Consider the following 57,671-nt stretch of genomic DNA (forward strand, 5'->3'; position numbering starts at 1 on the left):
GGCTGCTGCCTTTGATTTCCCCTTATCCCTGGTTAATGAGCCCCTCTTTGTTGTTTTGTCACAGCCGCAGGGTGGAAATGGCAACACGGACTTTCTTCATATTATCAATCAGCAAATCAGGATGCTTGAGCATCACTCCGGTATAGAGCAAATCAACGATGGCCAAATGGATCAAGCGGGAGGCCATCGCATCGGAACGGTAATTGATTTCCCTGGCCATGCCGAATAGAGCAATATCCGACTGCTGGCTGAGGGGGGATCTGATATAGCTGGTGATGGCAATTATAGTCGCTCCGGATTGCTTGGCGATCCGGGCAGCTTCCAGAATTTCTCTGCTGGCCCCGGTATGGGAAACCGCAATGACCACATCGCCGGGGCGGAGTAAGGCGGCAGAGCTGATTTGCATATGGCTGTCGGCGTAAAAACGGACTGGAATACCGAAGCGCAGAAAACGGTGTTCGATATCGGCGGCAATGATGGCCGAGCCGCCTGAACCGTAAGCGTCAATCCGCCTGGCCGCGGTCAGCGTCTGAATTGCGTTTTCCAGCGCACTGTAATCTAATAGCTTTAGAGTGTCCTGCAAGCCCTCGTTAATATTGCCAAAGATTTTAGCCGAAAAAAGCTCGGCCGAGTCATCAACGTCAACCTCCCGCGACACTGATTCCATAGGGGAGAATATATCGCCGGCCAGGGCGATTTTTAAGCCCTGAAAGCCGGGAAAGCCGAGTTTACGGCATAAGCGAAAAATAGTGGCTTCGGCGCTCCGGGCGGCTTCGGCTAGCTCTGAAATGGTCATATGAACGACGTCGGCCGGGTTATTCAAGATATAATCGGCTATTTTTTGTTCGGCTTTGGTCAAATCACTATGCATGCTGCGCAGTACCGGCAAACATGATAAATGGGTTGGGGTTTCTGACATAGTATCCTCCGAGGTTCAGTCGTATTGTTGGTATAGGTTAATTGTACAGAATTGACGTTGAACCTGCAAATAAATAATTTTTTGAAATTTTATTTCATATAGATATAAAAAATAGAAAAAAATATTGCAATAAGCCGGCAGCTAAGTTTATAATGAAAATGAAATTAATTTTTATTATAAACTTATAAAATGACATAAAAATATCATAAGAGGAGCAATCGAAATGAATCAGGCCATGGATAAGATGCCGGTTTACCAGCGGGCAATTGCCAAAGCTCATTTAGGCTCGTGCGGGGCAAAGTATCGCGATTTGGGCAAACCCATCATCGCTGTAGTAAATACCTGGAATGAAATTGTTCCCGGGCACTGTCATCTGCGGGATTTAGCGGATGAGGCCAAGCGGGGAATTGCACTCGCCGGAGGTCATGCCCTGGAGTTTAATACAATTGCAATTTGCGACGGGATTGCCCAGGGGCATCGCGGTATGCGTTATGTACTGCCCAGCCGCGAATTAATTGCCGACTCAATAGAGGCCATGATCTGTGGCCACGGAATTTTTGACGGAATGGTTTTGCTGGGGTCCTGTGATAAGATTGTGCCCGGACTGTTGATGGCGGCGGCCAGAATGAATATACCCTCCATTGTTGTAACCGGCGGGCCAATGGTCAATGAAATTAAACCCTGGCAGTCCAAGCAAGCCCGTCAAAGCTTTTTACAGGGCGGAATATCGGAGGAAGAACTGTTTGATATTACGCTGAAATATTACCCCAGCGCCGGTGTCTGCCCGTTTTTGGGAACAGCCAATACCATGTGTCTGGTTACCGAGGCTTTGGGTATGTCGCTGTCAGGTTCGGCGGCGGTCCCGGCACTGAGCGCCGAGCGTAAAGCTGTCGCCTACAACAGTGGTCAGGCGGTTATGCGGCTGCTGAAACAAACGATTAGACCCCGGGATATTATGACCCCCAAGGCCTTTCATAATGCGATTGCCCTGGTAGCCGGGATTGGCGGGTCGCTCAATTCCATACTCCATTTACCGGCGATTGCCCATGAATGCGGTCTTAAGGTAGCCTATGAGGACTTTGACCGGATCAGCCGGGTTACGCCGCTCATTGTCCGGGTTTCGCCGAACAGCACGGACTATACGGTGGCCGATCTTTATCCGGCCGGCGGTATTCCGGTCATTATGAAGGAACTGCAGCCGGTGCTGCAGCCTGAGGCCCTAACGGTTGACGGCGTGGAAGTAGCGCAGTTATTGACTGACGCTCCGGCTGCTGACGGCCGGATCATCCGGTGTTTTGACGAGCCGTTTGCCGCTGAAGGCGGAATTGCAGTGTTGTCCGGTAATTTAGCGCCGGAGGGAGCAGTGGTAAAAAGTTCGGCCGTTCCGCCAGAATTGTGGTGTTTTTCCGGCCCTGCCCGGGTGTTTGAGTCGGAAGAAGCATGTACCAGCGCACTGGAGGACGGCCTGGTGCAACCCGGCGAGGTCATTATTATCCGCAATGAAGGCCCGGTAGGCGGCCCGGGAATGCGGGAAATGCACCGGATTACAGAACTTATTGTCAAACTGAACAATGTTGCGGTAATCACCGACGGTCGTTTTTCCGGCGCCTCAGCCGGTTTGTCTGTTGGCTATTTATCACCGGAAGCCGCCGCCGGCGGACCAATCGCCCTGGTCGAGACCGGTGATCAAATTATGATTGATATTGCCAAACGTTCCCTTCACTGGGAAATTAGCGAGGCTGAGCTGAAAAGCCGCAGGGCTGAACTGCAAAAACATCAAATGAATGAGCCCAGTGCTTTTCTCCGGCTGTATGGGCAAAGCGCTGCCCCGGCCGCCGACGGGGCTGTACGGCGCAGCTGAGGCTACCCGCTTGACGGAGCTCCGGCCGGAATTGATTTTCCGGCTGAAGCCGCCGGGCGGCGGTTCCGGCTACGTGCAGCGAACGGTAGGTGTGCTGTTATAAAAAAACTGATTATTCAAAATATACCTAATGGACAGAGGTGTTGCGAGCGGTTAACCGGATGCTGCAGACAATTGCGGGAGGGGGTGATGCCGGAGACTACGGGGGTTCTGTGATCGGTAAGGAAAGATAAGAGGAGGTCTGATGTATGTTAATCGGATATGCTGTTATTGCGGTATTCTTACTTCTAATCATGATTACGCGGTTTAAAATCAATCCCTTTGTGACGCTGATGGTCGTATCTGTCTTTCTCGGCCTGGCGGCGGGAATGCCTTTTGACAAGATTGTCGGCTCCATTCAAGCCGGTTTAGGCAACACTCTGGGTTTTATTGCCATTGTTTTGGGACTTGGCACAATGCTGGGCAAGATGCTGGAAGAGTCCGGCGGCGCTGAACGGATTGCCCAGACGCTGATTCGGGCGTTTGGCAAAGAACGGGTTCACTGGGCAATGATGTTTGTTGCCTTTATTGTCGGTATTCCGGTGTTTTTCCAGGTTGGCTTTGTCCTGTTAATCCCGCTGGTATTTACCCTAGCCAAGGAAACCGGACTTTCTTTATTGAAACTGGGCTTGCCGCTGGTTGCCGGATTATCGGTGGTCCACGGTTTAGTGCCGCCTCATCCGGCGGCGATGGCGGCAGTGGACATTTTTAAGGCTGATGTAGGCAAGACTATTTTATACAGTATTATTGTCGGGTTGCCGACAGCCGCGCTGGCCGGGCCGGTATTCGCCGCTTTTATTGCGCCCCGGATGCCGCATCTGCCGGTGCCGGAAGCCTTCTCCGGCCAGATCAAGGCCGGCCGGGCTGACCATGAGATGCCCGGATTTGGCATTACCGTGCTTACGATCTTAATGCCGGTCATTCTGATGCTGCTGGGGACAATTGCCGATTTGACGATGGCGAAAACCAGCGCCTGGTACGGATTTTTAAAATTTGTCGGCAGTCCGTTTATTTCGTTGCTGTTGTCGTTGCTATTCGCCTTTTATACATTCGGACTTAACCGCAAGTATAATATGGCGACAATCGGCCGGTTTTGCGACCAGTCTTTGCCGGCAATGGCCGGTATTCTAATGGTGATTGGCGGCGGCGGCGCTTTTAATAAAGTGCTGCTGGACAGCGGGATTGGCAGCGAGATTGCCAATCTGGCGGCTTCCTTTGAGCTTAATCCTATCCTGCTGGCCTGGACGATTGCCGCGATGATCCGGGTGGCTACAGGCTCGGCGACTGTATCAATGATGACTGCAGCGGGCATTGTAGCCCCAATGGTGATGAATCAGGGCACAATTGCACCGGAATTGATCGTTCTGGCCGTAGGTGCGGGTTCGTTAATCCTGTCTCATGTCAATGACGCCGGCTTTTGGATCATTAAAGAATATTTTGGCATGTCAGTGACGGATACGTTAAAAACCTGGACCGTTTTGGAAACCATTATTGCTGTGGCTGCACTCATCTTTATTTTACTGCTGGCCCAGGTGGTCTAAACCCTTGCCTGGCGTCCGGCCGGGCGCAGGTTAACCGGTCGGAGCCAGGCTTAATTAAGAAAACATTGTCAGAGGAGGAACTGCGGAATGAAAGCAGCAGTGTACAAAGGAATTGAGGAAATAGAAATTGAGGAGCTGGAAAAACCAGGCCTTACGCCCGGTTCTATTCTGCTGAAAGTCAAAGCCTGCGCTATTTGCGGTGGTGATTTACGTACTTTCCGGCATGGACACGCGGCAATCAAACCGCCAATTGTGCTTGGCCATGAAACTGCCGGTGAAATTGTCGAGACAGCCCCGGAGGTGAAAAATTTCCGGGCGGGAGACCGGGTGATTGTCGCGCCGGGCATCGGCTGCAATCATTGTTCCTACTGCTCGTCGGGCTGGCAGAATATGTGCTACACCAGGACCACGATCGCCCATCATTATAACGGTGGCTTTGCCGAATACCTGCTCATTCCGGCCGGGGCTGTCACCGCCGGCAATATCAACCGGATACCGGATGAGGTTACTTATCTGGAAGCCTCGCTGGCCGAACCGCTGGCCTGCGTTTTAAATGGGCAGGAGGTAATGAATATCGGCCTGGGCGACAGCGTGGCCGTCATTGGCGCCGGACCGATTGGCTGCATGCATGCCGAGGTGGCGAGGGCCAGAGGGGCGGGTAAGGTAATCTTAATTAACCGCAGCGCCCGGCGGCTGGAGGAAGCGAGAAAATTCGGCTATGATGCTTATGTTGATTTGAGCGCCACTGACGGCATTGAGGCAGTTATGGAATTGACCGGGGGCCTGGGGGCGAATGTAGTCATTGTTACGGCTGGAACGCATGAAGCTCAGAACCTGGGGATCGCAATGGCCGGTAAAATGGGGAAAGTGTGTTTGTTTGCCGGATTGCCGAAAAGTCAGCCAAGCATTGCATTTGATGTTAATCATGTTCATTATCGGCAAATTACCGTATATGGGGCGTTTTCTTCCGCGCCGCGCCATAATGCTTTGGCGTTGGAATTGATCCGCAGCGGCAAAGTATCGGCGAAAAAACTCCTAACCCATGTGGTTTCGCTGGATAAAATCAAAACAGGGCTGGATTTAGTCAATGAGAGAGCTGGCTTACGGGTTACGGTAAGCCCGTTTATTGATGAGCTGACGGAGGAAATTGCCGGACATCCGGGGGTAATTGTAGTAAAATAGTTTTCATTTTAGGACGGGGAGAGGGGTAAAATGGCGTGTTTAATCGGTATTGACATTGGAAGTACCAATTGCAAGGCAGCGGCCTACGGTGTGGACGGAACATTAAAAGCCGCTGCTTCGCGGCCGGTGACTACTCATTATCTGGAGACCAGCTGGGCGGAGTTTGACCCGGACCAAATTTGGCAAGCGGTTCAGTCTGTATTGCAAGAGGTTGCGGGCCAGCTGGGCGATGAGAAGATTGACGGTATTGCCATTGCCAGCATGGGTGCAGCCGGTGTGCTGCTGGATGAGAATGACCGCTGGATTCATCGTTCCATTGCCTGGTTTGATACCAGGACGGAAGAGGTTGCCCAATGGTGGCGGGATTCATTCGGCGCCGAACGAATATACGAAATCAGCGGCTTTGTACCCAATCCAATGGCCGGCATTACCAAAGTCCAGTGGATACGCGATAAGATGCCCGAGACGTTCAGCCAAGTCAAGCGCTGGGTGTCCATGCAGGATTATGGCGCATATTGCCTGACCGGACAAGCGGTTGTTGACTTATCGGTAGGCTGCAGGACAATGGCCGCCGATTTACGCAATCGCTGCTGGAATGAGGAAATTCTGGCCCATGCCCAGATTCCGCTGGAAATATGTTCACAATTAAAGCGCTCGGCCGAGTTTATCGGGCCGGTAACGCCAAAGGCTTCGCTTGCCACCGGCATTCCAGCCGGAACACCGGTGTTTACCGGCGGTTTGGATTATGTATGCGGGGCTTTTGCCTGTGGTTTGCTGGAACCCGGCAATGTTTTATGCGCCATTGGCACAAGTGAGCAAATTTTGATGGTGGTCGATCAGCCGGCGAATGATTTGCGCCACATCGATACCAATTTTACCTGTGTAAACTATGTTGTGAATGATCAATATTATATTGCCGGTCAGGTGATTTCATCAGGCTGCATTCTGGAGTGGTTTGCCAAAGAGATTGCGGCAACGGATTTTAATGTATTGGTGGAAGAAGCGCAAACAGCTCCTCTGGGAGCAAAAGGCGTGTTTATGCTGCCGCATTTTCGCGGCAAGTATACACCCGGCGCCGATCCGCTTTCCAAGGGGGCTTTTGTCGGTCTGACAACCGCTCATTCCCGGGCCTGCCTGGCCAGAGCTATTTTGGAAGGCTTATGTTATGAGGCTGCCATTATTATGGAGAGTATGGAGCAGGTTGCCGATCAGCCGGTTCGTGCTGTTCATGTAACCGGTGGTGCTACCAAATCGCCATTCTGGATGCAAATGAAGGCGGATATTCTGGGCAAACCCATTGTCTGTCTGGATATTCCTGAAGTTGTTACTTTGGGAGCAGCCATGCTGGCCGGCCTGGGCGCCGGAATGTATCAAGATTCGGATGATGCTGTAAGGAGGATAAAGCGTCGGGAAATTAGCTATACGCCAAATGAGGAGCGCCATCTTCAATATCGCAAACAGTATGAGGGCGTTTACAAACACCTGTATTTTGGCATTAAAGATATCAACCGTAAAATTGACTGTTGTTTAGTATAGAAAGGGGTTTAAGAGCATGCGTTTTTTAGTGGTTGGTGATCCAATGCTGCCGGCTGCGGCTTTAACCGAAGCAGTAAGGGAAGTCTTCGGGGCAGACACAAGGGTAGAAGGCGTTGACTGGCGGCCGGCCAGTGAAGAGGAATTCTGGCATTTACGCAGTCAGGTCGAGAAATACGGCCCCGACGCCGGTCAGCCGCCGGCTGAGCTAACAGACAAGGTAAAACGGGCCGATGTCATTATTACTCATCATACGCCGCTGAACGCTGCGCTGATCGCCTCCGCCCCGGCAGCCTATATCGGGGTTTGCCGGGCCGGCACCGAAAATGTTGATGTAAAGGCAGCCAGTGCCAAAGGAATCAAAGTAATGAAAACAATGGGCCGCAATGCCGAGGCTGTTTCAGACTTTACACTGGCTTTAATGCTGGCCGAGCTGCGCAATCTGGCCAAGGGCCATGCCGCTCTGGCGCAGGGGCAGTGGAAAAAGAAGTACGCCAATGCAGCCTTTATGGGCGACATGTATGAGAAGGTTGTGGGACTGGTTGGCTTTGGCTATATTGCCCGGCTGGTGGCGCAAAAGCTGGCCGGATTCCGGGTGAAAATACTGGTCTATGATCCTTATGTCAGCGCCGGCCAGCTGCAGGCGGCTGGTGTTCACCAGGCCACTTTGGAAGAATTATGCCGCCAGTCTGATTTTATCAGCATCCATGCCCGGCTTAGCGAAGCCACTGCCGGATTCATCGGGCGGGAGGCTTTTGCCTGGATGAAACCAACCGTGTACCTGATCAATACAGCCCGGGCCGGACTGGTTGATGAGGCTGCCCTGCTGAACGCCCTGCAGGAAAGACGCATTGGCGGAGCCGCCCTGGACGTATTTTGGACAGAGCCGCTGCCGCAGAACCATCCGCTGTTGTCGCTGGATAATGTTACGCTCACGCCGCATTTGGCCGGGGCCACCAGGGACACTTTCCGGCAAACGCCCTATTTGTTGTTGCAGGAATTGAAGCAGGCGCTGCGGCGGCAAGACTTATCGGACTGGTTTGTAAACTGAGGTTTTTGAGAAAGGATCACTCGTCAGGTTACGGGCGGTCTTTTTTCATTTTAACTGTATTGCAGCTTTGGCAGAGTAAAATTTGTACAGAAGGCAGTTGCAGCTTCCGGGTTATTTAGTGAATTTTTTGTCTGTTTTAAGCGATTAAAGTCAATAAACCGCATTGCTATTTCAGCAGATCGTTGTATAATGATAGATACGGCTATTTTGTTGGAGGCGTTTTTTTGGTGGATTGGCGTAAAAACCTGTGGGCGCTTGCCTTCGGGGTAATGATATCAAGTTCAAGTTATACGATGGTTATACCATTCTTACCGGTTTTTCTTTTAGAGCTCGGGGTGACTTCCGGGCAGGTGAACCTATGGTCAGGCGTGCTTTTTGCGGCTTCTTTTTTTGTTTCGGCGCTTATGGCTCCGTATTGGGGCCGGTGCGCCGACCGGACAGGACGCCGGCGAATGGTGATGCGGGCCGGGTTCAGCCTGGCGGCGGTTTATTTATTGGGAGCGCTGGTCAGAAATCCGGTGGAATTACTGATGGTGAGGATTTTACAGGGGTTTGCCAGCGGTTTTGTTCCGGCGTCGATGGCTATTGTGGCCTCCTCGGCTCCCAAAAGCGAACTTGGCTCCAGCTTGGGTTTTATGCAAACGGCTTTGCTGCTTGGCGGCATCATGGGGCCGCTGGCCGGAGGCGTCCTTTCGCATTTATTCGGACTGCGCTTATCTTTTGTTGTTTCAGCGGTTATTATATTTGCGGGAACACTCCTGGTACGAATGCTGGTGAAGGAGCCGCCTGAATTTCAGACGGTTTGTGAAAACAGCATCATCGAAGATTTTAAACTGGCGTTACGTAATCGCAGGCTGGCCAAAGCACTGCTGCTGCTGCTTATTGTGCAGGTCGCAACCATGATTCTGCAGCCACTGCTGACTTTGTATGTCGCCGAGTTGCAGGGAAACCGGGCGGGAGCGGTGTTAGCCTCAGGCGTTGTGTACAGTCTGTCCGGCGTTGCCGGAGCTATTGCAGCCCCTTTCTGGGGCAGGCTGGGGCAGAGGCAGGGCTTTCTAAAGATTTTAATCATCGGCTTTTCCGGGGCCGGGCTGTTTGTTATTGGCCAGTTTCTGGTTACTGACATCTATGGTTTCGGTTTATTGCAATTTATGTTTGGTCTGTGTATTGTCGGCGTTTATCCGGCGATCAATACCATTGCGGTTTCGGCTAGTGAACCGGAGTTTCAGGGGAGAACCTTTGGTCTGACGACCACTGCCAATCAGCTTGGCGCAATGGCGGGGCCGCTGTTAGGCGGGGTAGTCAGCTCATGGCTGGGGATACGGCCGGTATTTCTGCTGTCGGGCGGCCTGCTGGTGATTATGGGCCTGTTGGTTTATTTAGACAGTGTGCAGCATAAATTCAGCGGTCAACAGGCTGAAAAAGCGTGTCGGTAACGGGACTGCCATGCATTTAAACCGTCCCTGTCAAGTAGACAGGGGAAAATTAAATGGTAGAGAAAATGGATGCCGAAAGGCATCCATTTTCTCTACCGAAATAAATAAAGCTGGCCGCCGGCCAATCGCTGATTAAATCAATATCGCGGCGGCCTGAATGTTGAACGATAATTACAGCAGGGCGGACAGCCGGAGTGAGCAACGACAAAACCGGCTTGAAGCAAACGGCGAAAGTTGTATAATATAGCTTAACAGGCAGCGTAAAATAATCCGAAGCAGGTGAGAATATGAAAATGCCAGCATTATTTGTCGGTCACGGCTCGCCCATGAATATCATTGAGAATAACGCGTACACCCGCAGCCTGGCTGAACTGGGCCGTAAACTGCCCAGACCCGAAGCCGTTATCGTGATTTCAGCCCATTGGCTGACAAGCGGAACCTACATTACCGCCGCTCAGTCGCCGGAGACAATTTATGATTTTTATGGCTTTCCTGAAGAGTTATATCAGGCGGCTTATGCCTGCCCCGGCTCACCGGAAGCGGCTGCTTTGGTGCAGGAGGCCGCCGGGCGGCAAATTAAGCCGGATGCCAGGCGGGGCATTGATCATGCCGGCTGGGCCGTACTCAAGCATATGTATCCGCAGGGCGATATTCCGGTGCTGGAAATCAGTCTTGATGTAAACAAATCGCCGCAGGGGCATTACGCCCTGGGGCAGGCGTTGCAATCCTTGCGGCATCAAGGGATTTTGCTGGTCGGCAGCGGGAATATTGTTCATAACCTGGCCAGAAGCAATTTTTCCCAGCTTTATGGTTACGTTCATCCCTGGGCCGAGGAATTTGACCGCCAAATTGCCGAATTGCTGCTGGCCCGTGACCACGACAGACTGATTAATTATCAAACAATTCCTCACGCCGGCCTGGCTGTCCCGACCGATGACCATTATTTGCCAATGCTGTATACGATTGCGCTGCAGGAAGAAAATGAGGCTTTAGCCTTTACCTGCACCGATATGCAGAATGCGTCAATAGCAATGCGGGGCTTTCTCATTGGCGTCGATGGGGATAGCGCTGGTTAGTCATCAGGTCAAGAAATATACAACAGTCAATAAAACTCCCGGAGCAGCGATGAACTGTTCCGGGAGTTTTGTCATTTTGCCAGGCCAACTGATTTTATTACGTTTTTTAGATTGGCGGCGCTGGCTGTTAGTTTTGCCGCTTCATCATCAGCCAGGGGAACCTCAAGGCGCTGTCTAACCCCTTCGGCGGCAATCACGCAGGGCAGGCTTAAGGCAACCCCGGTTAAGCCATATTCGCCTTCCAGCGTTGTCGATACAGGGAAAATACTGCGTTCATTAAACAGAACAGCTCTGGCAATCCGGCAGGCGGCCATGGCAATTCCGGAATTGGTCCAGCCCTTGGAATTGAGGACATCATAAGCGACCTGAATGACCTGGGCTGCCGTTTTATTGAAGTCCAGCGGCTGGTCAGCCGGGAAATATTCGTTGAGCCGGGCGGCCGGAATTGCGGCGATATTTACCAGGCTCCAGGCGGCAAAGGCTGAATTGCCGTGTTCGCCCAGGATGTACCCATGAACATTTTTGGGATCAAGGTCGTAATGACTGGCAATGATTTGTTTAAAACGGGCGGTTTCGAGCGTTGTACCTGTACCCAAAATTTTATTTTTCGGGTAGCCAAAGAAATTCTGGGCGTAATAAACCATAATGTCCAGCGGATTGGTGATCATGATGATCACCGCTTCTTTGGTATATTGGGTAATGGAAGTCATAACATCTTTCATTACGGCAATATTTTTACCGGCCAGAGCCAGTCTGTCTTTAGAAGCTTCTTCGGGCAGAATGCTGGGGCCGGCGGCGATGATAATTACATCGGCGTCTGTGCATTCGGCAAAAGAACCGGCCCGGATATTTACGTTCGGGTGAAGTGCATAAGGCAGGGCATGACTGGAATCCAGCGCTTCGCCGCGGGCCTTTTTTTCCTTAATGTCAATGATTGCAATTTCTGAAGCCAGGCCAAGCGATAAGGCGCAATTCAGGACCGCCGAGCCAACATTGCCGACACCGACAATGACCAGCTTACTGCTTTTCATGCGTATCGTCTCCAATCAAAACAGGTTGTACAACCATAGAATAGCATACCACGGCAGGAATCGCTAACCATTTTTGCAAGTTTGCAGCTGATGATCCAGGGTGTGCAGAAAATAAGTACAGGCCAGCAGATCGGCGCTGCCACCGGGACTGATCTTGGCGGCGATAAAAGCCTGATCAAGACCGGCCAGGCGTTGGCGGCCGCCGGCTGTCAGCATGCCGCCAGCCAGCCAAATGGCCGAAGCTTGCTGTTGAACGGTTCTAAGGGCGTCCAGGCCGTGCCGGTTGAAGATTGTCGAGTCCTCGGCAACGGTCATTAAGGCCAGCAGTGCATGCACAAGCGCGTCATTGAGCGGGGCTTTGGCGGCCAGGGCGCTGCGCAGGGCCGGAAGTCCGTGGCTTTTCACCAATGGCAGGCCTGCGGCCAATTCGCCCCGGATACCGGAAATGCCGTGGGAAAGAAAAAGCCGTTCGCCTGCCGTCAGGTTTCGGTCAGGCAACCTGGAACGCAGTATTTCCAGCTCCCGTTCAACCAGGCCTTCACAGACGGCGGCAGTGAAAGCCTGGATATTGTCAATGAAGGCCCCTGCCGGCTGGCGGCGGATGGTGCAGGCGGCTGACGCCGTTAGTATGCCGAGCAGAAAGAGCAGACCTTTTTGGGTATTAATACCGCCGGTGGACTTAAACATCACAGCTTCAGCCTCCAGGCCGATCAGGCGCAGAACCGTCAGCAGTTCGGCCGGCTGCGCGTCATGCTCCCAGCCGGCCTGGGCGAAACGGAACATGGCGGTACTAAGGGCGCTGCTGCTTTTGATAAAAGTAAAAAAATCCATATCCTGATGGGCGCCGCTGTTATAGCGGTCAACCAGTCCCGGGGCCGGTGTGCAGGCAGCCTCCATCAGCATAGCCTCAAGCGCGGTTGTCGCGACGGCGACAACCGGCTGTGGCCACAAACTGGTTCTAGCGGCCTGATAAGCCGCCAAATATTTTTTGGCCGCCAACAGTATTTCAGCCGGACTGTGGGCCTGCGTTCTGACGCATTGGGCGGCCGGGAGCGGACAGATAAAACAGCTGCGGGGTGGAGAAGCGCTGCCGGCGCGGCTGATTTGGCCGCCATTGGCGTCAAAAACATCAATATCCAGCAGCCGCCCATAGGCGGTCCGGTCTTCTATTGCCATACAAAGCTTTTTAATAGCAGCAGCGTCTCCGGCGACGGCCAGCAGGGCAAATGGTCCGGTATACTGATGGCGGACCGTTTCTTCCAGCAGCTCGCAGCCTGCGGCGTCAAGCCGATGCCGAAGCTTGGTCAGAGCAGTGTAAAGCAGGCTGGTAATCTCCGGGCCGGATTTATGAGGCCCGGGCATATTGATGGTTAAGCTGATGACCGGGACGCAGCGGCGGCCGATTAATTCATCCCGCGCCGCCGCACGGTATTCCTTTGCCGCCAGAACTGCCGCCAGAGTAACCGGAGCCGCAGACGGCTCCGGGGGAATGGTTTCATTAATAGCAATCACCTCATGGTTATCATTCTGGCCGGGAGCCAGGCTTTCCTGCCGGTATAAAGACGGCAAATGCCGTTTAGCGCGGTTTCCTGATGACATCAAGCACCGAACCGTCCCGGTACTCGACAACAGCGACAATTTCGTCCGTTACCTCCACCGGTTCGGGCTTGCCGGCCAGATCATAAGCAATCTTCTGCAGTTCTTCAATGCTCATCAGCGGCAGTTTCGCCGATTTTAAACAATCCAGCAAATCCCGCCGCTGAGGATTGACCGCTATCCCCCGCTCGGTTACCACCACATCCACCGTTTCACCCGGCGTAATGATCGTATGTACTCTATCCCGCACCATCGGCAGCCTGCCCCGTAAGAGCGGCGCCACAACAATGGATACTGCAGCCCCGGCCGCAGTATCGCAATGCCCGCCTGACGCCCCCATCAGCACTCCGTTGGAATCGGTGATGACATTGACGTTGAAATTCACGTCAATTTCGGTTGCGCTTAAGATGACAAAATCCAGGTTGTTGACAATGGGGCCCCGGCTGTGCGGATTGGCGTAATAAGAGGCCGATATTTCGAGATGGTTGGGATTTTTCTTTAGCGATTCAATGGAGACTATATCAAAGTCCTGGGTATCAAAGACGGTTTTGATCAAGCCTTCTTCGAGCATGCCGACAAACGGCGCAGTTACTCCTCCCACGCCAAAGCTGGCGGTGATGGACCGGGCGAGCATTTTTTCGCGGATAAATTTTGCGGTTGCCAAAGCTGCGCCCCCGCTGCCCAGCTGCAGGGAATAGCCGTCCCTGAAATAACCCGAGTACTCAATTACGCGGGCGGCAAACTCAGCAATCAGCAGTTCCCGGGGATCTTTGCTGATGCGCAGCGCCCCGGAAGCTATCCCTTTGGGGTCGCCGATGCTCGCAACCTCGACAATATAGTCTACCTGTGTTTGCGGGATGCTGACCGGGAAAATGGGATGGGGCGCCAGATTGTCGGTAATGGCCACCACTTTGTCGGCATAGGCGGCATCAACCATGGCATAACCCAGGGAACCGCAGGCCGATTTACCTTCTGTACCATTGATGTTGCCATAGCAATCACAGCAGGGAGCGCCGATGAAGGCTACATCAATATGCAGGTCGTCGCACTCAATGGCCCGCGCCCGCCCGCCATGTGAACGGATGATGACCGGACGGGCCAGCCTGCCGTCCGTAATCAGCCGGCCTAATGCCCCGCGGGCCCCGCTGGTTTCAATGGCGGTGATGACGCCTGCCTCAATAAACGGGATGATGGCCTGGTTGACATCAGTCAGGGAACTTGGCGCAAGGGTTATTCCTTTGAGTTTCCTGCGGGCAATGGCCTCTACCACCGAATTAAGCAGATAATCCCCGTTGCGGAAGTGATGGTGAAATGAAATGGTCATGCCGTCTTTCAGGCCTACGGCGTCAAGCGCCTGGTCAATGGATGTAAGCAGTTTATCTGATTTGGGCAGGTTTACGCTTAACCTTGGTCCGGCCATCCGGTTTTGCGGTATAAGCGTAAATGGACCGGCATAGGGCACTACTTTTTTCAGTCCCGGGATCGATTCCGGAATTTCCCGGCCTGCTGCATTGATCATGGTAATCCCTCCTGATTAGGTTCGTTATGCCCGAGGGCGGCGGCATAATCAAGGATGCGCTGCGCTCTTGCCACAATGGGCGTATCAATCATTCTGCCGTCAAGCGCAATGACCCCTGATTTTTTGGCCAGCGCTTCCTCGTAAGCGGCGATTACCCGGCGGGCATGATCCACTTCTTTGGCCGACGGGGCAAATATTTGGTGTACAAGGTTAATTTGGCGGGGATTGATGACCGATTTTCCGTCAAAGCCCAGTTCTTTAATTAGCTGTGTTTCGGCAATAAAGCCTTCTTCGTCCTTGACATCGGCAAAGACACTGTCGATGACCTGAATGCCGGCAGCCCTCCCGGCCAGCACCAGATGACTGCGGGCGGCAAACAGCTCTTTGCCGTCTTTGGTCCGGGTGGTGCGGAGATCGGCGACAAAATCCTCGCCGCCAATGGCGACAGCCACCATGCGATCGCTGGCTGTCACAATAGCAGACGCATTCAACAGGCCTTTGGCCGTTTCGATGGCGGCCATCATCTTTATACTGCCGGGGGCGAAGCCCTGGCTTTTTTCCACTTCGGTGATGATCTGGTCAACCTGGCGGATATCATCGGCTGTTTCAGCCTTGGGCAGCCGGACAAGATCCGGCTTGGCCGGCAAAATGGTTTGGAGATCAGGCAGTCCGAAAGGGGTTTCGATATGATTGATGCGTATGGCAACTTCACAGGGATAGGCAATCGTTTTAATGGCATTGTGCACCAAATTCCTCGCCGCATCTTTTTCTGTTAAAGCCACTGCATCTTCGACGTCAAAAATGACGGTATCGGCGCCGTAGATTCCGGCGTTTTGCAGCATGCCCGGGTTATTTCCGGGAACAAACATCATACTTCTGCGCATTTACTCCACCCTCCTATGCCCGCGACCGTTCAACGGCTGTTTTGACCCGCGCTTTAACGGTACAATCCAGGGCGCCTTTATCATTGGCCTGCACAGCTGCGTCGGCAACGCCCAGTTCTGTCAGTTCTTCTTTAATCGCCTGCTTGATTTGCTTCCCATACTGTTTGGCTACCGGACTGACCAGTTCGATGACAATGTCTGCTCCTGGCGGGGCAGGCGCTACGGTGATGATGATGTCGCTGGATTCCAGTGTTCCCGCCTGTCCCGGCTTGCTTATTGTTGACATGGTGTTTACACCTCCTGGTTTATTTTTCCCGGACGAATAGGAATTATCAGGCAGCCGGCTGAAAATTGCCCGGTCGTTTTGTTCGCTTTCCACTTTCGGGCAATGCGTGATGGCTGCCGGCCGAAATTGCCGCAAGCCGGCAGCAGACTAATCCAGCCCCAGCAATTGGGCGGGGTAGTCCTTCGTCATTTTATCCAGGATTTCCGGTGGAAGACCGGCGGCCAGCAGATAAGCGATATATTCGCTGAAGGCCTCGCTCCACACCGGATTTTCTATTTGACCGACATCGGTGGCAAGAATGGTTGATTCATAGCCGACACTTTCGATTGCCTGCAGGGCATTGGCAAAATTTTTTTCGAAAATTTGTCCCGGCTGGCGAAGGACATAACAGCGTTCAAAGAATACGCCGTAAGGAACCAGGTTTTTCTGCTCACTGAGGGATAATTTGGTTGACCACCATTCCGGATGGTTAACGATGATTTTGTTGACGCCAACGGTTTTGGCTTTGTCAACAACGGTTAAAATTTCAGCCGGGCTTAAGTGACCGGTTGCCAGGGCAACATCATGTCTGGCAATGAGCTCCAGGATGCTGACAAGCGCTGGAACGATCCTGCCGTCGACAACTGACTCCACGCCATCGCTCTTACCGGCCAGTTTGCGCTCATGAGCCGACCAGATCGTAGGCAGCCAGACAATTTTAGCCCCCAGCTTGATTGCTGTTTCAACTGCCGCCGGGTTGAGTCCGCCGACAGACGGGTTGAGCGTTATCCCGCCGAATACCCTGACGCCGGGTGCAGCTGTCTCCGCAAGATAAGCCCGGTCGGCGGTTGGGACATGATGGGATTTAATCACCACTGCCCGGGCGCCAACCCTGGCTGCCTCCTGCGCCAGCTCGATATCGGAAAACTTTCTCGGTCTGACGTCCGGCCTTGTATGGATGTGGAGGTCAATCACTCCTTGCAGCAAAGCTTCCCGTTCTTGAATAGGACTTTTGTTGGTCATTTATCGTTCCTCCCCAGGCTTTTCCTGTTACTTCCACTGCAAATGACACAATGGGGTTTAAGCGTACGCGAAAGATTGCCATTGGCCTTGCAAGCAAAGCGGTGAATGAATGTGGCTCATTAATAGTAACTTTTTCCATAAAACGCACCAAATACCTTTTTTGTTTACTAGTCCTTTGTCAGCGCAAAACCGGTAGGAGCGGTCAGTATTCACTGGATAAGGCTGGTAAGGTACTAATTCTTAGGCCGGTTGGGCTGTATAGCAGCCAATCCGTAAAGGGGCTGTGAATAACTTGGCGATAAGTTATTCACAGCCCCGGATTAGCAATGCTTTTGCGGTTGCATTAGGGAAGGTTGTCCTGGAAAGAATTTGCCGGCTTCGTGATAGAGCTGCCAGTTAGTATAAGCCAATTTTACTTTCGGTCAGGCTGATAAAAATATTTTTCGTCTGGCTATAATGTTCGAGCATCATCTTATGCGTTTCCCGCCCAAGGCCTGATTTTTTGTAACCGCCAAAGGGAGCGTGCGCTGGCAGACTGTTATAGTTATTGACCCACATCCGGCCGGTCTGCACCGCCCGGGCCACACGAAAAGCCCGGTTGATGTCTTTGGTCCAGACGGCGCCGCCCAATCCGTATTCACTGTCATTGGCCAGGCGAATGACTTCGGCTTCATCTTTGAACTTGATGATGCAGACAACCGGACCGAAAATTTCTTCCTGAGCCACTCTCATGGCATTGTTTACTTCAGTCAATATGGTAGGTTTCATGAAACTGCCGTTGGCCAGACCGGCTTCTGTCAGTTTTTCGCCGCCATACGCAATTTTGGCTCCCTCGGCTTTGCCGATGTCAACATATTCAAGCACCTTTTTAAGCTGCCCCGGGTTGATCAGCGAACCCATTTGCGTGTCTTTCTCCCAGGGCAGTCCTACTTTTATCCTGGCAAAAGCAGCAACCGCCTCCGCGACAAACCGGTCATAAATCTCCTCATGGACAAAAGCGCGGGAGCCGGCGCTGCATACCTGGCCCTGATTGTACAAAATACCCATCAGCAGGCCTTCCATTGCTTTGTCCCAGGGGGCGTCGGGAAAGAAGATATTGGCTGATTTTCCGCCCAGCTCGAGGGTGGCGGGAATCAGTTTTTTGGCCGCTGCCGCCGAAACGGTATAGCCGACTTCGGTCGAACCGGTGAAAGCCAACTTGCTTAGCCGGTTGTGCTCGAGAAGATAATTGCCGGAGGCCGAGCCTTTACCGGTAATGACATTAACGACACCCGGCGGCAATACTTCCGCCATGAGTTTGGCGAGCTCCAGCAGGCTCAAGGAAGTGCTGGAAGAGGGCTTGATCACGATGGTGTTGCCGGCCGCCAAAGCCGGCGCTATTTTCCAGGCTGCCATGAGCAGCGGGAAGTTCCAGGGGATGATCTGACCGATTACGCCCAGCGGTTCACGAAGTACCAGGCTTAACGTGTCTTTATTAATCTGTACAGCCTGGCCTTCTTCAGTCCGGACAGCGCTGGCAAAATAGCGAAAGTGGTCGGAACTTAACGGAACATCGATATGCAGCGTTTCCCGGATGGGTTTGCCATTATCCAGCGTTTCCACAAAAGCCAGTCTTTCGGCATTTTCGTCAATTAAATCAGCTATTTTCAACAGCATTCGGGCGCGGCTCCGGGGGCTGATATCTTTCCAGGTCTCGTAGGCCTGCCAGGCGGCGGTTACGGCCATATCGACATCTTCCTTACTGGCGTCGACGCAGGTCGACAGGATTTCGTTGTTTGCCGGGTTATAGGCTTTAAAGGTATTACCGGCGTTGCTCTTAACCCATTGACCATTGATAAAAAGCTGATAACGTTCATCTGGTCTAATCATTGTATTTGCCCCTTTCATTTGGCAGGTTACTGCCTGTTTTGGTTTTTATCTGTGAATGAAAACCAGGTTAAAGATAATAATAATTTATCAATTTTAATTATTGATGATAATGATATTCATTATACAATAACTGCCGGTATTTTTCCAGTGCATCAGACTGGAACTTGTAATAAAAAATTGCTGTTTTTTACAGTAGCCTTAAGCGGAGCTGGTGCACACAGTATAGTTATGATACGCTTTTTGGCCGAATATATTACGGATGATTCGGCGTGCAGGCGGCAAACGAGCTGAAGGCGCCGACCGGTGAAGGAAAACTGGCAGAAAAAATGCCGGATAGGCTTGACAGGCGAAACAACAGAGAGTATAGTAATAGCTAATTAACAACTGATTGAACAATTTTCACTTAATTGCATAGGAATCGTAAATGTGATGAGGGAGAACGTTGCAGGCTGAAATCGTTTCAGAGAGCCGGTGGGTGGTGTGAACCGGTAACGATAAGAATGCAAGAATCACTCCTGAACAGCAACGCTGAAAAGTTGAAGTAAGCTGCGCCGGCCTCGCCTCCCGGACGGGAGTGCAACCGTTACCCTGCTAGGGTTGTCAGACCCGATGAGATATAGGCCGGTTTGGCCTATGAAAAAGGGTGGTACCGCGGGAAATTTCTCTTGCCCCTTTTTGCGTCATAAAGATGCAAAAAGGGCAGGAGTTTTTTATTTTTCAAGGCTGTTGCGATTTTAGAGGTTGGAGCTATTCAGGTTGGTTAACTATTATTCGGGAGGGGTATTCAATGATCAAGTTTTTAGAGAAGGTAGCAGCGTTGATTTGTAAGTATATGACGGTATGGGTAATTGTCATGTCGGCAATTGCTTTTATCAATCCGGAGCCATTTAAGTTTATCGGTCCTCATATTTCCTATATGCTGGGGGTCATCATGCTGGGCATGGGACTGACGATGTCACTGGACGATTTTCGTTTGGTGATCACCCGGCCGAAAGAGGTTTTTTACGGTGTATTTTTTCGTTATTTAATCATGCCGTTATCCGGGTTTCTCGTGGCCAAGCTGCTGGGGCTACCGCCGGTGCTGGCGGCCGGGGTTGTACTGCTGGGCGCTGTTCCCAGCGGTACCGGGTCGAATGTGATGACCTATATCGCCAAGGGCGATACGGCTCTTTCCATTACTGTTTCCAGTGTGAATACAATTCTGGCGCCAATATTAACGCCCTACATTTTTCTCCTGCTGGCCGGATCGATGATTCCGATTGATGTTACAGCGCTATTGGTCGACATTGTCAAAATTGTATTGCTACCGGTTACCGCCGGAGTTGTTCTGCATACGACAGCACCGAAGCTGGTGGAAAAATTTATTAAAATAGTGCCGGCTGTTTCGGTTATTTTCATTATTGCCATTTTAGCCTCGGTTGTTGCCCTGAATGCGGCTAAAATGGCCACAGTGGCGCTGGTGCTTTGCGCAGCGGTGGTGCTGCAAAATGTTTTAGGTCTGGGTCTTGGGTTTTACTCCGCCAAAGCGGTTGGCATGACGGAGAAAAAAGCCCGGGCAATTTCCTTTGAAATCGGCATGGAGAACTCCGGTCTGGCCGTGGCCCTGGCTTTGGCGCATCTTGACCCGATGGCGGCTCTGCCGGCGGCGGTTGGCACTGTCTGGGAGTATATCAGCGGCAGTTTGCTGGCAAGTTATTGGGGAACAAAGCCGGCGGCCCAGGACGCGGGCGAAGTGGCGGCAGTGGGTGAAGCAAATGGTTAAGCCTCATTGAAAAGGAGTGGTTACAGGTGGAAAAAGAATTTTTGTTAAAGTACGGCCAGGCCGAAATGACGCTGCACATTGCCGCGGAAAATATTCTTCAGGTCATTGAAAGCAATCCGGTTGTATTCGATAAAACGGAAACGGAATTGATCCGGGACGCCCTGGCCAATCCCATTGACAGTCTGCCGCTGTCCAAGCTGGTTCGGCCAGGTCAAAAGGTGGGCGTAGTCATTCCTGATATTACCCGCGTCTGGCAGCGTACCGGGGTATTTTTGCCGCTGATTGTTGAGGAGCTGGAAAAAGGCGGAATACGGGACGACGATATCCTGTTCATCAGCGCACTGGGAACCCATCGCTCCCAGACTACGGCCGAACACCGGCTGCTGCTGGGGCCGCAGCTGGCCGACCGGTTTACCGTGACCGACCATGACTGTCATGACCGGAGCAATCTGGTATATTGCGGCCAAACCTCTTTTGGAACGCCGGTATGGCTGAATAAGCAGGCGATGGCCTGCGACCAGCTGGTTTTGACCGGCGGTATTGTGTATCATTTCCTGGCCGGCTGGTCGGGCGGAAAAAAGTATATATTGCCCGGTATTGCGTCTTATGAAACCGTGATGGCCAATCACGCCCTGTCGCTTAACCCGGCCAGGGGGCAGGGACCGCATCCCGAGGTGCGTTCCGGCAACGATAACACCAACCTGATCCATCTGGATATGCTGGAGGCCGCCGCCTTAGCAAAGCCGTCCTTCATCTTCAATGTCGTCACCGCCCAAGGCCGCATTGCCGGAGCGGTAGCCGGACATTATCAAACCGCTCATGACCAGGGACGCCGGCTGGTCGATGCAATTGACGGCGTGACCATCAGGGAGAAGGCCGATCTGGTGATTGCTTCAGCGGGCGGCAGTCCCAAAGACGTCAATCTCTATCAGTCGATTAAAACCCTGATTAATGCCCGTGAGGCGACAAAGCCCGGCGGGACAATGATCATTCTGACGGAAAGTCCTGAAGGACTGGGCGGCAATGCCGAGGTTCAGGACATGATTTTGGGTTATGATACTGTACTGGAGCGGGAAGACGCACTAAGAGCCGATTACAGTATTTCCAAATATGTGGGCTATTATTTTTGCGAATCGGCCGCTAAGTTTGAGCTGATACTGGTATCCTCGCTTGAACCTGAAATTTTGCAAAAAGCCAATATTAAAATTGTCAAAACTCTGGATGAAGCGCTGGCGCTCGTCTATGCCAAACGCGGCAGCGCATTGAAAACCCATATCATGCCGCATGGCGCCAATACCTTGCCCCGGCTGGCTTAAACAAACATATAGCCAAGTGGCCTGGAAGCAAACCTCTGTCAGGCGGTTTGCTCCAGGCTATTTTGTTATACAGGCAACGAATTGTCTGGTGTCTTGACAATAGACTTGACAGCTATTCCGGCATCTACTAGAATAAACTATGATGACCAAAATAGCCTGCCGGTATTCACTGGATCAGGGCTGATGCTCTACTAGGCAGGCCGGAGTTTGCGGGAGGAGTTGTTTAAGTGGCTACCATTACAGAGCGCTTGGGAAATCTGCCGCTGGGCAGGTTTCACTGGCGGTTGTTGGCGATTGTGGGGTTAGGCTGGGCCTTCGACGCCATGGATACCGGTATTATTTCCTTTGTTTTGCCCAAACTGATTGCAGCCTGGGGTCTTAGTACGGCGCAAGTCGGGGCAATCGGCAGTCTGGGGTTGGTTGGTATGGCCATCGGGGCAATGCTGGGCGGTACTGTTGCCGATTATGTCGGCCGGAAAAAAGTATTTGCCGCCACTTTATTAATTTACAGTTTGGGTACAGGCGCCTGCGGGCTGGCCTGGGATTATCAATCGTTGTTATTTTTCCGCTTTCTGGTCGGTTTTGGCTTGGGCGGGCAATTGCCGGTAGCCATTACACTGATGAGCGAGTATTCACCTACCATTTATCGCGGGCGGATGATTGTTTTGCTCGAAAGCGCCTGGGCTTTTGGCTGGCTGGCGGCCTCAGTCATTTCCTATGTCCTCATTCCTAAGCATGGCTGGCAAATCGCTTTTTATATCGGCGCTCTGCCGGCTCTGTATGTTTTCTATTTATGGCGGGTTGTGCCCGAGTCGGCAATGTTTCTGATGAAAAAGGGCCGAATAGAGGAAGCTCATGCCCTGGTAGCCAGCGTCGAACGGGAGCTTGGCGTTCCACAAGGGGATAAGCCGACGCCGGAGGAAGCGGCAGGGGCGACCGCAGCCGCTCCATTCAGCGTTTACCAGCTGTTTCGTCCGCTCTATTTAAAAAGAACTGTTTGTCTGTGGATTTTATGGTTTTGTATTGTATTTTCCTATTATGGTATTTTCCTCTGGCTGCCGACGCTGCTGGTGAAAGCCGGCCATGATATGGTGAAATCCTTTGAATTTGTCTTATGGATGACGGTAGCGCAAATACCGGGTTATTTTACTGCGGCCGCCTTGGTTGATAAAATTGGCCGCAAGGCGACAATGGCTTTGTTTTTGTCGGGCTGCGCTTTTACCGCCTATATGTTTGGCAATGCCGCTTCAGCAGCGCAAATTTATTTATGGGGCTGCTTAATGTCTTTCTTCAACCTTGGGGCCTGGGGAATTTTATACACCTACACGCCCGAACTTTACCCTACCGAAGCCCGCTCTACCGGTGTGGGCTGGGCCGCGGGCTTTGGCCGGATTGGCGGTATTGCCGCACCGCTGGTGGTGGCGGCAATACTTACCGGACCGGATAAAATCCCGGTAGTGTTTATGATGTTTACGGCAGTACTGGTCATTGCGGCCTTGAACATGCTTATTCTGGGTGATGAAACCAAACAGGAAACGTTGCATTAGTACAGTGAGCCTTTCATACGAACCGAAGAGAATAAACGCGGCTGTCAAACGCCTGCAAGCAATCCAAAGACGGCAATCGGCATAGCCGGAAGCCGTATTCAAACAAGGGGACCTGTCCCGCGTTTGCAAAAGCAAACGCGAGGGACAGGTCTCCTTGTTTTCTCGCATACGTAAGCAGACACAAGAGCAGGTATGATAGAAAAAGGAATAAATCATCAGTCAGCTGCTGTCAAAAATCATAGATTGGGTTACAATAGGAATAGTAAACAGTGACATCTGGCTGTGATTTTAAAGCGTATACCGGATTTATCTCGCAGCGAAGACAAAAAAGTTGAGAAATAACAATCAATGCAGGGAAAGGAGCGGTGTTCATGGAGCAAAGCAGTTGTACTCCTGTGATTGCGGCTGGCGGGAAAAGTTCCCGGATGGGACGGGACAAGGCTTTTATTCCCCTGGCGGGAAAGTCTTTCATCAACAGGATATTGGCCAGGCTGGCTGAAGTATTTACCTTGCCGCCGGTGATTATTACCAATTCACCAGCAGCCTATGTCAATCTGAAGGTGCAAACAGAGCCGGATCTGCTGCCGGGGCGAGGCCCGCTGAGCGGTATTCAGGCAGGTTTTTATTATTCGGTTTCGCCGTATATTTTTGTCGTGGGCTGCGATATGCCCTTTCTGCAGCCGGCGTTCATCCGCTTTATGCTTACTCAGATTCAGGGATATGATGCAGTTGTTCCGGAGACTGGCGGAAAACTTCATCCCCTGCATGCGGTCTACAGCCGTCGCTGTGCTGCTGCCATTGAGGCCGGTTTAGCACATCATCAGCCTAAAGCCATTGCGCTCCTTTCACAATTGAAGGTACATTATCTAAGGCCGGAGGCCACCGCAATGCACCTATTGGCCGAGCAGTCCTTGACCAATGTGAATACACCGGCCGATTTGGCTTATGCGGAGGCAATGGTGAAGCATACCGGCTGTCTGTAAGGGCTGCCGGACATAAGGCATTCGATGCGGTCCGGCGGGTATCTGCCGCGGCTCTTTTGCTAAAATATTGTTAAAACTTTCAGGAAAAGTGCAGTTTGGTCTTGAAATATCCCCCGGTGGGGGATATAATGATAAGGAGGAATAGACCTTGGCAGAACATTCTCATCTTCATGCTCACCAGAAACAGGTAGTTAACCGGCTGGCCAGAATTGAAGGACATGTCCGGGCAATTAAGCAAATGTCGGCTGACGGACGTGATTGTCCCGAAGTATTGCTGCAAATTGCTGCCGTACGCAAAGCCCTTGATAATACGGCCAAACTTATTTTAAAAGATCATCTGGAGCATTGTTTAATGCACGCAGTAAACGGTGGTGAACAGGAGAAGTTTTTAAAAGATCTGCAGGAGGCCATTGACCGCTATATTAAGTAGACAGGAGGCGGGATACAATGAAGGCTGTACTGATGGCTGCATTTATACTGCTTGGGCCGTCAATCGCATTTGCTCACTCCGGCACCGCATTAAAAACAGTGGCAGGCTATCTTCCCCTGCTTTTGGCCGCTGTTCCAATGCTGGCGGCATTTGGTTTAAGATTAATGAAAAAAATTGTAATGTTCTTCCGGAAACGTCATTAGTCTATTGACATATCCAATGATTGGTTTATAATAAAGTTACAATATAATACTTCCTAAAGGGGAGTAGCTCGGAGAACAGAGTCAACATACTGATGGGGAATCCATCTGGCTCTGTTATTGACCTGGTGTCAATTAGCGAGACCTTTGGTATGCATTTTTTGCATACCAAAGGTCTCGCTTTTTTTAAAAACTAATTTAGGAGGATGATTCTATGACCGCTTTCCTGACATCGCTGGTATTTGTCGTACTAGCGGAAATGGGCGATAAGACGCAGCTGCTGGCCATGGCTTTTGCAACCCGCTACTGTTGGAAAACCGTAATGTGGGGCGTTTTGGCCGCTACCGTTTTAAACCATTTGTTTGCCGTTGTTGTGGGCAGTTATATCACTCAGCTTATGCCAATGAATTATGTTCAAATTGCCGCCTCAGCCTCGTTTATTATATTCGGGCTTTGGACAATTCGCGGCGACGAATTAAATGGTGAAGACAAGTGTGATAAATACAGTCCTTTCTGGACGGTGGCGATTGCTTTTTTTATTGCCGAAATGGGGGACAAGACCCAACTGGCCACTATTGCTTTGGCCGCTCAATTCAATACTGTTCTGCCGGTGTGGATGGGAACAACCATCGGTATGCTGATTGCCGACGGCATTGGTATTATCATTGGCATTGTGCTTGGCAGAAAAATTCCTGAACAGGCGGTGAAATGGTTTGCTGCCGTCGTTTTTATGCTATTCGGACTAATCGGTTTATATCAAGCGCTGCCTGCCGCTGTTTTAACCGCGCCGCTCATGGCCGCCAGCATTGCGGTGCTGGTCGTTTTATGCTGTATCATTGCCAGGAAGGGAGGAAATCAGGTTAGCAAAAAGCGATGTTGATTGCTTCACGGTGGAAATAAATTGTGTTGACAATTGCGGATAAAAAGATACAATGATAATTGTTATCAGTGTATCTTTTTTTGTGATAAACAGGCTGACCCGGTGCAAGCCGTTTTTTCATAACGACCCGGAAGGAGCTGGTCTTTTGGTTCATCATAAGCTGACGGAAGCACAGTTTGATCATTTGCTAAACCAAACCTCGCATGACCTGCGCTATGATTTCCCGCAGCAGATTGCCAGCGGCTATTGCCGGCAGATACGGCCTGACGAAACACTGCAGGTCGTTCAGTTCTCCGCTTGTTTTCATGATACGCTTCAGGTGCCTGTTGCACTGCGGCGCAAGGTTTGCCAGCTCGCTTTCTGTTGCGACGGGCCGATTACCTGGGAGACTGCCGGAGGCGGCGAAGCCGTGCTGCTTCAAGGGGAAAGCTGTTTCAGTCATGGTGAGCAGATGGACGGCATCAACCGTTATTTCCGGGATACGAAGTATAGCGGTTTGGTAATTAATTTAGAGCAGGGGCGCTTTCAGGCGGTTTTTGAGGCCTTTCGCTCCGGGCGGGGCAGCAGCCGGCCCGGCGGCCGGAAGCCGCCGGTGAAGCCCATTACGCCGGCGGTCAGGAAACTGCTGGGGGAAATCAGGAGCGGTTCCGGTGAGGATGCCCTCCAGCGCCTTTATCTTGAAGCAAAGATACTGGAGCTTGTTGCTGTTTATGTTAATGAGATGGCGGAAGAACAACAGCCGGGGGCCGGTGCGGTAAAATTATCAGCCGCCGACATAGCGGGTTTGCGGCAAATTAAGCTTATTCTGGACGAGCAGACTGATATGGCGCCGACCATCAGAGTGCTGGCGCGGCTGACTTGCCTGAACGAGTATAAGATTAAAACCGGCTTTAAGCAATTGTTTGGTTTGCCGGTGCATAGCTATGTGGTGGATAAAAGAATGGAGAAAGCCCGGGAGTTATTGGAAGGCGGCCGGCTGAAAGTCGGTGAAATCGCCGCCCGGGTGGGGTATACCAATACCAGCCATTTTATTGCCGCCTTCCGGAAAAAATTCGGCGTCAATCCTGGTGAATATGCCAATGGCGGACGGTTCTGAACAAAATCAAACGGGTGTTGTATATCTGAAGGCCCTGTATGGAAGCTTAGCTTGCGTACAGGGCCTTTGGCATTTTGTTCCAAGCGGTGTTTGTCTGAGGAAAATACCTTTTTGAGTATAGGAAAATATCGTTTGGAGTAACGTTCACCCGGCCGGTTTTTTATAATGAGAATGAATTGCAAAAGTAAAGAAAGCTGCCGGGGCATCTAAGGCAGGCAAAGGAGTTTAGTGAATGAGTAAACAGAAAAAGAACTGGCGGCAAAAGCTGTTGTGTTCTCTGGTGGGGAGCACACTGCTGCTGACAATGCCGGGACTGGGAGAGGCCGGGGAAGCGGCCGGGGAAGCGGCCGGAGAGTATGAACTGGAGGAAATGGTGGTAACGGCCAGCCGCATGCCGACCAAACGCAGTGAAACTGCGGCGCATATCACCGTGGTCGGCCGGGAGGAGATCGAGCGGAACAGTTATACCAGCATTGCCGAGGCTTTGACCGGCGCCGGGGTAAAAGTGGAGAGTGAAGGCGGCAGCGCTATTGATAGTGCCAAGATTATGCTCAATGGCAGTGAACAGGTGGTCGTGCTGGTTGACGGGCGCAGAGTGGTCTGGGAGCAGCAGGTGGTCAGCGGCCGGGCCGGCTACAGCCTGGATATGCTGCCAAATCTGAGCAGTGTGGAGAAAATTGAGGTGGTGCGGGGAGCCGCCTCATCGCTGTACGGCAGTGCGGCTGTGGGCGGGGTGGTGAATATCATTACCCGTAAAGGTGAAGAGAGAACGGCAACAGCGGCTGCGGAGTTCGGCAGCTGGGACTCGCGCCGCTATCGCCTTCAGGCCGGCGGTAAGGAGGGCAAAACCGGGTATATGGTCACTGCCGAGCGTTGGACACAGGACAATTATGAATATAAAGACCCGCAAACCGGCCAAGTTTCGACGATGCCCAACAGCGATTTTGACCGCGATTCGGCTTCCGTCCGGATTGACCGGGAACTGAAGGAGGGCACACTGACTTTTTCCTTCGACCATTTAAGCGAAAATGGCGGTTATCCGGTTGTCAGACCAGGATATGCCATGTACAGCCCGGATGCTTCGCGGCATATCATTTCCAATAATGTAGGCCTGGCGTATCAATGGCGGCAGGGGGATGATGTAACCAACCAGCTGCAGGTATACCGCAATCATTACAGCGCCTTGTGGCATCGTTACCGGTATAATTCGGGGTCCAGCAATTTCGAGAACGAAGCAGACGGCATTGAATGGAATCAGCGGCGGCGTTTAAGCGACAGCCACACGCTGTTGGCCGGATTTGACTGGCGCAGAGTAGAAGTCGGGGTTAAACAGATGGAAACAGACGGCTCAAAAATGCGCAATCTGGGCCTTTTCCTGGAGGACCGCTGGACCATTGACCCGTCCTGGACGCTGAATGTCGGCCTGCGCCGGGATGACCACAGCGTTTATGGCAATGAATCAACCGCCCATGTCGGCGTCAACCGCAAGGTTGATGAACATACCAACCTGTATTTATCCTGGGGACAGGTTTACCGCGGACCGGATGCGGACGATCTGTTTATGCCGGATATGGGCTATTACAAAGGCAATCCTGATTTAAAACCGGAAAAGGGTCATACGACCACGCTGGGCGTAAATACCGCACTGAAGGCGGGTACAGCCATTCAGGCCAGCGTCTTCAGCACTTATCTGGAGGATGCCATTGACTGGGACAGGAGTAAAACTCCCTGGATGCCGGTGAATATCGGCAAGCAAAAGAAAAAGGGGCTTGAACTTGAAGTAAGTCATCCGCTGGCTCCGGCCTGGGATGTGACGGCGGGCTATTCGTATGTTAAGATCAGGGAAGATAAAGAGGACGGGGCCGGCTACCGGAATGATGTCCGTAACAGTCAGCCCAATGCCTATCGCCTGGGCGTGCGCTATCATCAGGATGCCTGGAATGTCAGTGTGCTGGGCCGGGGGGCTACCGGACGCAGCCTGAACGGGTTTACCTCCAGACGGTACTGGGTACTGGATGTTGCAGCGAGTTACCAGATGCGGCCGGATGTCAAGCTGTATGCCAAAGTTTATAATTTAACCAACCGGGCCTATGAGACCAATTATGTCAGTGGCTGGGGCGTTGGCGCCTTTCCGATGGCGTCACGGCAAATTGTGATCGGGATTGAAGGCCGTTTATAATATGAAAGGGCGAACAGGTTATCGCAATGGATAACCTGCTGTCTTTTTCAGGGAGAAAGGGATGCATGACAAAACAACTGAATTTCAAAGCGGCTTCGCCTGACCCGCGAGTGCTGCTGCTAATGTCGCTGACGGTATGTACATTGTGCTTTACGCTCAATTACCGGCCAGCCCTGATCGCAGTTTTCTTGCTGACGGCTGCCGGTATGCTGTTATGCAGGATGGTCAGGCCGGCGGGCGGCTTTATGCTGATATATGGCGCGCTTTACGGCTTGGAGCAATTATTGTGGCAGTTTGGCGCAATGGGTGAACTGCAGGCTGCGCTGGCCGTCCTGTTATTGCTGCTGCTGCGCTTTTTCCCGGTGCTGATGGCCGGACTGATGGTGCTGCGGCAAATACGGATCAATGAATTGATTACCGCTTTGGAGCAACTGAGCCTTCCAAGGCAGCTGACTCTCCCGCTGGCAATTGTTTTTCGTTATTTGCCTACCGTTTATCAGGAAATGGGCTGCATCCGTGACAATCTGAAAATGAGAAGCCTGCCGGCCACGCCCTGGGAAATGCTGCGGCGGCCGGCTGCGGCGGCCGAGCACCTGCTGGTGCCGCTGCTGCTGCGCAGCAGCCGGCTGGCGGATGAGTTATCCGCCGCTGCTCTCTTGAAGGGACTTGACCTCAAGGAAAAACGCACTTCAGCCACCGCTGTTTGTTTCGGCAAATCTGACTGGGGCTGGTGCCTGTTGTGTATCGTCCTGGCTTTGTTTTTGCTGGGGGCTGATGCTGCGGCGCTTCACCATGACGGGAGGGATTGAAGTTTGGGTAACAGGAAAACGGGAATTTTCCGGCTGCTGGAAATTGCCGGAGAAAAGCCTGCTCTGCTGCTGGCTGCCGGAATTTTTTCAGCCTTCAGTGCCGTCTGCCTGCTGCTGCCGTACCTGGCGGTATATTTACTTTTGGCCGGGCTGCTGGCCGGCGGGGCTAATGCTGTGCCGGACGGCGGCGGGATGATGCACTGGGGGCTGGTCGCACTGGCAGGGCTGGCCGCCGGGATTGTATTGATGTATTTCGGCGGGCTGTGTTCGCATATTGCCGCCTTCAGGATGTTATACCGACTGCGGCTGCGGCTGGCGGAGCATATCGGCAGGCTGCCCCTGGGATATTTAACGCAGACTTCCACCGGTATTGTCAAAAAAACGCTGGAAGAAAACGTGGAAAAAATTGAAAAGTTTATTGCCCATCAACTGCCGGATATGGTGAGCGCCATTGTAGTTATGCTGCTGACGCTGGCGGTCATGGTTTATCTCAATCCTCTGATGGCGCTGGCCTGTCTGTTTCCGCTGGCTTTAGGCCTTGGCCTGCAGCTGGGCATGATGATCAGCAGGCAGGCCAGAGTGCGGGTTCGCGCCTATTATGACGCGCTGGAGCGAATGAATACCTCAACCGTTCAATATATCCGGGGGATGCCGGCGGTCAGGATATTCGGGCAGACGGTGCATTCCTTCCGCCGGTTTTATCAAGACATTATGGAATACCGGGATTTGTCAGTCCGGTATTCGGACCAGTTTCAAAACGGTTTCAGCCTGTTCAAGGTTGTACTTGGATCAACGCCGGCCTTTCTGCTGCCGGCAGGGGTATATTTGCTGAGCGGATCAAACGGTGACGGTACGGTCGCGCTGGAGGTGCTGTTTTTTCTGATTGTCGTTCCGGGGCTTGCGGCGCCAGTATACAAGCTAATGCATTTCGCCGGTACACTGCGGGATATTAGCGAAGGCGTTGCGCGCATTGACGCTGTTTTTGCCCGGCGTCCGCTGCCGGAGTATCCATACCCGGAAAGGCCCCGTGAGTTTTCGGTGCAATTTGACGAGGTAATATTTTCTTATGAGGAGCAGTCAGGCGGCCGGCCGGCGCTTGACTGGGTCAGTTTTAGGGCGGAGGCCGGGCGGATTACGGCGCTGGTGGGACCTTCGGGGGCGGGAAAATCAACGGTGGCCAATCTTATTCCGCGCTTTTGGGATGTTGCCGCGGGGACGGTCAGCATCGGGGGCGTGGATATCCGCCGGATGCGTACGGAAGACCTGATGTCTGCAGTGTCCTTTGTTTTTCAGGATACGTTTCTATTTCAGGATACCTTGTATGCCAATATCGCGGCAGGGCGGCCTGCTGCAAGGCCGGAGGAGGTCTATGCCGCGGCCAGAGCGGCGCAGTGTTACGATTTTATCGTCAATTTACCGCAGGGCTTTGACACGGTAATCGGCGAAGGCGGCGCGTATTTATCAGGCGGCGAGGAACAGCGCGTGGCCGTGGCCAGGGCAATCCTAAAGGATGCGCCGATTCTGGTTCTGGACGAGGCTACCGCTTTCGCCGATGCGGAAAATGAGTTCCGGCTGCAGCTGGCCCTTAATGTTTTGCTGCGGGGAAAAACAGTCATTGTCATTGCTCACCGGCTGGCATCCATCCGGGAGGCGGATCAGATCCTGGTCTTCCGGGACGGGCGCATTGCGGAACGGGGCAGGCACGCCGACTTGCTGGAGCGGAACGGTCTATACGCGGCTATGTGGGCCGCCGGTACCGACGAATGGCTGTTAAATAAAGGAAAGGCGAATGCGGATGCTATATAATCTAACGGCCGGAGAGCCGAACAAGCTTCTTAAGCCTGCGCTTTACGCCGCTCTTGTCAATGTGGTAAACCTTTTGCCTTTTGCCCTGGCAATGGAAGCGGCGCGGATTATTGTGGTGTACTTTACAGAACCGGGGGCTTTATTGGATACCGGGCGGCTGTGGCTGGTTTCAGGCGTTCTTTTGCTGACCATGCCGTTAATGTTTGCCGCTGAGGTGCTGGCCTACCGGGCAGCTTACCGGGGCGCCTATCTGGTTTCGGCCGCAGGGCGCATCAGACTGGCCGAGCATCTGCGGCGAATTCCGCTGGGCGTACTTACCAGCCGGAATGCCGGCGAGCTGGGCAATACGCTGATGGGCGATTTTTCCCTGGTAGAACATTCTTTGGCGCATTTGCTGCCTCAGCTGGCTGGCGCGCTGGTGACGCCGCTGCTGGCATTTGGCGTTCTGCTGTTTTGGGACTGGCGAATGGCGGCCGCCATGTTTGCCGCGCTGCCCGTTGCCGCCCTGCTGGCGCTGGCGTCAGGCCGGCTGCAGGCCAAACTGGGTGGAGCGCATATGCAGGCCAAGCTTGAAGCCATCAACCGGCTGCAGGAATATTTGACCGGCATCCGGACCATTAAGTCCTGCAACCTGACGGGAGGGCGGTTTTGCAGGCTGGAGCGGTCCCTGCACAGGTTGATGATGGCCGGAATTCAATTTGAAGGCCTGCTGGTGCCGGTGGTGATGGCGGCGATTGCCTGCCTGCGGGCGGGTCTGCCCCTGATGATTTTTACCGGTGTTCACCTGCTGGCGGGGGGCGAGCTGACCATCCTTGCTTTCGCGTCATTCCTGCTGATTGGCACGAGAATTTTTGATCCGCTGACCACTGCCCTGATCAATTATGCGGAGCTTACCTATAATGAACAGGCCGGACGCCGGATTGTCGGGCTGTACCGGCAGCCGGCGATGCCAGGAAACAGCGCTCCGCCGGACAGGCACGATATAGTCCTGGACCAGGTTACCTTTCACTATGGCGGAAGCGCTGTTCTTACCGATGTTTCCCTGCAGATACCCGAAGGCGCTCTGACCGCACTGGTGGGCGCTTCCGGCAGCGGCAAAAGCACGATCTTCAGACTGCTTGCCCGGTTTTATGACCCGCAGCAGGGACGGGTTTTGTTTGGCGGCCAGGATATAAAGTCAATAGCGCCGGAAATGCTGCTGCAAAAAATTTCGATGGTATTTCAGGATGTATATTTGTTTCAGGGCACCATTGCCGACAATATCCGGATGGGGCGGCAGGGGGCGACGCAGCCGGAGGTTGAGCAGGCCGCCCGGGGGGCTTGCTGTCATGACTTTATTATCCGGCTGCCGCAAGGGTACGATACGGTCGTGGGAGAGGGAGGCTGCACGCTTTCCGGCGGAGAAAAACAACGTATTTCAATTGCCCGGGCGTTACTCAAAAATGCGCCGGTTGTACTGCTGGATGAAGTGACCGCCGCCCTTGACCCCGAAAATGAGAGGGAAATACAGCAGGCCGTGAATGTGCTGGTACAGGACAGAACGGTCATTGTCATCGCCCATAGGTTAAAAACGGTGCGTTTTGCCGATCAGATTGTCGTGCTGGGCGGCGGAAGCATCGTGGAGCAGGGGCGGCACGACGAACTGCTGGCGCGCCAGGGACTCTATGCGCACCTGTGGGAACTGCAGCAGACGATGCAGGGCTGGAAGCTGGAGAACCGAGAGGCGGCGAGGCGGTCATGAGTGAAGAGCAGATTTGTTTGCGCAATGTTTCTTTCCGGTATGAGAGCGCTGCCCGGCCGGCTTTAAGCAGGGTGAACCTTAGCATTAAAGCCGGGCAGACCGTATTGCTGACAGGACGGAGCGGTTCGGGAAAAACTACGCTGACCCGGTGCATCAATGGGCTTGCGCCGCAATTTTTTGACGGACAGCTGCAGGGACGTATCCGGATTTGCGGCGAAGATATCGCTGCGGTCAGCCTCCGCCGGCTGGCCCGGCGGATAGGCTCGGTATTTCAGGACCCCCGGTCCCAGTTTTTTACGCTGGAGGTTTTGTCCGAGCTTGCATTCCCCTGTGAAAACCTGGGCCTGAGTCCGGCGGAAATACACCGGCGGGTAGAGGCTGCCGTTGCCGAACTGGAGCTTAAGGAGCTAGTTGACCGCCGGCTTTGCGCGTTATCAAGCGGTCAAAAGCAAAAGGTGGCGATTGCCTCGGTTTATGCGGTTTCACCGGTAATTTTGGTATTGGACGAACCTTCGGCCAATTTGGATACGAAAGGAACGGAAAGTTTGCGCCGGGTGGTTCGGCGGTTGAAAGCCAAAGGCTTTACCGTCATACTGTCAGAGCATAAATATCAATATCTGGCAGATTTAGCCGACCGGGTTATCCTGATGAGTGACGGCCAGGTGCGGGGCGAATGGCCGGGCGCTGATTTTTTCGCCAAGCCGGACTACTGGTTTGAAGAAAACGGACTGCGGCTGCCGCGCCCGCGCACGCTTCAGGCCGGCGGGGCCGGCCGGGACCGCCCGGGACAGAACCCGGTTGTCGAAGCAAGAGGACTGGCATTTGCCTATTCCCGTGACCGGCGGATATTCAGCGATCTAAGCCTTAGCGTCTGCGCCGGTGAAGTGACCGGCCTCATTGGTCCCAACGGCGCGGGGAAAACAACGCTGGCCAATGTTCTGCTGGGTTTAAAAAAACAAACGTCCGGCGAGATTTATCTTAATCGCCGTCTCACAACGGCGGACGCCCGTTTGCGCCAGTCGTTCTACTGCATGCAGGAAGCCGATTATCAGTTGTTTGCCGCCAGTGTGGCGGAAGAACTGTTGCTGGGCCTGAAGGCCGGTCAAGCGTCTGTCGCTCGACAGGCAGCCCGTCTTTTGCAGTATTTCGGGTTGGAGCAATACAAAGATTGCCATCCGACCGCTTTATCGGGAGGCCAAAAGCAACGCCTGACCATGGCCTTAGCCTGCATGCGTTCCGGCGGGACGCTGTATTTTGATGAGCCTACCAGCGGGCTTGACGGCCAAAGTATGCGTCTGGCCGGCGACATGTTCCGGGAACTGGCCGCCGCTGGCCGCAGTATTGTGGTTATTACTCATGATATTGAATTTTTGCTGCGTACAGTTGATAAAGTGTTATATTTGGCTTTAGACGGGCATTTGGAAGAATTTTTTTTACAGGATCAAACCAGGGACAGGCTGTTGGAAATCATGGCCTGATCAGGCAGGAGGCGTTGTATGTTAAATATGGACAATAACCATAAGGCAGTTCAGGCGCTCATTACCATCGGTATTTTCAACGCCGTTTTTATTGCCGTGTTTTTTGCCGTGGGGTTAAGCTTAAGCTTCATGACAACCCTGGTTCCCGCGGTTGCGTTGATTATGCCGGTGCTATTGGCTTTGCCCGGCGGCATCATTTATTTCTTCATGGTGACCAAGGCTCCGGCAAACGGCGTGTTTTTGATCAGCGGCGCAATTCTTGGCATTTTTATGGTAGCTGCGGGAAATATGGCGTTTTTTTTACTTTGCATGACCGGAGCCGGAATGATTGCCGAGCTTCTGTTCCGCGGGATCGGGCGAAACTCTTTTTGGGGCAAGGCGGCCGGGTTTGCGTCGATCATGGCCGGCTTTGTGGCTGGCGGATATTTTCCAATGGTTTTTATGCATAAGGCCTATCTGGAATTCCAATTGGCGAGGGGCGTGGACTCCGCCTATCTGGAAAGCATGCTGGCGATTCTCAGCCCGCCGGCCTTGGCCGGAATTCTGCTTGCCACCGCCGGTTCCGCCATTCTGGGCAGCTTATGGGGGCATAAGCTGCTGCATAAGCACTTCGCCAAAGCCGGCTGATCCATCAAACCTGACGGTTTTGCCTAAAACGGCGTAAAATATGGGGGGCAGGTACACTGTTTGCAAAGCAAACAGTGTACCTGCCCCCCATATTTTTTACGACAAAGACATATTCCGGCCCGCTGCCGGGCGCCGCCTGTTGTTTTTGCGGGCGTATTTCCGCAACGGTCCCTCCGGTTTATATCACGCAGCCAATTTTATGATTTAAGATTTTAACGAAATTTTTCTGCATAAACCTTTCGTTATAAAAGTTGTCGCACATATGCAGCAGTTGCTCGGTGGTTAAGCCGGTATCCTCTTCAAATACTTCCGGAAATTCATTACGTTCAATTAAAAACTGGGCAATTTCGAAGGTATTGGCAAATACATTCATGTTCAGAATATACTTGTCCCCCGACCACAAGCGGTTAAACCGGGCGCAGAAATCTTTCAGGCTGTTCAGGCATGAAAGGTTATCCAGCTTCCAGTAACTGTCGATGTCTTGCAGCGCCTCTTCCATCACCTGCGCATGAGCCGAACCTGATTCCCGGACATATTCAATAAAATCGCCGGTGGAGCAGACGGGAAAGAACAAGTCGTCGTTATCCTGATGAATGGTATAGTAAAACGCCAAAGGAAGATGCAGATATTGAATAAACCCTAACAATGACTTGATGTCAGAATGACAGGACCAGTCATTGTCCAGAGTATTGCGCTGATAATCAACGATAACCGTATTGATAAAGATCGCCTCATGGACAGACTCAAAGGGCACAAAGCAGCTTTGCCAGGGCTTGGTGCGTTTGGCCAGAAGATTTTCCCAATACAGATGGTGATGATATTTGCACATGGCCTCAACTCCTTGCAAGCGTTGCCAATTATTTGGAATACAGTTCAATTGCCAAAATTTCATTCACTTCCACTGGAATTTCTTCACGCATCGGGTATCTGACTAATTTACCGCTGAAATTGTCAAAGTCTTTTTCAATATAAGGCAAATCAAAAGATTTCAACTCCAGAAAATTGGAACTGAACAATTCGTTGCTGCGGTGCTGCTCCTTCAGGGAGATGACATCATTGACGCTTACCGCCGCCGAAGGGATATCAACCCGTTTGCCATTGACCAGGATACATCCGTGGCTGACCATTTGGCGGGCCTGGCGAATGGAAATGGCAAACCCAATCCGGTAGACCAGATTATCCAGACGGCATTCGAGGGCTTTTAATAAAGCCGTGCCTGTAACTTCCTTACTTTTCTTGGCATTTTTTAAATAACGGACAAACTGCTTTTCCAATATGCCGTAATAAGCCTTTATCTTCTGTTTCTCCAGAAGCTGCAAGCCGTATTCAGACGTTTTCCGGCCTGGCCGGTTCGTGTCTTTCGTGGCTCTGTTCATTGCCTTGGGATGACCAAAGATATTAACGCCAAACCTGCGGCATAATTTGAAACGCGGTTCTCTTCTTGTTGCCATTTAGCTAAAACCTTCCTTTACCAATATTAGTAGTCCACTAAGCCTAAATCCACAGTGTTCTTGACGCGAGATTTTCCGCCCAGCTTCGTTGGCGTCGCCTTTCATATGTCCGAGATGCGCGGCTCCTTCGCCTCGCTGAGCGAAAAATTTCGCGCAATTCATCCTATCGCTTTAGACTTGGCGGACTACTAGTGTATTTTCATCTGTATGTATTATAACATTGATGATAATGAATTTCAATATCGTCCGGCCCATAAACCTTACCGATAGGCGCTGTTTTTATGGAAAACACTTCTCTGTTCGTCAGATACGAACCTCAAAATTACCTTTGGTTTTTGGCCCGGTATCCTGGGACGGCGGTTTGACAATGGTTTGAGGGGCGGTTTTATTGTTGGCCGGAGCCTTTGTCGGTTTGGCGGCGGCGCTGCTTTTCCATAGGCGTTTTCCGGTTAGTACAACAGCAACAAGGACGACGACGCCCAGCAGCACTGTGTAAACCGACCCGGAAAGCTGGTACGCGGCCGGAGACTGGCTGTCTTTGAGGGTTGCTGCGGCTGTGTCCCTCAATCCTGCGGGAAGCGCAGTTTCCGCAGGTACATCAGCCGTCCCGTCAGTGGAGCTGACGGCAGGAAATGGCGGCGGCTGCGGCGGATCGGCCGGGGGTTTTTCCGGCGAGGCGGTTGATGGCGCTGAACTGTCCCGGTTCACCGGCGCAGTCCAACCGGCAGCGGGAGCAGCGGCCGGCTGACTGGCCGGCTTGGAACCGGAGGCTGCCGGAGCGACGGTAGGCGCTGTCGGCAAGGTTGGTTTATAAGGGGGCGTAGGCGCGGTAGGCATGGCAGACATCCTTTACATTGTTTTTCCTTATTTGTATGGTAGTTCGCTGCATTTAAGGCGCATCCTTTTTTTCGGCTGTTTACCGGCTGGCATTTACATCGCGTCCGGTGGAAAGACAGCCTAAGAGGCTGGTTTATTCCTGTCCCGTAAAAATTAACCCGTCCATTTTAACGCAATTCCGGCCCGATTTTTTGGCCAGATACATCAATTGATCGGCCCGTTTGATTAAACTGTCGGCCGTATCGGCGGGCAAAGCAACCGTAGCGCCAATGGAAACCGAGACACTGATCGTCCGGCCGTCATCCAGCGGGAGCATTGATTGCTGGATAAGCTGGCGGAGTTTATTCGCAATCAGATACAGCTTGCGCTGAATGTTGGGACTGACGATAATGGCAATGATTTCCTCACCGCCCCACCGGACAACAGCATCATGCTGACGGGTGTTCATGAGCAGCGTTCTGGCCAGCATCTGCAGCACCATATCGCCGATATCATGCCCATAGGTGTCGTTAATGGTTTTAAAATGGTCGATATCAATAAACAATACGCCGAAAGGAATGCCATCTGCCCTGATTTCCTCCAGCTTGGCATTCAGCGCCATTTCGGCATACCTTCTGTTGCGAAGTCCGGTAAGCGAATCAATGGTGGCGCGGTCATGGAGACTGACCAATTCTTTCATCAGCGTTTCACGCGGGGAATTATCGCGGAATAATTTAACAAACCCGATACAGTCATTTTGCTGATAAAGCGGGATGACCCGGGAAGAAACCGGTACCTGATGTCCTGCCTTATGGGTTATGCAGCCCTCAGCTTTATATACTTTTCGGTCAGAGCCGACAGGCAGGAAAAGAGCATGATCGCACAAGCCGTTATCGCCGGCAGGTACGGGCGCTTTTTCACAGCAGCGTTGGCCGAGGACCTCGCCGGCAAGGTACCCCGAAATTTTTTCCGCCGCCGGATTCCAGTAAATAACCGTTTTGTGTTTGTCAACAATAAATACGCCTTCATAGGAATGGTTCAGAATGTCGAGAATATTTTCGGGCTGTAGCAGAAAGGTTTCCATAATTTATTTTGCCTCCATAATTTCTAATTGCCGGGCGGCCAACATTCGCTGTTAATATTCTTTGGCTTTGGCAATAATCCTTTTTTAAGCTGCCGTAATACGGTAAAGGCGGATCATGGCTGCTTGTCGGAGTAAGAAATAGATTGTAGAAGCAGGGGAATGCTGTATAATGAAAGTAACTAATACAACTTATAAAATCAGCGGTCTGGTTAAATGCAACCGGGCGGTAAGGAGCGCGTCAGATGAATTTATTTGTTGCCCGCCAGCCTATTTTTGATTTCAAACGCAGCGTCATTGCTTATGAATTGCTGTTCAGAAGGGAAAACCGCCAGGCCTATGACAGCAGCGACGGCGATAAAGCCACTGAAGAGTTAATTGTAAACAGTTTTCTCAATATCGGCATGGATGTGTTGACAAATGGCAAACGGGCTTTTATCAATTTCACCGCCAACGGGATAACCAGCGGCATTGCCGAACTGCTGCCGCCGGACATGGTAGCTGTCGAGATCCTGGAAACGGTTGAGCCTGACCGCAGGGTAATTGAAGCCTGTAGATTGTTGAAAAGGCAGGGGTATGTGCTGGCGCTTGACGATTTTGTGTTCCGGCCCGGCTATGAGCCGCTAATTGGACTGGCTGATATTATTAAGGTTGATTTTATGCTGACCAAAGCAGGGGAACGGGCGGCGGTCATCCAGCGGTTTGGCCGGCGCAATTTGAGGTTTTTGGCCGAGAAGGTGGAAACCCAGCAGGATTTTCAGGAAGCTTACGACGGCGGTTACAGTTATTTTCAGGGATACTTTTTTAGCAAGCCGGTGATTATTGCCCGTAAAGGCATTCCATTTGGCCGCTTGGCGGCTTTTCAGCTATTGAAGACTGTGAATAGCACTGTGCTGGATTTAAGTCAGGTGGAAGCCGTAATTAAGGAAGAACTGGCTTTTTCTTACCAGCTGTTAAAATACATCAATTCATCGGCATTTGGACTCAGGGAGGAAGTCAGGTCCATTCGTCATGCCCTCATCCTTTTAGGCCAGCGCGAGCTGCAGAAATGGTCGTCACTGATTGCTTTGCGCGAAATGGGCCAGGATAAACCGCCGGAGCTGATCCGGGCTACGCAGCTTAGGGCTCATTTCGGGGAACTGATTGCCAGGCAGCTTAAGCTTGGCCCGGCAAGCGCCGATGCCTTCCTGGCCGGACAACTGTCCCTCATGGATGCTGTTCTCGATCAGCCGATGGATGAGATTCTGACGGAATTGCCATTAAAAAAAGAAATCAAAGCGGCGCTGCTTGGCGACAGCAATATTTACCGGGACATTCTTAACCTGTGTATTGCCTATGAACGGGCGGAATGGAATGAAATTTTTTGCTGCGCCGAAAAACTGGGACTGGATGAGGCCGAACTGCCGGGTTTATACTTAAATGCTCTAATTGCGATTGGCAGTGCAGAGGTACAGGGGCTTCACCAGCCTGACGGAACGGGTGTTTGACTACCGGCAAGCCTTGTTTGTTTTTAAAAGTTTTTAACAGCCGGAAGGATTATTTCCATCAATCGAGAAAAGAAATAAAATTAGCATAAAAGAATTACGGGCAAACCTAGCGAAAGCCAGGGACGCAAAGCTATGGGTCTAAAAACAGTTGTTGATGACTGCCAGGCTGCAATCGTTGATTGCAGCCTGGTGTTTATTTTTGTATATTCGGAAAAGGAGCTGGGTTTTGATGCAGAATAAAAAAAGTTTACTAAGTAAAACAACCGTTCTGTTTGTGGTATGACAATTTTACCGGCCGGCATCATTGGAGTGCGTACAGCGGCCAGTAAAAAGCTTGAGGCTACGGTGGAAGAACTGGAAAAACACTAAATAAATTTAAACTTAAGGCAAAAAATCCGCGCAATCTAATCTCAGAATTTATGCGGTGCCTGGTACTAATAAAAAATTTATCCAGTTAAGCTAAGTCGGTCCATATAAAGGCCTGCGTGATCGCAGGCCTTTAGGCTTAACCGGAAGTAAATCTTTGCTATCGTCCGTCGCAGCTTGCGGGCGGGCAATCCCGGAGCTTAAAGCCAGGCTTTTGGACGGTTTATCTATGCGGGATAAGCGGTCGGTCATTTTTTGTCCAAACATTGGTTTTGGCAGCCATAGAATTCATTGGATTTATGTGTGATAATAAATTAAATTCTAGAATGTCGATTGATCAGCTGATTAGAAACAACAACTGTCCATGCTTCAATTGTTATATTGAAGTAAGCCAATAGGATTGTCACTGGAAGATATGGTGAATTGATATGAAAAAATTTGTTTGCTTATCATGTAATTCTGAATGGTACAGTGCGAGTAATATTGACAAGCCGTGTGAACTCTGCGGCGGTAAACTAATTGAAGCTGATTCGGGAACGGATATCAATGACGTTGATGGAGATAAGTCCAGCCAGCACTTGCATTGACATAAGGAAAGCGGTATGCTTTAACCGCCGAAAGGCAACACTCTGCCGGCTGCAGAGGGTTGTCTTTACGTGATTTACGGCAGGGAATAATGCCCAAGTCAAGCAGGAAATGGCTTGGGGATAAAGAAGATAGATTATTGTTAGAAAAGAGGGGATTTTGTCAAATGGCAAGAAAATATGGCTTTTCCTGGGATTTGCTGGGGGATATCAATGCAGGCCGGCCTAATCTTGGTCCAATGGTCAGTACTGAGGTTTACCGCCTGATGCAATATTGTTTCCGGGATGTTCTGGAAGTAAATTTTGGCACGGAAAAATGCGATCAATTATTTTTTGAAGCGGGGTTACTGGCCGGTCGCCAGTTTTATCAGAATGTGATTAAGGAAGCCGCCAACTTTAATGATTTTATTAAACGATTACAGGAAATCTTAGTGGAAAAGAAAATTGGCATCTTGAGGGTGGAAAGTGCGGATCCGGACAAGGGCAAGTTCATTCTAAGCGTATTTGAGGATTTGGATTGTTCGGGGCTGCCGGAGCTGGATTTTGTATTATGCGTGTATGATGAAGGCTTTATTGCAGGCTTGTTCGAAGGCTTCAGCGGAAAAAGGTTCAATGTCAGGGAAATTGATTGTTGGTGCACCGGTGATCGTACCTGCCGGTTTTCTGTGGAAATGATTCCCTGAGGCCCAAAGCTGGGCGATCATTTGAAAGGGATAGAGTTGGGGGAGGACTATATTGTGGACAGAATTGCTGTGCTGTTGAGTGAGTTACTGCAGAAAAGGGGTGCGCCTTCCCAACTGGACAGTCAGGAATATCAGTCAATTCGTAAAATGATCGAAGAATTTATCGCAATCCGGGAGTTTACCCACGTAATTTCCAACGGGGATTTATCGCGGAATCTGGAAATCAAGGGTTACTGGGCAGGCGCTTTGAAAGCGTTGCAGGCGAACCTTCGTCACCTAACCTGGCAGGCTGCTACCGTTGCTTCGGGCGATTATAACCAGCGGGTGGTTTTTATGGGGGATTTTTCGGTAGCCTTTAATACCATGATTAAGCGTCTGGAGCAAGCTGAGGAAAACGAAAGAAAGTATGTCCAGGCCCTGCGGGAAAGTGAACAAAAATACCGGTTAATTGCTGAAAATACGGATGACGTTATTTTACTGATGGACGCCCGGATGCAGGTAAGTTATGTCAGTCCATCGGTAGAAAAGCTGTTAGGCTATACACCGGATGAATTTTGCCGGCTGCCTTTGCCGGAACGGGTGCTGCCGGCTATGGAAGCGGCGTTGCGCAAACTACAGGCGCAGAGCGAACCGGCTGATATTACAACGGAATTGATTGAATTAGAGCAACGTTGTAAAAACGGTAAACTTATCTGGATGGAATCGCTGATCAGTATTGCTAAGACGGCCGGCGGCGAGTTTTCGGGATTTTTGTGTGTGACCCGAAATATCACCGAACGCAAATTAACGGAAAATTTGCTGCAGCGCTCTTATCTGCGCCGGCAGCGTAATGAGTTTTTTAATCAACTGCTTCAGCAGGCCGCCGTACCGGAGGCGCAAACGTATACCCGGGCTTTGCAGCTTGGCATTCAGCTTCCCAGGCAGTTGTCAGTGTATTTTATGCGATTGGAGTTTGCCGGCTCTGGCACTGACGATATCGAATCCTTGCAATACCGGCAAAGAATCATTGATACTATTCTGGATATTCTCAATACAAAAGATTGCACAACCATTGCCTGGGAAGCGGCGGGCGGTATTGGGATAGTGCAGCCGGCTAATTTGTCCGCCAGTCGCAAGGCCGGGGAAATGGCCGAGGCCGGACGTCATATTCAGCGGGTTCTGACGGCCTTTCCCCGTCTGCAGGTTAGAGTGGGCATTGCCGATCATTTTGAAGCCCTGGCGTCCTTTGCCCAGCGCTTTCAGCATGCCCGGGCGGCGGTAATGGCTGGCCGGGCGATAGCCCCGGATAAGCCTGTTTATCACTTTGAGGATTGCGGCGTGTACCAGGTACTGGCAAATTTGTATGATACTACCGAAGCAAGGCTGTTTATTGAACGGACGCTGGGGCCTTTGATTGCCTATGATCAGGCCAATGGCGCCGAACTGGTTTTTACCCTGGATAGGATATTGTCAGGCCATAGCCTGAAAGAAGTGTCTGAGGAGATCTTCTTGCATTATAAGACGATCGTATTCCGTAAACAGCGAATTGAACATATTTTGCAGGTTTCCCTGGATTCCGCCGAAACCAGACTGGCGCTGGGCACTGCTTTGCACCTGCTGAAGATTGCAGCAAATTAGCTGTTGGAACTGTCTGAGACAACGGAGCTGTCGCAAGGCCCGGATCTCCCGCTTCTCGGTGATACTTAAGGCTTAAAACAAAACAAAAGGACAGGTCCCTTGTTTGCTTTTGCAAGCGAGGGACCTGTCTCCCTTTTGAACACGGCTCTCAGCCATTGCCGAGTTGCCGTCTTTGGTTGCCGGCAGCGCTCTATTGCAGCAGCCCCATTGTCATGAAGTTCGGCTGTCGGAAAGCCGCCGGGAAGAAAGCCCCGGGGTTACTTTGCCGGGCCTGCTTGGGCCATGAGAGCGGATACTTTTCTGGCGAAGCTGATCGGATCTTCGGGGATCAGGCCTTCCGCCAGCAGGGCCTGGCCATATAACAGCTCGCAATAATCTTGAAACGCGGCTGAGTCAGGCTGGGTTTCATGCAACCGCTTGATTGCCGCAAAGATTTCGTGGCTGGGATTCAGCTCCAGAATTCGTTGCGCTTTGAAAGTTTTTTGATCCATTTCGGATAAAATCTGTTCCATTGACAGGCTAATGCCGTTGTCGCCGCTGACCAGGCAGACCGGACTGGTTTTTAAGCGGCTGCTGATCTTGACTTCGGAGATTTTTCCGGTAAGTTTTTCTTTAATGCTGTCAAGCAGCGGCTTATGTTCTGTGGTCAGGGCTTCAGTTTCCGGTTTCTCGGCGTCTTTATCAATATCATCCAGTTTTAGATCGCCGCGGCTGATGGACTGAAATTTTTTTTCTTTGTACTGGTTAAGGGCATCAATGGCAAATTCATCGACCCGGTCAAACAGATAGAGCACTTCAATGCCCTTTTCACGCAACAGCTCCATTTGCGGCAACTGCTCGACAGAGGAACGGTCTTTGCCTGTTGCGTAATAAAGAACTGTTTGTCCCTCAATCATCCGGCTGACATAGTCGCTCAGGGAAACCAGCTCATCCGACTTGGAAGAGGGGAAAAGCAGCAAGTCCTGCAATTTTTCCCGGCTGTTAAAGTCGGAATACACACCGCTTTTCAAAGCCCGTCCATATTCCTGCCAAAACTTCTTGTATTTGTCACGGTCCTTATTCAGCATGGTTTCCAGTGTTTTGAGGATGCTTTTTTCCAGATTTTTCCCGACTTTAGCTAATTGGGCGCTATGCTGCAGCAGTTCACGGGAGATGTTCAGGGAAAAATCCGGCGAGTCGACCAGGCCGCGGACAAATCGCAGGTGCTCCGGCAGCAGGTCTTTATAGTTGTCCATGACAAACACGTTTTTTGAATACAGGCGGATTCCGGAAGTGGCCTCGCGCTGATAAAAATCAAACGGGGCATGCGCAGGGATAAATAGTACGGTGGTGTATTCGACAGCTCCTTCGACTTTGGAGTGGATAATTTCCAGCGGGTCTTCCCAGTCGTGGAATAAATCCTTGTATAATTTATGGTATTCCTCCGGTGTAATCTGGTTTTTATTTTTTGTCCAAAGCGGCGTAAGCGAGTTTAACGTCCGGACTTCAGTGGTTTGCTTTGGCTCGGCGTCTTCTATTGGCTTGCCTTCATCATCCAGCGGTTTTTCTTCTTTGATAAAATTCATTTTGATGGGATAGCGAATATAATCGGAATATTTCTTTACCAGGTTTTGTAATGTGAAGCGGTTTAGATAATTCTCCGCCGGATGTTCAGCATTGGTGTACTCGTCCTGTAATTCCAAAAGAAGGATAGTGCCGCGGGTTTCTTTATCGCATTCCTCAATGGTATAAGTACCGTCTCCCGTTGATTCCCAGCGAACGCCTTTGGCTTGTCCCGGGGCGCGGGTGATCAGCGTGACTTTTTTGGCGACCATAAATGCCGAGTAGAAGCCTACGCCAAATTGACCAATCAGATCACTGTCCGGCGCCGCCGCATTTTCCTGCATTTTGGCCAAAAAGGCTTTGGTGCCCGATTTGGCGATTGTGCCGATATTCTCAATAACTTCATCGTAAGTCATGCCAATTCCGTTATCGGAAATGGTCAGTGTTTTGGTTTGTTCATCAGGCAGCAGGAAAATTTCAAAATCGGCGTTTCCCTCCAGCAGGGCTTCGTTCGTAATGGAATCAAAACGAATTTTATCAATGGCGTCCGAGGCGTTGGAAATGAGTTCCCGCAAGAAAATTTCCCGGTTCGTATAAATGGAGTGAATCATCAGATCTAACAATTGTTTGGTTTCGGCCTGAAATTGCCGTGTTTCTTTGGCTGTACTTTCAGCAGTCATAAAAAAACCTCCTAAATAATAGCTGTTTATCCCAGGCGCGCCCGGCAGCGCAGCGGCGCTAATCCTGCGGGTACTGATGACACACGGTTTTAAGGCTGATCTGTACCGGACGTGCTGCGGAGTAGAAGTGTTGTTAGCACTCCTGAGACATGAGTGCTAACTTTATAATACCGAAGAGTGAGATTAAAATCAATCGGCATATTGCATAAAATACTGCAATTTTTTTAAAAAAACAAGATTTTTAAAAAAAGCCATTGACTTTGATAACTATTATCAATATACTTTAACTAAATATCAGCATTTGCAATGCAGCTGTTGTACTTAATGTCTTGGCAAAAGTTGTGAATTAGGATTAGACAGTGTAGATCTTTTTGCAATGCAAGGCGGAGGAAGGAGGCATACCGGGAGTATGCCGACTGACGACAACGCAGCAGTGCGAAAAAATCTACGCTGGCTAAGCTAAGATTTAACTTTGTCAAGACACTAGCTTGCCTGATAATACTATCGGGCGCAGCTAGGCGCCCAGAGAGCCCAGAGCTCCGTGTCAGTATATGCGCACGGGGTTTTTATTTATTTTCAGGCAGGAAGACAAGGCGAAGTGAGGTGATGTAATGACTTATCAAACGTGTTGGAAAAAAGCCTTCAGCGTTTCCTGCATGGTTCATTTATTAGCGATCCTGTTGCTGGCAGTCATGTTGGAAAATATAGATCACCGGCAATTGCCGGAAGAATTCATTGCAATTGAGCTTACTGAAACCGGGAGCCGGGCTGCCGTCGCCGGCCGGCCGGCGCAGGACAGCGGCGCTGTTCCGGAGCGTTCTGTCAGTCCGCCCGCGGTAAGTCCGAGCCGGATTGCGGCCAGGGAGGCCCGGCCAGTGGCCGGGCCCAAAGCGGGGCCAGAGCCGGCCGGCGTTGAACCTGCGCTGGCAGCGGCAACGTCGGCTGGCCTGGCGGGAGGCGAAGGAGAAGCCCAGGGCCGGGCGATAGGAGAAACAGCGCTGCCTTCGTCCGGTTCGGGAAGTCAGGCCGCTGTGACCGGAAAGCCCGGCGTACGTTCTGCCGGAAGTCAGGAAATCAGCGGAATTGTGAATGCCTTTTTGCAGGCAATCGAAAAACGCAAGGATTATCCGTATATTGCCAGGCGGCGGGGCCAGGAAGGGACAGTGACCGTAGCAGTGCGGCTGACAGCGGCCGGCGAACTGGCCGGTGCGCGCGTGCTGCATTCCTCCGGTGTGGCGGCGCTGGATGAAGCGGCGCTGGCCCTGGTACGGCGGGTTTGCCCTTTCCCGCATCACGCTGGCCGGGCAATTGCCATGAATATTCCCATAGCATATCAACTGGAGTGATCAAGGTGGAAACACAATATAAAAAGATTGTATTTTTAAAATCAAAGCTGTCGGAAGTGCGCTGCCGGCGGTGCGGGCGGTTATTATTTTGCGGAATTGTCGAGGAAGTTGAAATTAAATGCCCGCGCTGCAAAACGGTACAAATGGTGGGAGGACGTAAACAGCGAAGGAAAAATAAATGCCGTGAAACACGCGGAAGCGAGGTTTAGAATGAGCTTCAAGTTAAGCAGAATTACAGGTGTGATCCTTGTATTACTATTGGGTGCCAGCGGCTTATTTTTACTCAAAGACCAGTCGCAGCCGGCAGCGCGGCAGTCCGACCGCTACCTTGTCACCGACAGCGCCGGCCGGCAAGTCGAAATCCCGCGGCGGCCCCAGCGGGTAGTTGTGCTAAACGCCTCAAATCTGGAATTGTTTTATGCCGCCGGCGGAACAGCAGTGGGGCGGCCCAGCACTGAAGCCCTGCCTGCTGAGGTCAAAGCAGCCGTTCAGTCAGTTCCCGCAGTGGGGGTTGCGCCTAACCCCAATATCGAGCAAATTATTGCCTTAAACCCTGATTTGATTTTAGGGGTAAACATGCCGTTTCATCACCAGTTGCTGCCGTTGCTGGATAAAGCGGGTATTCCCGTTCTGCTGCAATCGGTCGACAATTATCAGAACATCCTTGATACGCTGCGCTTTTACGGCGATTTGTCCGGCCAGCCGGACAAGGCGGCTAAACGGATTGCAGCCATTGAGTCCCGTTATGAGCAGCTCATTTCAGCCGGAAAAAATCGCCCGGCGCCTAAAGTTGTGATGGTATGGGGCTCGCCGGAGAGCTTCCATATGGCGACAGACAGCAGTTTCAACGGGGATCTGGTCAAGCGTCTGGGGGCTGTCAATGTTGCCGGCCAGTATAATCTGAGCAATGCGCAATTGGGCTATGTACCTTTAAACATGGAGTTTATTGCCAAGGAAAATCCGGATATGATTTTTTTAATTGCTCTCAGTCCGGACCCAAAAGTAAGCGCTAAATTAAAGCAGGATCTGACAGGCCATCCGGCCTGGAGCGGTCTGAAAGCAGTGCAGGACAATCAGGTGCACATGCTGCCCCAGCACTTGTTCGTCGTAAATCCCGGTACTCAGGTTGGCGAGGCAATGTCAATTTTGGCCGGATTCCTTTATCCGGAGGTGGCTGAAAAGTGAGGGCATTGGCGACAGATCCCCGCGGAACCTGGCGGGCGGCGGTCAGTATAACCGGCCTGGCGGCGCTGGCGGCGGCGCTGGTCATTGGGATCAGAGTGGGCGCAGTGCCGGTCGGCGCGAATGAGATCTGGAACGCTTTTGTTGCTCCTACCGGCAATGAAGCTTACCAGATTATCTATAATATCCGGGCGCCGCGTGTGCTGGTGAGTGCTTTAACCGGCATAAACCTGGCCCTGGCCGGCTGCATTTTGCAGGGCGTGCTGCGCAATCCACTGGCTGACCCGGGGATTATCGGCGTATCAGCCGGAGCTGGCCTGGCGGCGATGTCGGTGATGATTTTATGGCCGGGACTCACGGCGCTGGTACCGGCGGTTGCTTTTGCCGGAGCACTGGCTGCGGCGGGCATTGTTTTTATGTTGTCCTGGGACAGGGGGGTGCAGCCGCTGCGCTTAATCCTGGCGGGAGTGGCTCTGGCCGCCTTTTTTGGCGGGGGGATGAGCGCCCTGATGGTTTTTCATTCCGATAAAATTCAGGGGACTGTCAACTGGATGGCCGGAGGCTTTCAGGGGCGCAGCTGGAATCATGTCCGGATGATCCTGCCTTACAGTATAGCGGGCATTGTGGGCGCGATGCTGTCTTACCGTTATCTGAATGCCCTGCAGTTAGGCGATGAAGTGGCCAAAGGTCTGGGAATTAGGGTGGAAAGGGCCAGAGTTTGCCTGGTCATTCTGGCGGCCCTGCTGGCGGCTTCAGCGGTCAGCGTGGCGGGCCTGCTGGGCTTTGTGGGACTTATCATTCCCCATATTACGCGGATGCTGGTCGGCTCGGATTTTGAATATTTAATGCCCTGCGCAGCCATTCTGGGCGCTACGCTGGTCGTGGCGGCAGATACTGTCGCCCGTACGGCATTTAGCCCGGTGGAAGTCCCGGTAGGCATATTTATGGCTTTTCTGGGAGCGCCATTCTTCATTTATTTATTGCGGAAGGGGATGAAACGATGAATGATACGCTTGAGGCTAAAGGCGTTAAACTTGGCTACGGGGGCAAAGTGATTATTGAACAAATGCAGCTGGCCATAGATCAGCCGGAGATTATCTCTATTATCGGGCCGAACGGTTCAGGCAAATCCACACTGTTGAAAGCGTTAAGCCGTTTGCTGACGCCCCTGGCCGGCTGCGTTTTGCTTAACGGCAGGGACATTCATCAATTGCCGCCGCGGGAGGTGGCCAAAACCATGGCGATATTGCCGCAGTCGGTTCAGGCGCCGGGGGATATGACGGTCTGTGATCTGGTGGCCTATGGGCGTATGCCCTATCAGCGCATGTTTGAGCAAATATCAACGGAAGACGAGGCCTGCATCGCTGCTGCCTTGGCGGCCACCGGCATGGAAAAAATGCTGCACCGCCGCCTGGACAGCCTGTCCGGCGGTGAGCGTCAGCGGGCCTGGCTGGCCATGGCGCTGGCCCAGCAGCCCCGGATATTATTATTGGATGAACCGACAACTTATCTTGATATCCACCACCAGCTGGAGTTAATGAAGCTGGTGCGCAGCCTTCATCAGGACAGGCGGCTTACCGTTGTCATGGTATTGCATGACTTAAATCACGCGGCCCGGTTCAGTCAGAGACTGATTGCGGTTAAAGACGGCCGGATTTTCGCCGACGGTTCTGTGCCCGAGATATTTACTGCTGAAAACCTAAAGGCTTTATACGGGGTTGAAGCAACGGTAATGGCCATTGAGCAAGGAGGTAGTTCACATCTTGTCTGTTTCCCTCATGACAGCTGCCTGCCCCAGGGAGCCTGACGCCGCTCTGTATTTACACCGGCTTTGCAAGCAGTATCGTCGGCAGCTGGTGTTAAAGGACATTTCTTTAACGGTCGGCAAAGGTGAAATTTTTGGTCTGCTTGGCCCCAATGGCGCAGGAAAGACCACCTTAATGAAAATTGTCGCCGGGTTGAGCCGGCCTGACTCGGGCGAACTCAGGCTGTACGGCAGGGACGCAAGTGGTGAACGGCCGGAGCTGAAACACCTGATTGCCCTGGTGCCTCAGGAGAACAACCTGGAACGCGAATTTACCGTTCAGGAAGCCTTGCTGGCCTATGCGAGATTGTATGGCCTGGCAAAGCCCCGCCAGAGGCTGGAAAGGGTCATTGAGGAATTTAGCCTGGGGGAAATGCGCGGCAAGCAGGTGGGCGTTTTGTCCGGCGGAATGGCCCGCAGGCTATTGATTGCCAGAGCTTTGCTGGGCGGGCCGCAATTGCTGCTGCTGGATGAACCGACCGTGGGGCTTGACCCGGATGTCAGGCAGGAGCTTTGGGTTATGATCAGACAGCTGGCAGCAGCTGGCAAAACAATTTTCATGACCACGCACTATCTGGAAGAAGCTGAACGTCTTTGCGGCCGGATAGCCTTATTGAAGGCCGGTCGGATTGTCGCTGTCGATACCCCGGCCGGCCTTACAGCAATGGCCGGCGCCGCCGGAGGCGACAGGCGGGAACCAACGCTGGAAAGCGCCTTTCTCCGTTTAACCCGGGAGGAACGGGCATGAGTGGCTGGTTGGCCGTTTATTTGCGGGAAATGCTGTTAATGCAGAAGAAGATCGGCAAACTGGGGTATGTTTTTTCGTCGGTTATGTTTCCGTTAATTTACCTGCTGGCCTTTGGGCTGGGGCTGGGTTCGCGGGTTGAGGTCAGCGGCGGCTATGTGCCGTTCTTAACCAAAGGTATTGTCAGTTTGACCGTAATGCTGAACGGATTTCAACAGACAGCTTTATCTGTCAGCGTTGGCCGGCTGTACTTCCGGACCTTTCAAACCATTATTCTCAGCCCGGTATCGGCGCTGCAGATTGCCGGCGGTATTGCCCTGGCCGGTATATCCCGTGGTATAATGATGGGAGGACTGGTTTATGCTGTGGCCTGGCTGGCGTTTGACGTTCCGGCGCTGCCGGTCATTGCCGTCACAGGGATGTTTTTGTCCGCTTTTTGCTTTGCCGCCCTTGGCCTGGCAGTTGGGCTGAGTGTCGATGATCCGGATGAAATATCGTTAGTTAATAATTTTATTATTACCCCAATGGTTTTTTTCTGCGGTTCTTTTTTCCCAATTCAAAATCTTCCCGATATCCTGCAGACCCTGATAGCGGCCTTGCCGTTAAGCCTTGCCAATCATTTGATCCGGCTGGAAACCTGGAGTTTTGAGGCAGCCTGGCAAGCCGCCGTTTTGGCGGCAATGGGCGGCGGCTTCCTGTTGTGGGGCGTCAGGGGTTTGAAAAAATATGATGAATGATGCAGCCAAAGTGTATAGCCAAATTTAATGATCAGCAGGAGGTTTTGTATGCGTACATTAATTGTTTATTCCAGTCTTACCGGCAATACCAAAAAAGTGGCGGAAGCAATTGCCGGGGTTTTTGGTTCAGCAGCCTCGTTGTTTCCGGTTGAAACAGCGCCGCCGGCGGATGATTATGATTTTGTGGCCGTCGGTTTTTGGGTGGACCGGGGGACTGCCGACAAGAAGGCCCAGGACTATCTTAAGACCATCAAGGGCAAGCAAGTTGCTTTATTTGCCACACTGGGGGCTTATCCCGATTCGGCGCATGCCGCAAACAGCATGGGAAATGCCGCTGCGCTGCTGGATGACACGAACCAACTGGTCGGCGACTTTATCTGTCAGGGCAAGGTGGACCCGCGCTTAATTGAGAAATTCAAGGACTTGCCGGACGGCCATCCCCATGCCCTTACGCCGGACCGGCTGGAACGCCACCGGGAAGCGGCCAAACATCCGGATGCCCAGGATTTGCAGGCAGCCAGGGAGACCTTTACCGGGATTAAACATAAGCTCTGTCCGTCCGGCGGACAGAGCGAAAGTGAGGTGAATGGTGCTTGCGGGGTAGCAAACTAAAGCAGATTCTGGCGAACATGAGCGCCGAGCAGTATGCTCTGACTGTCGGAACGGCTGCCGGGGAGCCGCTGACAGAGGCATTTTCCCGTAAACGGGTGGTTCATGCCGGCGTCCGGGGGAAACCAGTCATGCCCGCCGAGTGGCAGTCAACCTGGCAAAGGCTGGTGGGAGAGCGGCCCAAGCCGGCGGAACGGGCGGCTTATCTTCATATTCCTTTCTGCCGGCACCGTTGCCTGTATTGCGGTTTTTTTCAGAATTATTCGGAGGATGAACTGGAAAACGCCTATATTAACAGTTTAATTAAAGAACTGGAAATGAGCAAAGACAGCCCTTATCTGGCCGGCGGACCGGTCAATGCGGTGTTTATCGGCGGCGGTACGCCCAGTACGCTGTCGCCCCAAAACGCTGCCAGACTGCTGAGCGCTGTCCGGAACTGCCTGCCGCTGGCCAATGATTATGAACTAACCCTGGAAGGGCGGATTCATGATTTGACTGCCGACAAAATCGAGGCATGGCTGGCGAACGGGGTCAACCGTGTGTCGATTGGAGTTCAGTCCTTTGATACAGACGTGCGGCGGGCTGTCGGCCGTCTGGATGATACCCGGACCATTCTGGAGCGGCTTGAGCGCCTGAGCGGTTATAACCAGGCGGCGGTCATTATTGATCTGATTTATGGCCTGCCTAATCAAACCGGCGAAATCTGGAATGAGGATTTGGCGCTGTTGAAAACCGCTGCCATTGACGGTATGGATTTGTATCAGTTAAATATTTTTCAAGACAGCGCTCTGCAACAGGCGATTCATGCCGGCAAGCTGCCGCCGGCGGCCACTACCGCCGAGCAGGCCGGAATGTTCGCCGTGGCCGAAGCCGAGCTGTCGGCTCAGGTATTTTCCCGGCTGAGTATTTGCCACTGGGCCAAGACCAACCGCGAGCGCAGTATGTACAATGTGCTCACTAAGGCCGGCCGCAATGTCATTCCCTTTGGCGCGGGCGCGGGCGGCAATCTTGACGGTGTAACGATGTTCCTCAACCGGGATGTCGGCAAATACATGGAAAGTGTGGCGGCAGGCTGTAAACCGGTTGCCGGAATGTTCGTTCAGCCGGCCGGCAGTGAGTTGCACAATACTGTCGTGGCCCAGCTGGAACGCGGCTATTTGAACCTTTCGCTGTTATCCGCCCGGTTTGGGCCTGCTGTGTTAGAGTTAGACCCGCTGCTTGAACTTTGGCAAGCGCGCGGCTTGCTGCAAAGTGGCCCGGTTACCGCCAAACTGACGGTGTCCGGACAGTTCTGGTATATGAATATTGCCCAGTCGGTATTGGAATGCCTGCATGCCCTTTTAGACGGCGAACATGCGGTGGAAGTGCAGCCAATTGCTGCCCAGGGCTGATACCCGGAAGCTTTGAGAGCCTGTGAGCTCCATGACGGTTTTAACCGCATGGAGTTTTTTTATTTTCAATTACTTATTAGGGGGAATTGGACAATGAACAAACCTTTTCATGGCCAAAAGCTGACATTGCTTGCTATGTCGGTACTGGCGGCGCTGACTATGCCGGTTTATGCGGCTGAAGAAGCGGTTAACACCAGGGATGTGGTGGTTACCGCCACCCGGACCGAACAGGAAATTAAGGAAACGCCTTCGGCGGTTGAGGTGATCACCAGGGAAGATCTGGACAAAATCGGGGCGAATAATCTGGCTGACGCCCTGAAAATGGCGACAAGCATCAATGTCGGCAGTCCGGCTATGGCCGGCAGCGATGTAACCGTACGCGGCATGTCAACAAGACATACTCTGATTATGGTCAACGGAAAACGGCTGGTTTCGGAGGGCAGTTATTCTACCGCCAATTCCTATGAGCTGGAGCGGATCAATATGGAGAACGTGGAGCGTATTGAGATTGTCCGGGGGCCGGTCAGCTCGCTCTACGGTTCGGATGCCCTGGGCGGCGTCATCAACATTATTACCCGCAAGCCCGAGAAGGAACAATTTACATTTTCGTTAAGTCCCCAGCGCTATACCGATAAGAGCAGCATTGGCAGCGACAATTATGCGATGCGCTATGACACCGGCAAAAGCGGCAAGTGGTCCTGGATTATCAGCGCCGACCGGACGGAAACCGACGCCTATGAAAATGCCGACAATACCACCAAAAACCAGTTTGGCCGCCGGGAAAACCTGAATATGGAAGGCACCTATGATCTGGCCGGAGACCAGTATCTGGATGTTTCGGTCAATCTTTTGCGGGAGGATTTAAACGGCCGCAGCACCGAAACGTCGGGAGCGCTGCGCAATGACGATTATGTAAATACCCGCGATCAGTACAGCCTGGGGTTCCGGGGCAAAACGTCAAACGGTGATTATCAGATAAGAACGTACTACGGTGAACATGATAAGACCAACAAGGGCTTTTTGCTGGCCGACGGCTCCCTGGCGGATTTTGATGTATCCAAGCGGAAAACCTGGACGCTGGAAGGCCATGTGTCCACCCAGATCGGCGACCGGCATCTGCTGACGACAGGCGGTGAATACCGGACCGAAAAATACCGGGGAACGCGGATCGGCACAAATGACAAAGTCTTTGATATCACTTACGGCAATCTGACAAAGCAAGGCTCACAGGCTGATATTGATTATTCCGCTTTCTACGTGCAGGATGAGTGGCTGGTCAATGACCGCCTGCTGATCATTCCTTCCGTGCGTTATGATGACAGCAACAAGTTCTCCGGCAGCGCCAGCCCTAAAGTGGGCATGACCTATAAAATGAATGATCATTATCGTTTAAAGCTCAATGTGGGCAAGGGGTTTAAAGCCCCGACGCTGGACGACATGTATATGGAGATGACCAAAATTATGGGCGGCATGACCGTGCATGTCACCGGCAATCCCGATTTGAAGCCGGAGAAATCAACCAGTTATGAACTGGGCATAGAAGGCGAGAAGGGAGCCACTTTTGGAAAACTCACCTATTTTGTGAATGATGTCACCGATCTCATCAGCACTAAGACCAAGGTTTCTTTCATTCCAGGCGTCGGCATGCGGGCTGACTCGACTTATCTCAACGAGGATAAAGCGGACATTGACGGGGTGGAATTTGAAATCGGACGCCATTTAAGCGATAAAATTACCCTGAAGATGAATTATACTTATCTTGACGCCACCGGCACAAGCGGACAAAGGCTGGAAGGACGCGCCAAGCAGCAGGGAACGGTGCAGCTGCACTATGACGACAGCAAGGAAAACGGCATAAGCGCCGTACTGTGGAACGAATGGAAGAAAGACTATCTCTATTCCTCCAGCAGTAAAATCAACAAAACCTATGCGTTATGGAATATCTCAGTGAATAAGAAGTGGAACGACAATTTCAGCAGCTATGTCGGCGTGGAAAACATTTTCAATAAAAAAGATATCGAGCTCAACCTGCTGGGTGCTATCCTGCAAGCGGGCATGACCTTTAAACTATGAGAGGAATGTTAAACGTCATCTTGACGGTGATTTTGGTTATGGCCATACCTGCGGCGGCGGCGGCCGGCCCTGATGTCCGGATTTACACCGCCGCCGGCCGCGAGCTGGAACGCGGACAGCTGGCGGAAGTGCTGGATCCCTATGAGGTAATTATTTTTGGCGAGTATCATGACAACGATGTATTGCACCAGCTGGAGTACGGACTTTTACAAAATGTTTTTGCCAGGGACAATAAGCTGGCCGTGTCGCTGGAAATGTTTGAACGCGATGTGCAGGGGCAGCTTGACAGTTATTTGGCAGGCAGGCTTACCGAAGTTGAATTTTTGGACAAGTCCCGGCCCTGGAAAAATTACCGTCAGGCTTACCGTCCTCTGGTCGAATTTGCCAAGGCGCAGGCGTTGCCGGTGCTGGCCGCAAATATTCCCCGCCAGGCGGCGGCCCATTACGCCCAAACGGGTTCCCTGGCGGGAGTCGGGGCTGAACTGGAAATGTATCTGCCGCAGCTTCACTCCGCTCCGGACGGAGAATACCGGCGCAGGTTTATGGCCCTAATGGGCAGCGGGCAAATGCCGGTAAGAGCGGAAAACCTGGATCGCTATTACAAGGCCCAGTGCCTGAAGGATGATACAATGGCGGAAAGCATCGCCGATTTTCTCAGACAGCGGCCTGACTATAAACTAATTCACTATCAGGGGGATTTTCACAGCCGGCAGCGGCTGGGCGTAGTGGAAAAACTGCAAATGCTCCGGCCTGAGCTGAAAGTAGCGGTAATCACTCCGGTGTATACTGAAAATCCGGCTGATTTGGCCAATTTGCCGCCCCGGTACCGGAATGCAGGCGATATTATTATCTTTTTGCAGCAGCCTGGTCAACAGGGGGAGAAGTAGTTTGCATTTCGTTTCCTTTCGGAAAAGGGATTTTGCGGTGCACAAGCCAATATATTAAGTAATCAATGAATTAGGGGGAATGTTCAATGGCTATTAAAAAAGTATGCCTCTTAATCGTAGTATTGCTGTTTTCCCTGGCCGGCGGCGCCGAAGCTGCGGCGGATCCTGTTACCGACAGGCTGTTAACCGGCTTAAATGAAAATAATTACCGCAAATTTTCCAGCGATTTTGACCAGGGCATGAAAGAAAATTTCTCCGAAGCACATTTTAGGACAATACATGCTGATATTAAAGCCAAAATTGGTGATTATATTTCCCGGAAATTTGTCGGGATGGAAGAAAAGGACGGCTACAAAATCATGATTTATCATGCCGTTTTTAGCAAGGAACAGCAAAAGGTTGTTGTCCGGACTGTTGTAAGCGAGCTTAACGGGCAGCTCTACGTTTCCGGCTTCTGGCTGGACTCGCCCAATCTTCGTAAATAATCAATACTGCAAGGAGCTGTCGCTTAACCTCCGTTTGCATAACGATCTTCCGCTCCTCGGTGATACTTAAGGCTTAGCAAAAAACAGGGAGACCTGTCCCCTGTTGAATGGCTTTCAGCTATTGCTGCGTTGCCGTCTTTGGATTGCTGGCGGGCGTTCTACCGTGTCAGCCCCTTATTTGCCGGCGAGACAGCAAACGAGACCATTGTTGAGGGCGAGGAAAATGAGATGAAGAATGTTTTGGAACTGCCTCAGTTGTCTTGTGTTTTTGGCCGGGAATTGCCCAAGGCGCAGCTTTTACTGGTCGCCGGAGGACGACGGCCGGCTGCGGATTGGCTGGCTCAGGTTGCCGGGCGTTGTCCAGTATGGTGTGTGGATCGTGGTATTGAGGTTTGCCGGGCAGGCAAGATCAGGCCGGAACGGCTG

At 52.1% G+C, this 57,671-nt stretch carries 51 protein-coding genes, 1 riboswitch and 1 other annotated feature (1 of these 53 only partly in view); of the genes, 38 read left to right on the plus strand and 13 right to left on the minus strand.

The features are described from left to right. Window positions 1-58: 58 nt before the first annotated feature. Window positions 59-919 (minus strand): MurR/RpiR family transcriptional regulator, encoded by an 861-nt coding sequence (locus BLR06_RS09915; protein ID WP_092072248.1) that lies wholly within the window; start codon window positions 917-919, stop codon window positions 59-61. A gap of 223 nt (window positions 920-1,142) precedes the next feature. Here BLR06_RS09915 and ilvD point away from each other — a divergent pair, with 223 nt between their 5' ends. From ilvD to ygiD, 7 genes are all read left to right on the plus strand, one after another. Next, window positions 1,143-2,780, plus strand: coding sequence for a dihydroxy-acid dehydratase (gene ilvD / locus BLR06_RS09920; RefSeq protein WP_092072251.1), 1,638 nt, complete (start codon window positions 1,143-1,145; stop codon window positions 2,778-2,780). Between the two features lie 248 nt (window positions 2,781-3,028). Then, a complete protein-coding gene (locus BLR06_RS09925; protein ID WP_092072254.1) occupies window positions 3,029-4,360 on the plus strand; it encodes a GntP family permease in 1,332 nt (443 codons plus the stop codon). Window positions 4,361-4,447: 87 nt separating this feature from the next. Beyond that, window positions 4,448-5,542, plus strand: a complete 1,095-nt coding sequence (locus BLR06_RS09930) for an alcohol dehydrogenase catalytic domain-containing protein (RefSeq protein WP_092072257.1) — start codon at window positions 4,448-4,450, stop codon at window positions 5,540-5,542. Between the two features lie 30 nt (window positions 5,543-5,572). Further along, a complete protein-coding gene (locus BLR06_RS09935) occupies window positions 5,573-7,078 on the plus strand; it encodes an FGGY-family carbohydrate kinase (RefSeq protein ID WP_092072259.1) in 1,506 nt (501 codons plus the stop codon). 16 nt (window positions 7,079-7,094) lie between these two features. Further along, window positions 7,095-8,126 (plus strand): 2-hydroxyacid dehydrogenase, encoded by a 1,032-nt coding sequence (locus tag BLR06_RS09940; RefSeq protein ID WP_092072262.1) that lies wholly within the window; start codon window positions 7,095-7,097, stop codon window positions 8,124-8,126. Between the two features lie 227 nt (window positions 8,127-8,353). Continuing rightward, window positions 8,354-9,562, plus strand: a complete 1,209-nt coding sequence (locus tag BLR06_RS09945; RefSeq protein ID WP_092072622.1) for an MFS transporter — start codon at window positions 8,354-8,356, stop codon at window positions 9,560-9,562. A 287-nt stretch (window positions 9,563-9,849) separates the two neighbouring features. Beyond that, a complete protein-coding gene (gene ygiD, locus BLR06_RS09950; protein WP_217636877.1) occupies window positions 9,850-10,638 on the plus strand; it encodes a 4,5-DOPA-extradiol-dioxygenase in 789 nt (262 codons plus the stop codon). A 71-nt stretch (window positions 10,639-10,709) separates the two neighbouring features. Here the strand turns inward: ygiD and BLR06_RS09955 are convergent, their stop codons facing one another. The 7 genes from BLR06_RS09955 to BLR06_RS09985 form a co-directional block, all read right to left on the minus strand. Then, complete coding sequence (locus BLR06_RS09955; protein WP_422699886.1) at window positions 10,710-11,675, minus strand: L-lactate dehydrogenase; 966 nt, start codon at window positions 11,673-11,675, stop codon at window positions 10,710-10,712. Window positions 11,676-11,732: 57 nt separating this feature from the next. Then, entirely contained in the window at window positions 11,733-13,268 is a 1,536-nt protein-coding gene (citX, locus tag BLR06_RS09960) for a citrate lyase holo-[acyl-carrier protein] synthase (protein WP_092072267.1), read from the minus strand. Further along, window positions 13,246-14,784 carry a citrate lyase subunit alpha gene (citF, locus tag BLR06_RS09965; RefSeq protein WP_092072271.1) on the minus strand — a complete coding sequence of 513 codons (1,539 nt, stop codon included), beginning with the start codon at window positions 14,782-14,784 and terminating at the stop codon, window positions 13,246-13,248. The genes citX and citF overlap by 23 nt, the downstream gene beginning before the upstream one ends. Further along, complete coding sequence (locus tag BLR06_RS09970; protein ID WP_173812857.1) at window positions 14,781-15,668, minus strand: aldolase/citrate lyase family protein; 888 nt, start codon at window positions 15,666-15,668, stop codon at window positions 14,781-14,783. Before BLR06_RS09970 ends, citF begins: the two co-directional genes overlap by 4 nt. 13 nt (window positions 15,669-15,681) lie before the next feature. Next, window positions 15,682-15,954 carry a citrate lyase acyl carrier protein gene (gene citD, locus BLR06_RS09975; RefSeq protein ID WP_092072628.1) on the minus strand — a complete coding sequence of 91 codons (273 nt, stop codon included), beginning with the start codon at window positions 15,952-15,954 and terminating at the stop codon, window positions 15,682-15,684. A gap of 147 nt (window positions 15,955-16,101) precedes the next feature. Continuing rightward, window positions 16,102-16,956 carry a DUF6282 family protein gene (locus tag BLR06_RS09980; RefSeq protein ID WP_092072275.1) on the minus strand — a complete coding sequence of 285 codons (855 nt, stop codon included), beginning with the start codon at window positions 16,954-16,956 and terminating at the stop codon, window positions 16,102-16,104. Window positions 16,957-17,352: 396 nt separating this feature from the next. Beyond that, entirely contained in the window at window positions 17,353-18,825 is a 1,473-nt protein-coding gene (locus BLR06_RS09985; protein WP_092072278.1) for an aldehyde dehydrogenase family protein, read from the minus strand. A gap of 51 nt (window positions 18,826-18,876) precedes the next feature. Here BLR06_RS09985 and BLR06_RS09990 point away from each other — a divergent pair, with 51 nt between their 5' ends. The 15 genes from BLR06_RS09990 to BLR06_RS10060 all read left to right on the plus strand — a co-directional run bounded on the left by BLR06_RS09990 (window position 18,877) and on the right by BLR06_RS10060 (window position 35,679). Continuing rightward, entirely contained in the window at window positions 18,877-19,116 is a 240-nt protein-coding gene (locus tag BLR06_RS09990; protein WP_092072281.1) for a hypothetical protein, read from the plus strand. 129 nt (window positions 19,117-19,245) lie between these two features. Then, window positions 19,246-19,501, plus strand: a binding site (T-box leader). Between the two features lie 111 nt (window positions 19,502-19,612). After that, window positions 19,613-20,587 carry a bile acid:sodium symporter family protein gene (locus BLR06_RS09995; RefSeq protein ID WP_092072284.1) on the plus strand — a complete coding sequence of 325 codons (975 nt, stop codon included), beginning with the start codon at window positions 19,613-19,615 and terminating at the stop codon, window positions 20,585-20,587. Between the two features lie 26 nt (window positions 20,588-20,613). Next, window positions 20,614-21,903 carry a lactate racemase domain-containing protein gene (locus BLR06_RS10000; protein WP_092072287.1) on the plus strand — a complete coding sequence of 430 codons (1,290 nt, stop codon included), beginning with the start codon at window positions 20,614-20,616 and terminating at the stop codon, window positions 21,901-21,903. A gap of 227 nt (window positions 21,904-22,130) precedes the next feature. Continuing rightward, a complete protein-coding gene (locus BLR06_RS10005) occupies window positions 22,131-23,450 on the plus strand; it encodes an MFS transporter (protein ID WP_245698103.1) in 1,320 nt (439 codons plus the stop codon). Between the two features lie 371 nt (window positions 23,451-23,821). Continuing rightward, window positions 23,822-24,433 carry a molybdenum cofactor guanylyltransferase gene (mobA, locus tag BLR06_RS10010; RefSeq protein ID WP_092072290.1) on the plus strand — a complete coding sequence of 204 codons (612 nt, stop codon included), beginning with the start codon at window positions 23,822-23,824 and terminating at the stop codon, window positions 24,431-24,433. Window positions 24,434-24,581: 148 nt separating this feature from the next. Then, window positions 24,582-24,863 (plus strand): metal-sensing transcriptional repressor, encoded by a 282-nt coding sequence (locus BLR06_RS10015; protein WP_092072294.1) that lies wholly within the window; start codon window positions 24,582-24,584, stop codon window positions 24,861-24,863. 17 nt (window positions 24,864-24,880) lie between these two features. After that, on the plus strand, window positions 24,881-25,066 hold the full coding sequence (locus BLR06_RS10020; RefSeq protein ID WP_092072297.1) for a hypothetical protein: 186 nt from the start codon (window positions 24,881-24,883) through the stop codon (window positions 25,064-25,066). 211 nt (window positions 25,067-25,277) lie between these two features. Next, window positions 25,278-25,943, plus strand: a complete 666-nt coding sequence (locus tag BLR06_RS10025) for a TMEM165/GDT1 family protein (protein WP_092072299.1) — start codon at window positions 25,278-25,280, stop codon at window positions 25,941-25,943. 145 nt (window positions 25,944-26,088) lie between these two features. Continuing rightward, a complete protein-coding gene (locus BLR06_RS10030; protein WP_173812855.1) occupies window positions 26,089-27,039 on the plus strand; it encodes a helix-turn-helix domain-containing protein in 951 nt (316 codons plus the stop codon). A gap of 232 nt (window positions 27,040-27,271) precedes the next feature. Further along, complete coding sequence (locus BLR06_RS10035) at window positions 27,272-29,218, plus strand: TonB-dependent receptor plug domain-containing protein (protein ID WP_092072305.1); 1,947 nt, start codon at window positions 27,272-27,274, stop codon at window positions 29,216-29,218. 65 nt (window positions 29,219-29,283) lie between these two features. Beyond that, the gene (locus BLR06_RS10040; RefSeq protein ID WP_173812853.1) at window positions 29,284-30,027 is read left to right on the plus strand and encodes an energy-coupling factor transporter transmembrane component T; all 744 of its coding nucleotides are present in this window, start codon (window positions 29,284-29,286) and stop codon (window positions 30,025-30,027) included. A 3-nt stretch (window positions 30,028-30,030) separates the two neighbouring features. After that, complete coding sequence (locus BLR06_RS10045; RefSeq protein ID WP_092072311.1) at window positions 30,031-31,833, plus strand: ABC transporter ATP-binding protein; 1,803 nt, start codon at window positions 30,031-30,033, stop codon at window positions 31,831-31,833. Then, on the plus strand, window positions 31,823-33,574 hold the full coding sequence (locus tag BLR06_RS10050; protein ID WP_217636878.1) for an ABC transporter ATP-binding protein: 1,752 nt from the start codon (window positions 31,823-31,825) through the stop codon (window positions 33,572-33,574). Before BLR06_RS10045 ends, BLR06_RS10050 begins: the two co-directional genes overlap by 11 nt. Next, entirely contained in the window at window positions 33,571-35,052 is a 1,482-nt protein-coding gene (locus BLR06_RS10055) for an ABC transporter ATP-binding protein (RefSeq protein ID WP_092072317.1), read from the plus strand. The genes BLR06_RS10050 and BLR06_RS10055 overlap by 4 nt, the downstream gene beginning before the upstream one ends. Window positions 35,053-35,070: 18 nt before the next feature. Beyond that, a complete protein-coding gene (locus BLR06_RS10060; protein WP_092072320.1) occupies window positions 35,071-35,679 on the plus strand; it encodes an MptD family putative ECF transporter S component in 609 nt (202 codons plus the stop codon). Window positions 35,680-35,857: 178 nt separating this feature from the next. Here BLR06_RS10060 and BLR06_RS10065 read toward each other — a convergent pair whose 3' ends face one another. From BLR06_RS10065 to BLR06_RS10080, 4 genes are all read right to left on the minus strand, one after another. Beyond that, on the minus strand, window positions 35,858-36,508 hold the full coding sequence (locus BLR06_RS10065; protein WP_092072323.1) for a hypothetical protein: 651 nt from the start codon (window positions 36,506-36,508) through the stop codon (window positions 35,858-35,860). Between the two features lie 28 nt (window positions 36,509-36,536). Further along, the gene (gene rpsD / locus BLR06_RS10070) at window positions 36,537-37,130 is read right to left on the minus strand and encodes a 30S ribosomal protein S4 (protein ID WP_092072328.1); all 594 of its coding nucleotides are present in this window, start codon (window positions 37,128-37,130) and stop codon (window positions 36,537-36,539) included. Between the two features lie 303 nt (window positions 37,131-37,433). Then, entirely contained in the window at window positions 37,434-37,967 is a 534-nt protein-coding gene (locus tag BLR06_RS10075; protein WP_092072331.1) for a hypothetical protein, read from the minus strand. Between the two features lie 133 nt (window positions 37,968-38,100). Beyond that, the gene (locus BLR06_RS10080; RefSeq protein ID WP_092072334.1) at window positions 38,101-39,030 is read right to left on the minus strand and encodes a sensor domain-containing diguanylate cyclase; all 930 of its coding nucleotides are present in this window, start codon (window positions 39,028-39,030) and stop codon (window positions 38,101-38,103) included. Window positions 39,031-39,272: 242 nt separating this feature from the next. Between BLR06_RS10080 and BLR06_RS10085 the strand changes: the two genes are divergently transcribed. The 3 genes from BLR06_RS10085 to BLR06_RS10095 all read left to right on the plus strand — a co-directional run bounded on the left by BLR06_RS10085 (window position 39,273) and on the right by BLR06_RS10095 (window position 43,764). Further along, the gene (locus BLR06_RS10085) at window positions 39,273-40,514 is read left to right on the plus strand and encodes an EAL and HDOD domain-containing protein (RefSeq protein ID WP_092072337.1); all 1,242 of its coding nucleotides are present in this window, start codon (window positions 39,273-39,275) and stop codon (window positions 40,512-40,514) included. An 89-nt stretch (window positions 40,515-40,603) separates the two neighbouring features. Continuing rightward, window positions 40,604-40,688, plus strand: a riboswitch (cyclic di-GMP riboswitch). 943 nt (window positions 40,689-41,631) lie between these two features. Further along, window positions 41,632-42,147, plus strand: coding sequence for a V4R domain-containing protein (locus tag BLR06_RS10090; protein ID WP_092072340.1), 516 nt, complete (start codon window positions 41,632-41,634; stop codon window positions 42,145-42,147). Window positions 42,148-42,201: 54 nt separating this feature from the next. Beyond that, complete coding sequence (locus BLR06_RS10095) at window positions 42,202-43,764, plus strand: PAS domain S-box protein (protein ID WP_245698104.1); 1,563 nt, start codon at window positions 42,202-42,204, stop codon at window positions 43,762-43,764. A gap of 257 nt (window positions 43,765-44,021) precedes the next feature. On the opposite strand, the gene htpG is transcribed toward BLR06_RS10095, so the two are convergent. Continuing rightward, the gene (gene htpG, locus BLR06_RS10100) at window positions 44,022-45,986 is read right to left on the minus strand and encodes a molecular chaperone HtpG (RefSeq protein ID WP_092072343.1); all 1,965 of its coding nucleotides are present in this window, start codon (window positions 45,984-45,986) and stop codon (window positions 44,022-44,024) included. Window positions 45,987-46,597: 611 nt separating this feature from the next. On the opposite strand from htpG, the gene BLR06_RS10105 reads away from it, so the two are divergent. The 13 genes from BLR06_RS10105 to BLR06_RS10165 form a co-directional block, all read left to right on the plus strand. Then, on the plus strand, window positions 46,598-47,332 hold the full coding sequence (locus BLR06_RS10105; protein WP_092072346.1) for a TonB family protein: 735 nt from the start codon (window positions 46,598-46,600) through the stop codon (window positions 47,330-47,332). A gap of 56 nt (window positions 47,333-47,388) precedes the next feature. Continuing rightward, a complete protein-coding gene (locus BLR06_RS10110; RefSeq protein WP_245698115.1) occupies window positions 47,389-47,541 on the plus strand; it encodes a Com family DNA-binding transcriptional regulator in 153 nt (50 codons plus the stop codon). A gap of 1 nt (window position 47,542) precedes the next feature. Next, window positions 47,543-48,517: an ABC transporter substrate-binding protein gene (locus tag BLR06_RS10115; RefSeq protein ID WP_092072352.1), complete on the plus strand. Its 975-nt coding sequence runs from the start codon at window positions 47,543-47,545 to the stop codon at window positions 48,515-48,517. Continuing rightward, window positions 48,514-49,518: a FecCD family ABC transporter permease gene (locus tag BLR06_RS10120; RefSeq protein WP_092072355.1), complete on the plus strand. Its 1,005-nt coding sequence runs from the start codon at window positions 48,514-48,516 to the stop codon at window positions 49,516-49,518. The genes BLR06_RS10115 and BLR06_RS10120 overlap by 4 nt, the downstream gene beginning before the upstream one ends. Further along, complete coding sequence (locus tag BLR06_RS10125) at window positions 49,515-50,321, plus strand: ABC transporter ATP-binding protein (RefSeq protein WP_092072357.1); 807 nt, start codon at window positions 49,515-49,517, stop codon at window positions 50,319-50,321. Before BLR06_RS10120 ends, BLR06_RS10125 begins: the two co-directional genes overlap by 4 nt. After that, the gene (locus BLR06_RS10130; RefSeq protein WP_245698105.1) at window positions 50,278-51,066 is read left to right on the plus strand and encodes an ABC transporter ATP-binding protein; all 789 of its coding nucleotides are present in this window, start codon (window positions 50,278-50,280) and stop codon (window positions 51,064-51,066) included. Before BLR06_RS10125 ends, BLR06_RS10130 begins: the two co-directional genes overlap by 44 nt. Next, entirely contained in the window at window positions 51,063-51,800 is a 738-nt protein-coding gene (locus BLR06_RS10135; protein WP_092072363.1) for an ABC transporter permease, read from the plus strand. Before BLR06_RS10130 ends, BLR06_RS10135 begins: the two co-directional genes overlap by 4 nt. A 48-nt stretch (window positions 51,801-51,848) precedes the next feature. Next, window positions 51,849-52,412 carry a flavodoxin family protein gene (locus tag BLR06_RS10140; protein WP_092072366.1) on the plus strand — a complete coding sequence of 188 codons (564 nt, stop codon included), beginning with the start codon at window positions 51,849-51,851 and terminating at the stop codon, window positions 52,410-52,412. After that, window positions 52,394-53,800, plus strand: coding sequence for a heme anaerobic degradation radical SAM methyltransferase ChuW/HutW (gene hutW / locus BLR06_RS10145; RefSeq protein WP_092072369.1), 1,407 nt, complete (start codon window positions 52,394-52,396; stop codon window positions 53,798-53,800). Before BLR06_RS10140 ends, hutW begins: the two co-directional genes overlap by 19 nt. A gap of 93 nt (window positions 53,801-53,893) precedes the next feature. Then, window positions 53,894-55,873 (plus strand): TonB-dependent receptor plug domain-containing protein, encoded by a 1,980-nt coding sequence (locus tag BLR06_RS10150; protein ID WP_092072372.1) that lies wholly within the window; start codon window positions 53,894-53,896, stop codon window positions 55,871-55,873. A 5-nt stretch (window positions 55,874-55,878) separates the two neighbouring features. After that, window positions 55,879-56,760 (plus strand): ChaN family lipoprotein, encoded by an 882-nt coding sequence (locus tag BLR06_RS10155; RefSeq protein WP_173812851.1) that lies wholly within the window; start codon window positions 55,879-55,881, stop codon window positions 56,758-56,760. Window positions 56,761-56,846: 86 nt separating this feature from the next. After that, window positions 56,847-57,245: a DUF3887 domain-containing protein gene (locus BLR06_RS10160; protein WP_092072378.1), complete on the plus strand. Its 399-nt coding sequence runs from the start codon at window positions 56,847-56,849 to the stop codon at window positions 57,243-57,245. 228 nt (window positions 57,246-57,473) lie between these two features. Then, window positions 57,474-57,671: the 5' portion of a thiamine diphosphokinase gene (locus tag BLR06_RS10165; protein ID WP_092072637.1), read on the plus strand. Its footprint extends 531 nt past the window's final position; the window shows 198 of its 729 coding nt (coding positions 1-198); the start codon lies at window positions 57,474-57,476; its stop codon lies beyond the right edge, outside the window.

Source organism: Dendrosporobacter quercicolus, assembly GCF_900104455.1.
Classification (GTDB): Bacteria; Bacillota; Negativicutes; order DSM-1736; family Dendrosporobacteraceae; genus Dendrosporobacter; species Dendrosporobacter quercicolus.

Coding starts and splice junctions, on each gene's coding strand:
- BLR06_RS09915 (WP_092072248.1), bottom strand. CDS start 919: ATGTCAGAAACCCCAACCCATTTATCATGTTTGCCGGTACTGCGCAGC.
- ilvD (WP_092072251.1), top strand. CDS start 1,143: ATGAATCAGGCCATGGATAAGATGCCGGTTTACCAGCGGGCAATTGCC.
- BLR06_RS09925 (WP_092072254.1), top strand. CDS start 3,029: ATGTTAATCGGATATGCTGTTATTGCGGTATTCTTACTTCTAATCATG.
- BLR06_RS09930 (WP_092072257.1), top strand. CDS start 4,448: ATGAAAGCAGCAGTGTACAAAGGAATTGAGGAAATAGAAATTGAGGAG.
- BLR06_RS09935 (WP_092072259.1), top strand. CDS start 5,573: ATGGCGTGTTTAATCGGTATTGACATTGGAAGTACCAATTGCAAGGCA.
- BLR06_RS09940 (WP_092072262.1), top strand. CDS start 7,095: ATGCGTTTTTTAGTGGTTGGTGATCCAATGCTGCCGGCTGCGGCTTTA.
- ygiD (WP_217636877.1), top strand. CDS start 9,850: ATGAAAATGCCAGCATTATTTGTCGGTCACGGCTCGCCCATGAATATC.
- citX (WP_092072267.1), bottom strand. CDS start 13,268: ATGTCATCAGGAAACCGCGCTAAACGGCATTTGCCGTCTTTATACCGG.
- citF (WP_092072271.1), bottom strand. CDS start 14,784: ATGATCAATGCAGCAGGCCGGGAAATTCCGGAATCGATCCCGGGACTG.
- BLR06_RS09970 (WP_173812857.1), bottom strand. CDS start 15,668: ATGCGCAGAAGTATGATGTTTGTTCCCGGAAATAACCCGGGCATGCTG.
- citD (WP_092072628.1), bottom strand. CDS start 15,954: ATGTCAACAATAAGCAAGCCGGGACAGGCGGGAACACTGGAATCCAGC.
- BLR06_RS09980 (WP_092072275.1), bottom strand. CDS start 16,956: ATGACCAACAAAAGTCCTATTCAAGAACGGGAAGCTTTGCTGCAAGGA.
- BLR06_RS09985 (WP_092072278.1), bottom strand. CDS start 18,825: ATGATTAGACCAGATGAACGTTATCAGCTTTTTATCAATGGTCAATGG.
- BLR06_RS09995 (WP_092072284.1), top strand. CDS start 19,613: ATGATCAAGTTTTTAGAGAAGGTAGCAGCGTTGATTTGTAAGTATATG.
- mobA (WP_092072290.1), top strand. CDS start 23,822: ATGGAGCAAAGCAGTTGTACTCCTGTGATTGCGGCTGGCGGGAAAAGT.
- BLR06_RS10020 (WP_092072297.1), top strand. CDS start 24,881: ATGAAGGCTGTACTGATGGCTGCATTTATACTGCTTGGGCCGTCAATC.
- BLR06_RS10025 (WP_092072299.1), top strand. CDS start 25,278: ATGACCGCTTTCCTGACATCGCTGGTATTTGTCGTACTAGCGGAAATG.
- BLR06_RS10035 (WP_092072305.1), top strand. CDS start 27,272: ATGAGTAAACAGAAAAAGAACTGGCGGCAAAAGCTGTTGTGTTCTCTG.
- BLR06_RS10040 (WP_173812853.1), top strand. CDS start 29,284: ATGACAAAACAACTGAATTTCAAAGCGGCTTCGCCTGACCCGCGAGTG.
- BLR06_RS10050 (WP_217636878.1), top strand. CDS start 31,823: ATGCTATATAATCTAACGGCCGGAGAGCCGAACAAGCTTCTTAAGCCT.
- BLR06_RS10055 (WP_092072317.1), top strand. CDS start 33,571: ATGAGTGAAGAGCAGATTTGTTTGCGCAATGTTTCTTTCCGGTATGAG.
- BLR06_RS10060 (WP_092072320.1), top strand. CDS start 35,071: ATGTTAAATATGGACAATAACCATAAGGCAGTTCAGGCGCTCATTACC.
- BLR06_RS10065 (WP_092072323.1), bottom strand. CDS start 36,508: ATGTGCAAATATCATCACCATCTGTATTGGGAAAATCTTCTGGCCAAA.
- rpsD (WP_092072328.1), bottom strand. CDS start 37,130: ATGGCAACAAGAAGAGAACCGCGTTTCAAATTATGCCGCAGGTTTGGC.
- BLR06_RS10075 (WP_092072331.1), bottom strand. CDS start 37,967: ATGCCTACCGCGCCTACGCCCCCTTATAAACCAACCTTGCCGACAGCG.
- BLR06_RS10080 (WP_092072334.1), bottom strand. CDS start 39,030: ATGGAAACCTTTCTGCTACAGCCCGAAAATATTCTCGACATTCTGAAC.
- BLR06_RS10085 (WP_092072337.1), top strand. CDS start 39,273: ATGAATTTATTTGTTGCCCGCCAGCCTATTTTTGATTTCAAACGCAGC.
- BLR06_RS10090 (WP_092072340.1), top strand. CDS start 41,632: ATGGCAAGAAAATATGGCTTTTCCTGGGATTTGCTGGGGGATATCAAT.
- htpG (WP_092072343.1), bottom strand. CDS start 45,986: ATGACTGCTGAAAGTACAGCCAAAGAAACACGGCAATTTCAGGCCGAA.
- BLR06_RS10105 (WP_092072346.1), top strand. CDS start 46,598: ATGACTTATCAAACGTGTTGGAAAAAAGCCTTCAGCGTTTCCTGCATG.
- BLR06_RS10115 (WP_092072352.1), top strand. CDS start 47,543: ATGAGCTTCAAGTTAAGCAGAATTACAGGTGTGATCCTTGTATTACTA.
- BLR06_RS10125 (WP_092072357.1), top strand. CDS start 49,515: ATGAATGATACGCTTGAGGCTAAAGGCGTTAAACTTGGCTACGGGGGC.
- BLR06_RS10135 (WP_092072363.1), top strand. CDS start 51,063: ATGAGTGGCTGGTTGGCCGTTTATTTGCGGGAAATGCTGTTAATGCAG.
- BLR06_RS10140 (WP_092072366.1), top strand. CDS start 51,849: ATGCGTACATTAATTGTTTATTCCAGTCTTACCGGCAATACCAAAAAA.
- BLR06_RS10150 (WP_092072372.1), top strand. CDS start 53,894: ATGAACAAACCTTTTCATGGCCAAAAGCTGACATTGCTTGCTATGTCG.
- BLR06_RS10155 (WP_173812851.1), top strand. CDS start 55,879: ATGTTAAACGTCATCTTGACGGTGATTTTGGTTATGGCCATACCTGCG.
- BLR06_RS10160 (WP_092072378.1), top strand. CDS start 56,847: ATGGCTATTAAAAAAGTATGCCTCTTAATCGTAGTATTGCTGTTTTCC.